44 protein-coding genes (1 of these 44 running past the window's edge) are annotated in these 57,671 nt (G+C 58.7%); 19 read left to right on the forward strand and 25 right to left on the reverse strand.

Going from position 1 to position 57,671, the window contains the following annotated elements; all coding sequences use genetic code 11:
- The 3 genes from U5O12_RS07830 to U5O12_RS07840 form a co-directional block, all read right to left on the reverse strand.
- Nucleotides 1-914, reverse strand: a 914-nt coding sequence (locus tag U5O12_RS07830; RefSeq protein ID WP_322578092.1) for an Hpt domain-containing protein, incomplete at its 3' end; no start/stop codon positions are given.
- Between the two features lie 42 nt (nt 915-956).
- Nucleotides 957-1,319 (reverse strand): response regulator, encoded by a 363-nt coding sequence (locus U5O12_RS07835; RefSeq protein WP_322578093.1) that lies wholly within the window; start codon nt 1,317-1,319, stop codon nt 957-959.
- Between the two features lie 40 nt (nt 1,320-1,359).
- Entirely contained in the window at nt 1,360-1,803 is a 444-nt protein-coding gene (locus U5O12_RS07840) for a hypothetical protein (protein ID WP_322578154.1), read from the reverse strand.
- Between the two features lie 218 nt (nt 1,804-2,021).
- On the opposite strand from U5O12_RS07840, the gene U5O12_RS07845 reads away from it, so the two are divergent.
- From U5O12_RS07845 to U5O12_RS07850, 3 genes are all read left to right on the forward strand, one after another.
- Nucleotides 2,022-2,579, forward strand: coding sequence for a response regulator (locus tag U5O12_RS07845; RefSeq protein ID WP_322578094.1), 558 nt, complete (start codon nt 2,022-2,024; stop codon nt 2,577-2,579).
- A 271-nt stretch (nt 2,580-2,850) separates the two neighbouring features.
- Complete coding sequence (locus tag U5O12_RS21155) at nt 2,851-3,105, forward strand: hypothetical protein (protein WP_416221465.1); 255 nt, start codon at nt 2,851-2,853, stop codon at nt 3,103-3,105.
- Complete coding sequence (locus U5O12_RS07850; protein WP_322578095.1) at nt 3,102-3,731, forward strand: response regulator transcription factor; 630 nt, start codon at nt 3,102-3,104, stop codon at nt 3,729-3,731. The genes U5O12_RS21155 and U5O12_RS07850 overlap by 4 nt, the downstream gene beginning before the upstream one ends.
- Nucleotides 3,732-3,737: 6 nt before the next feature.
- Here the strand turns inward: U5O12_RS07850 and fliR are convergent, their stop codons facing one another.
- From fliR to fliF, 13 genes are all read right to left on the reverse strand, one after another.
- Complete coding sequence (fliR, locus tag U5O12_RS07855) at nt 3,738-4,511, reverse strand: flagellar biosynthetic protein FliR (RefSeq protein ID WP_322578155.1); 774 nt, start codon at nt 4,509-4,511, stop codon at nt 3,738-3,740.
- Nucleotides 4,512-4,516: 5 nt separating this feature from the next.
- A complete protein-coding gene (gene fliQ / locus U5O12_RS07860; protein ID WP_105261404.1) occupies nt 4,517-4,786 on the reverse strand; it encodes a flagellar biosynthesis protein FliQ in 270 nt (89 codons plus the stop codon).
- Between the two features lie 9 nt (nt 4,787-4,795).
- Nucleotides 4,796-5,509 (reverse strand): flagellar type III secretion system pore protein FliP, encoded by a 714-nt coding sequence (gene fliP / locus U5O12_RS07865; protein WP_322578096.1) that lies wholly within the window; start codon nt 5,507-5,509, stop codon nt 4,796-4,798.
- Nucleotides 5,510-5,584: 75 nt separating this feature from the next.
- Nucleotides 5,585-5,896 carry a flagellar biosynthetic protein FliO gene (locus tag U5O12_RS07870; RefSeq protein ID WP_322578097.1) on the reverse strand — a complete coding sequence of 104 codons (312 nt, stop codon included), beginning with the start codon at nt 5,894-5,896 and terminating at the stop codon, nt 5,585-5,587.
- Between the two features lie 11 nt (nt 5,897-5,907).
- Complete coding sequence (gene fliN, locus U5O12_RS07875) at nt 5,908-6,351, reverse strand: flagellar motor switch protein FliN (RefSeq protein ID WP_322578098.1); 444 nt, start codon at nt 6,349-6,351, stop codon at nt 5,908-5,910.
- Entirely contained in the window at nt 6,341-7,345 is a 1,005-nt protein-coding gene (gene fliM, locus U5O12_RS07880; RefSeq protein ID WP_322578099.1) for a flagellar motor switch protein FliM, read from the reverse strand. The genes fliN and fliM overlap by 11 nt, the downstream gene beginning before the upstream one ends.
- Before the next feature lie 18 nt (nt 7,346-7,363).
- Nucleotides 7,364-7,939, reverse strand: a complete 576-nt coding sequence (locus tag U5O12_RS07885; RefSeq protein ID WP_322578100.1) for a flagellar basal body-associated FliL family protein — start codon at nt 7,937-7,939, stop codon at nt 7,364-7,366.
- Between the two features lie 116 nt (nt 7,940-8,055).
- Nucleotides 8,056-9,192 (reverse strand): flagellar hook-length control protein FliK, encoded by a 1,137-nt coding sequence (locus U5O12_RS07890; RefSeq protein WP_322578101.1) that lies wholly within the window; start codon nt 9,190-9,192, stop codon nt 8,056-8,058.
- On the reverse strand, nt 9,189-9,656 hold the full coding sequence (fliJ, locus tag U5O12_RS07895; protein ID WP_322578102.1) for a flagellar export protein FliJ: 468 nt from the start codon (nt 9,654-9,656) through the stop codon (nt 9,189-9,191). The genes U5O12_RS07890 and fliJ overlap by 4 nt, the downstream gene beginning before the upstream one ends.
- 18 nt (nt 9,657-9,674) lie before the next feature.
- Nucleotides 9,675-11,102, reverse strand: coding sequence for a flagellar protein export ATPase FliI (fliI, locus tag U5O12_RS07900; protein ID WP_322578103.1), 1,428 nt, complete (start codon nt 11,100-11,102; stop codon nt 9,675-9,677).
- Nucleotides 11,089-11,787 carry a flagellar assembly protein FliH gene (locus U5O12_RS07905; RefSeq protein WP_322578104.1) on the reverse strand — a complete coding sequence of 233 codons (699 nt, stop codon included), beginning with the start codon at nt 11,785-11,787 and terminating at the stop codon, nt 11,089-11,091. The genes fliI and U5O12_RS07905 overlap by 14 nt, the downstream gene beginning before the upstream one ends.
- The gene (gene fliG / locus U5O12_RS07910; RefSeq protein ID WP_322578105.1) at nt 11,787-12,788 is read right to left on the reverse strand and encodes a flagellar motor switch protein FliG; all 1,002 of its coding nucleotides are present in this window, start codon (nt 12,786-12,788) and stop codon (nt 11,787-11,789) included. The genes U5O12_RS07905 and fliG overlap by 1 nt, the downstream gene beginning before the upstream one ends.
- 21 nt (nt 12,789-12,809) lie before the next feature.
- On the reverse strand, nt 12,810-14,507 hold the full coding sequence (fliF, locus tag U5O12_RS07915) for a flagellar basal-body MS-ring/collar protein FliF (protein WP_322578106.1): 1,698 nt from the start codon (nt 14,505-14,507) through the stop codon (nt 12,810-12,812).
- A 176-nt stretch (nt 14,508-14,683) separates the two neighbouring features.
- Between fliF and fliE the strand changes: the two genes are divergently transcribed.
- From fliE to U5O12_RS07935, 4 genes are all read left to right on the forward strand, one after another.
- On the forward strand, nt 14,684-15,001 hold the full coding sequence (gene fliE / locus U5O12_RS07920; protein WP_322578107.1) for a flagellar hook-basal body complex protein FliE: 318 nt from the start codon (nt 14,684-14,686) through the stop codon (nt 14,999-15,001).
- Nucleotides 15,002-15,316: 315 nt separating this feature from the next.
- Entirely contained in the window at nt 15,317-29,677 is a 14,361-nt protein-coding gene (locus U5O12_RS07925) for a M10 family metallopeptidase C-terminal domain-containing protein (protein WP_322578108.1), read from the forward strand.
- A gap of 9 nt (nt 29,678-29,686) precedes the next feature.
- On the forward strand, nt 29,687-34,039 hold the full coding sequence (locus tag U5O12_RS07930; protein ID WP_322578109.1) for a tetratricopeptide repeat protein: 4,353 nt from the start codon (nt 29,687-29,689) through the stop codon (nt 34,037-34,039).
- 12 nt (nt 34,040-34,051) lie between these two features.
- Nucleotides 34,052-34,822 (forward strand): FkbM family methyltransferase, encoded by a 771-nt coding sequence (locus U5O12_RS07935; RefSeq protein WP_322578110.1) that lies wholly within the window; start codon nt 34,052-34,054, stop codon nt 34,820-34,822.
- A 21-nt stretch (nt 34,823-34,843) separates the two neighbouring features.
- Here U5O12_RS07935 and U5O12_RS07940 read toward each other — a convergent pair whose 3' ends face one another.
- The 9 genes from U5O12_RS07940 to U5O12_RS07980 form a co-directional block, all read right to left on the reverse strand.
- Complete coding sequence (locus tag U5O12_RS07940; protein ID WP_322578111.1) at nt 34,844-35,443, reverse strand: methyltransferase domain-containing protein; 600 nt, start codon at nt 35,441-35,443, stop codon at nt 34,844-34,846.
- A 3-nt stretch (nt 35,444-35,446) separates the two neighbouring features.
- Nucleotides 35,447-37,210, reverse strand: a complete 1,764-nt coding sequence (locus U5O12_RS07945; protein ID WP_322578112.1) for a tetratricopeptide repeat-containing glycosyltransferase family protein — start codon at nt 37,208-37,210, stop codon at nt 35,447-35,449.
- A gap of 12 nt (nt 37,211-37,222) precedes the next feature.
- Complete coding sequence (locus U5O12_RS07950; RefSeq protein ID WP_322578113.1) at nt 37,223-38,554, reverse strand: TolC family outer membrane protein; 1,332 nt, start codon at nt 38,552-38,554, stop codon at nt 37,223-37,225.
- 32 nt (nt 38,555-38,586) lie between these two features.
- Nucleotides 38,587-39,918: an HlyD family type I secretion periplasmic adaptor subunit gene (locus U5O12_RS07955; protein ID WP_322578114.1), complete on the reverse strand. Its 1,332-nt coding sequence runs from the start codon at nt 39,916-39,918 to the stop codon at nt 38,587-38,589.
- Nucleotide 39,919: 1 nt separating this feature from the next.
- Nucleotides 39,920-41,734 (reverse strand): type I secretion system permease/ATPase, encoded by a 1,815-nt coding sequence (locus U5O12_RS07960; RefSeq protein ID WP_322578115.1) that lies wholly within the window; start codon nt 41,732-41,734, stop codon nt 39,920-39,922.
- 127 nt (nt 41,735-41,861) lie between these two features.
- The gene (locus tag U5O12_RS07965; RefSeq protein ID WP_322578116.1) at nt 41,862-42,161 is read right to left on the reverse strand and encodes a flagellar protein FliT; all 300 of its coding nucleotides are present in this window, start codon (nt 42,159-42,161) and stop codon (nt 41,862-41,864) included.
- 16 nt (nt 42,162-42,177) lie between these two features.
- On the reverse strand, nt 42,178-42,597 hold the full coding sequence (gene fliS, locus U5O12_RS07970) for a flagellar export chaperone FliS (RefSeq protein ID WP_322578117.1): 420 nt from the start codon (nt 42,595-42,597) through the stop codon (nt 42,178-42,180).
- Between the two features lie 95 nt (nt 42,598-42,692).
- A complete protein-coding gene (fliD, locus tag U5O12_RS07975; protein WP_322578118.1) occupies nt 42,693-44,171 on the reverse strand; it encodes a flagellar filament capping protein FliD in 1,479 nt (492 codons plus the stop codon).
- A 161-nt stretch (nt 44,172-44,332) separates the two neighbouring features.
- A complete protein-coding gene (locus U5O12_RS07980; RefSeq protein ID WP_322578119.1) occupies nt 44,333-45,823 on the reverse strand; it encodes a flagellin in 1,491 nt (496 codons plus the stop codon).
- A gap of 437 nt (nt 45,824-46,260) precedes the next feature.
- Between U5O12_RS07980 and U5O12_RS07985 the strand changes: the two genes are divergently transcribed.
- The 12 genes from U5O12_RS07985 to U5O12_RS08040 form a co-directional block, all read left to right on the forward strand.
- A complete protein-coding gene (locus U5O12_RS07985; RefSeq protein ID WP_322578120.1) occupies nt 46,261-47,793 on the forward strand; it encodes a flagellin in 1,533 nt (510 codons plus the stop codon).
- A 337-nt stretch (nt 47,794-48,130) separates the two neighbouring features.
- Complete coding sequence (gene flhD / locus U5O12_RS07990) at nt 48,131-48,457, forward strand: flagellar transcriptional regulator FlhD (RefSeq protein ID WP_322578121.1); 327 nt, start codon at nt 48,131-48,133, stop codon at nt 48,455-48,457.
- Between the two features lie 25 nt (nt 48,458-48,482).
- A complete protein-coding gene (flhC, locus tag U5O12_RS07995; RefSeq protein ID WP_105261427.1) occupies nt 48,483-49,022 on the forward strand; it encodes a flagellar transcriptional regulator FlhC in 540 nt (179 codons plus the stop codon).
- 164 nt (nt 49,023-49,186) lie between these two features.
- Nucleotides 49,187-50,044 carry a flagellar motor stator protein MotA gene (gene motA / locus U5O12_RS08000; RefSeq protein WP_322578122.1) on the forward strand — a complete coding sequence of 286 codons (858 nt, stop codon included), beginning with the start codon at nt 49,187-49,189 and terminating at the stop codon, nt 50,042-50,044.
- 18 nt (nt 50,045-50,062) lie between these two features.
- Nucleotides 50,063-51,007, forward strand: coding sequence for a flagellar motor protein MotB (gene motB, locus U5O12_RS08005; RefSeq protein ID WP_322578123.1), 945 nt, complete (start codon nt 50,063-50,065; stop codon nt 51,005-51,007).
- Between the two features lie 60 nt (nt 51,008-51,067).
- On the forward strand, nt 51,068-51,457 hold the full coding sequence (cheY, locus tag U5O12_RS08010; protein ID WP_296471983.1) for a chemotaxis response regulator CheY: 390 nt from the start codon (nt 51,068-51,070) through the stop codon (nt 51,455-51,457).
- Nucleotides 51,458-51,459: 2 nt separating this feature from the next.
- Nucleotides 51,460-52,092, forward strand: a complete 633-nt coding sequence (locus tag U5O12_RS08015) for a protein phosphatase CheZ (RefSeq protein WP_322578124.1) — start codon at nt 51,460-51,462, stop codon at nt 52,090-52,092.
- 93 nt (nt 52,093-52,185) lie between these two features.
- On the forward strand, nt 52,186-53,340 hold the full coding sequence (locus tag U5O12_RS08020; protein WP_322578125.1) for an EscU/YscU/HrcU family type III secretion system export apparatus switch protein: 1,155 nt from the start codon (nt 52,186-52,188) through the stop codon (nt 53,338-53,340).
- Nucleotides 53,337-55,418 carry a flagellar biosynthesis protein FlhA gene (gene flhA / locus U5O12_RS08025; RefSeq protein ID WP_322578126.1) on the forward strand — a complete coding sequence of 694 codons (2,082 nt, stop codon included), beginning with the start codon at nt 53,337-53,339 and terminating at the stop codon, nt 55,416-55,418. Before U5O12_RS08020 ends, flhA begins: the two co-directional genes overlap by 4 nt.
- Nucleotides 55,415-56,863, forward strand: a complete 1,449-nt coding sequence (flhF, locus tag U5O12_RS08030; protein ID WP_322578127.1) for a flagellar biosynthesis protein FlhF — start codon at nt 55,415-55,417, stop codon at nt 56,861-56,863. Before flhA ends, flhF begins: the two co-directional genes overlap by 4 nt.
- Nucleotides 56,856-57,656 carry a hypothetical protein gene (locus U5O12_RS08035; RefSeq protein WP_322578128.1) on the forward strand — a complete coding sequence of 267 codons (801 nt, stop codon included), beginning with the start codon at nt 56,856-56,858 and terminating at the stop codon, nt 57,654-57,656. Before flhF ends, U5O12_RS08035 begins: the two co-directional genes overlap by 8 nt.
- Nucleotides 57,656-57,671, forward strand: the 5' end (the start) of a protein-coding gene (locus tag U5O12_RS08040; RefSeq protein WP_322578129.1) for an RNA polymerase sigma factor FliA. 701 nt of this gene lie beyond the right edge of the window; 16 of the gene's 717 nt are visible here — the first part of the coding sequence; its start codon is at nt 57,656-57,658; the stop codon falls past the right edge of the window. Before U5O12_RS08035 ends, U5O12_RS08040 begins: the two co-directional genes overlap by 1 nt.

The following is a 57,671-nucleotide window of genomic DNA, read 5'->3' on the forward strand; positions in this document are numbered from 1 at the left end:
GCCGCCGCCACTACCGGGGCTGCCTTCCCCGGCATGGACTTGGCCGCCACAACAGGCTCAGCAACGGGGGCAGAAACGATATCCTGAGCAGCAACTTCATGCGGAGCCCCTGGAGATCCATCAAAAAATCCAAAACCAACGTGATCAGTTGCAACTGCAGGCACTACGGCATGATCGCTTGTTTGCTCCACGATTTGCACCTTGTCCCGCGCCACGTGGAAGGCAAACAAATCCAGTAAATCGTCGTCAGTGGAAACTGTTTCCACGTTAAAAACACGCACCCCAAGTTTCTCGCTAGATGCCACCTTGATAGTACCGAGACCGGGGATGTCTCTAAACAACTCTTGGATTGCATCTGCTTGCTCTGGTCGCTCCAAAGGTCCGATACTGATCTGCAGCGCTCGAACGCCAGTGGCCTTTAGCACCGGCTTTTGAGGTGCAGGAGCCGCCGCCTGGGGCGGAGTAGGCTTAATGGGGGCTGCGACAGCCACACCACCCGCAGCGAGTTCACTGATACGGCGTACCAAATCCCCGGTAGGGAGCGCATCCCCTTCACCACCAGCCTGATGTCGTGCGAGCAAGCTTCTAGACGCGTCTGCAGACTCCAGCAACACATCAACCATTGCAGCGTTCGGCTGAAGCTCATGGCGGCGCAAGCGGTCCAAAAGCGACTCCATTTGGTGGGTCAACTCAGCCACGTCAGCAAAGCCAAATGTGGCCGCGCCTCCTTTGACGGAGTGGGCACATCTGAAAATTCCATTCAACTCTTCGTCGTCCGCAGTTTCTAAATTCAGATTCAGCAGCATCTGCTCCATCTGATCCAGATTTTCCCCGGCCTCTTCAAAGAAAATTTGATAAAACTGACTTAGATCAAAATCACCACCGGCACCACTTTCGGTATGCGTTTCAGCCATCTGAATCTCCTGTTTTCTGGATCGCGTAGAGGATCGCCAACTTCAACGAATTACTTTTTTGATCACATCTAGCAATCGCGCGGGATCAAACGGTTTTACCAACCAGCCAGTGGCACCGGCAGCCCGGCCCGCTTGCTTCATCAGGTCACTGGACTCGGTTGTCAACATCAAAATGGGGATAGTCTTGAATTGGGGATGCTCCCGCAATTTACGCGTTAAGCCCAAACCGTCGAGGCGCGGCATATTTTGATCCGTCAGCACCAAATCGAACGCCTGTGCTTGGGCCTTTTCGTAGGCGTCTTGCCCATCTACCGCCTCAACCACTTGGTATCCAGCACCAGTCAGCGTGAAGGAGACCATTTTTCGCATCGACGGAGAGTCATCAACAGCTAGGATTAAAGGCATGAAAGGCTCCGAAATATTCCGTTAATAAATGTGCTGAAAATCAAAATAGCTCAATGGACCCGGCATCCATCTCATCTTGGGTCACAGGATTAGGCCTTTCAGGCACCTCCTCCACAAAGGGAACAGCTTCACCATCCTCTGCCCCCATTGACTCAGACGCCAAGCGATAAGCACACCCTTGCAAGATCTTGGATGTGTGGACAATTAATTGAGAAGCCATATCTTGGAACTGGAGCTCCGTAACGGCGGCACGCAGTGTGCTGCGAACTAGCTCTAATTCTTGGGACTCCATGAGTGCAGGCGAAGCCAGGTTCGCACTAGCAGTAGTAAACCTCTCCATAAGGTTTTCCATCGTGTGCGCCAGCAGGCCATCCAAGCGCGTAAGGTCGTGCACAACGACCAAGAGTGAGTCTTGAACTTCTGCAACGAGCATGACCGGCAATTGCACAGCAGGAGCGGCAGGCGATGTCGACGAAGGTTCCATTGTCTTTTTTCCTCTTTGCCTGTCTTTATACCAATCCGCGACGTCCTTGTGAATCACCGAACCCAGCCACACTTCTAGCGTATCAGGATTCTTGCTCTGTCAGGAAAATTCTGCGATGGGGCATGTTCACCAGAACACTTCCGCCTCCACCCCGGTTGTGATTACCATTGCGTCACATGATATCGGTAATCTCCAGCGCGAAAAGCCCCGACAACACAGTGAATATCCTTCATTTGGAGGACTCTCCAATCGATCATCAATTGGTTGTCAGGACATTGTCCAAATCGGAGCGAACATTTCGTCTGCTGCGCGTTGAGACTTTGGCCGACTTTCAAGAAGCTATGGCTAGGGGGGGGTATCAACTGGTCTTAGCAGACTATCGCCTGGGCGACTTCACGGCAATAGATGCTTGGAATTCAGCTCTCGAACACAGAAGCGACATACCCTTCATCATTCTCTCGGGCGCCATCGGCGAAGCCGCCGCAGTCGAAGCCATCCATTGTGGAATCAGCGACTACCTTCACAAAGATGAAATCACGGCGTTACCGCGGGTTATACAGAGAACCTTGGATTTGCAGGCCATCAAAAGTGCAAAAAAAACGGCCGACAAAGAACTGGAACGCTCCGAGCAACGGATATCTGAACTAGCGGGACATCTCCAGACAGCCATAGAGCAAGAAAGAGCATCTATTGCCCGCGAAATTCATGACGATATTGGAGGGGCCCTCGCAGCTGCTCAGGTTGGACTTGGGATGGCTAGCACGGCATACGAATGATCAAAAGTATTTGCAGCATATTGCATCTGCAAGTGACATGATTCAACACGCAGCACATGCCAGTCAACGCATTATGAAAAACCTCCGCCCAGCTATCTTGGACCAAGGGCTGATTCCCTCCATCCAATGGCTGGCGCGAGACTTCGAACGCAGAACCTCGTGCAGAGTGGATGTGCGGATTGCAACAGACACAATAACATTGCCTGCAGATGTGATGCTTACTGCCTACCGAACTGCGCAGGAGGCACTCACAAACGCATCCAAATATGCGATGGGTAGCGATTTATGTATCGACATTTCCAACCTTGGGGGGGCACTTACCCTGGAAATAGCAGACAGAGGGCCGGGACTGGAAAGGTCCGCACTCCACAAACAAAACTCTTATGGACTGATCGGGCTCGCAGAACGTGCGAAATCAGTGGGGGGCTGGCTTGACGTTAGTTCGATTCCGGGACTCGGTACCACTATTACGCTCTCGGTGCCATTGATCGACAACACAGACTCAGCACAAGCGAGCAACACATGATTCAAGTAGTCCTCTGCGACGACCACGCAATGATCCGTCGCGGGATCCGGGATACGCTTTCGGAACACCTCGACATGAAAGTGGTCGGAGAGTCAGGGAGTTACGCAGAGCTCAAGGAAGTCTTACGAGTTCACCACTGCGACGTGCTTGTACTTGATCTCAATTTGCCAGGCCGAAGTGGACTGGAAGTCTTAGCGTCCGTTCAAGACAGTCACCCAAACATTAAGGTGCTTGTCGTATCCATGTTTTCAGAAGATCAATATGCGATCCGAAGCCTCAAAGCTGGAGCGCATGGATATTTGAACAAAGCCGGAAATCCCGACGACCTCGTTAGGGCGGTCCGTACCGTGGCACAAGGCCGTCGGTATGTCACACCGTCTGTTTCTGAAATGCTGGTAGATCAACTCTCCAACCCAAGTGCTGAAACCCTGCATTCCCGCCTTTCGGAAAGAGAGCTGCAAACTTTACTCAAAATTGCGTCAGGAAAACGGCTAGCTGACATCGCAGAGGAACTGATGTTAAGCCCCAAGACGGTCAGCGTATACCGCGCACGATTGCTGGAAAAATTGGGGCTAAGCAACAACGCCGAACTTGCCGTTTACGCCATCAGGAACGATCTCGTCTAACGCGTGTCAAGAACCGGTAAAAATGCCTACCGCGCGCTCCATCAAGGCGATCATGGGCTGATCCAATGCTGGAAGCGTAACCGCGATACCAACAATCCCCACCACCAAGGTAACCGGAAAGCCCACAGCAAAAATATTGATTTGTGGAGCTACACGTGAAATGATGCCCAGCGCCAAATTGGCGAAGAGCAACATACCGACCATTGGCAAAGCGATCCAAAGAGCGCTGGCAAACAAATCGGTGCCCAACCGATACAACTGCATTGATGCCAAGGCTTCCAAAAACTTCGGACTGACAGGAAAAGCCTCAAAACTTTTGGTCACAGCCATTAGCACCATGATGTGACCATTGAGCACGACAAACAGCAATGTCGCCATTTGCCCGAAGAAACGCGCTACAGCACTGCTCTGCGAATTCATCGAAGGGTCGAAGAAGGATGCGAAATTCAGCCCCATCTGAAACCCCACCACTTCGCCGGCCAACTCTATGGCGGCAAACACCAAACGCACAGCAAACCCGATTGAGAGGCCGATGAGCACCTGCTGTAGCACGACAGCCAAAGCGTCGGGCGATCCAATGTTGTAGTTGAGGGAAGACGGAATGGTCGCCTGGCAAGCCAGCGCAACGAACAAAGCCAGCGCCACCTTGACTCGCATGGGTACTGCCCGAGAGGACAGGACGGGAGCCGACGTAAAAACTGCCAGCACGCGTAGAAAGGGCCAAAGCAAAGGTGACAGCCAAGCCAGTATCTGGGCCTCTGTAAATGCGATCCCCGGCATGTCGCTCAAACCACCGAACCAGGAATGGCCTCGATCATTCTCCGGATGTACTCCACCAACATCGTCAACATCCATGGGCCTGCGATAGCAAACACCGCGATCACAGCCACCAGTTTGGGGACAAAAGCCAGCGTGGCCTCATGAATCTGCGTTACCGCCTGAAAGAGACTCACCAGCAACCCCACCAATAACGCTGCACCCAGTACGGGAGAGGACACCATTAACAGCATTAACAACGCTTCTTGGCCCATGGTCAGAACGGTCTGCGCATTCATGATTAATACTCAGGTTACGAAGCTCGCTGCCAAGGAGCCAATCAAAAGGTTCCAGCCATCGGCCAACACGAACAACATCAATTTGAATGGCAACGCAACCAGCACCGGGGACAGCATCATCATTCCCAATGACATCAGCACACTGGCCACCACAATGTCAATCACGAGGAATGGAATAAAAATCATGAATCCGATCTGAAACGCAGACTTCAGCTCACTGATCACAAAAGCTGGCACTAGCACTCGCAATGGCGCAGTATCAGCCGTCACATTGGCATCCAGCTTGGCCAGTTTTGCGAACAAAGAGAAATCAGATTGGCGGGTCTGCTTAACCATAAACTCCCGCAAAGGCACTTCGGCTTTGGTCAACGCCTGTTCAAATGAAAGCGCGCTACGGCTATATGGCTCGTAGGCGTCAGCATACATGCGATCAAAAGTAGGTCCCATGACAAATAATGTAAGGAACAGCGATAGTCCAACAATTACCTGATTCGGGGGAGACGATTGGGTCCCCAATGCCTGCCGCAACAATGACAAAACAATCACGATCCTCGTAAAACTTGTCATCATCAACAACACCGCCGGGATGAATGACAAAGTGGTGAAAAACAGCAAGGTCTGGATAGGGACCGAGAAATTCATACCGCCTTGACCCGTACCTACTAGGAGCGGCAACTGTCCAGGCGTCTGCGCGAAGGCCAACGCCCCCCCCAGCAGGGTCATCAACCCGACTCCAAAGCGAATCCAGTTACCGTAACGTCCCAAGCAAACCGTCTCTTTCGAATTTCATTCGGGCGCCTAGGCCCTGGGGTTGGGTAACGTCACCGCACCATCGTCACGCGACACAGCTGCGCCCACAGGAGCTGTGTGTAACAGCGCAATCGACTGCGTGCCGACCCCTAAAGTCAACCACACCCTTGCGTTTTCAGGGCCCACTTCTACTGTAACGACCCTTTGATGGGGCCCCACAGCAACAGCGGACACAAAACGACTCTGCCCGCCAGCCTCTGTGGCCCCAGGAACCATGCGTCCGCGGACCCAACGCAAAAGCCAAGGCAAAGCCGCCAAGGCGGCCAAAAAGGCCCCAACCAATAGCAGTTGCTGCGTCATACCAAGTCAGTTCAGTTTTTACTCACGCGCCGCAAGCGCTCAGATGGGGTTACGACATCGGTAAGCCGAATACCGAACTTGTCGTTCACAACCACCACCTCGCCTTGGGCAATCAGATAGCCATTGACCAGCACATCCATGGGTTCGCCCGCTAATGCGTCGAGTTCCACGACCGAACCCTGACCCAGCTGCAGGATGTGTTTGATCGGAACCTTGGTACGTCCAAGCTCTACCGACAGCTGTACCGGAATATCCAGCACCATATTGATGTCATTGACATGCCCCTCTGCCCCGGGGGCGCCGGAAGTAAAGGGTTTAGGCGGCTCGCCAGACAGCGGGCCACCAGGCTCGGGGCCCGACTCCGTAGCCTTCTGCTCCAGCAGTGCTTCAGCCCAATCTGCCATGCCGTCATCGGCAGCACCAGCAGTGTCGTCCGGTTTTTCTTCAGATGCCATTTCGTTCTCCCAACCAATTTTGGTCGTTGCCGCGCAGCGCTTTCTCTATGCGAATGGCGTATTTTGAGTTGTGAGTGCCATATTGACACTCAAAAATTGGAACTCCGTCTACCGTAGCTTGGATGCGCGGTTCACGATCCAGCTCAATAAAATCGCCCTTTTTCATGGCCAGCAATTGCTCCACGGTAGCATCCGCCCGAGCCAACTCGGCAACCAGTGTCACTTCCGCCGCCTGTATTTCACGGGTCAACACGTTCACCCAACGACGATCCACTTCGATCGAGTCACCTTGCGTCGAGGAATACAACACATCCCGGATCGGTTCCAACGTGGAGTATGGGAAACTAAAGTGAATCGCTCCAGTGATATCGCCGATCTCTAACTGAAACGATGTGGAAATAACAATTTCGCTGGGCGTTGCAATATTGGCAAACTGGGGCTGCATCTCACTGCGCTGGTAATCCAGCTCCAGCGGATAAATACCTTTCCAAGCCTTTTTGTACTCCGTCGTGATCACCTCTACCAAACGGTTGATAACACGCTGCTCAGTCGCAGAGAAATCCCGACCCTCAATACGCGTCTGAAATTTTCCTATGCCTCCGTACAGTGTGTCGATGACACCGAACACCAAGGCTGGCTCACAGACGATCAACCCGCTACCTCGCAAAGGACGGATCGCCACAATATTGAAGTTAGTCGGCACTGCAAGTTCGCGCAAAAAAGCACTGTAACGCTGCACTGCCACGGGGCCGACCGAAATTTCGGGGCTTCGGCGAATGAAGTTAAACAACCCTACGCGTAGATTTCGCGCGAAACGCTCATTGACGATTTCCATCGTCGGCATGCGCCCGCGAACAATTCTTTCCTGGCTGGAAATGTTGTAAGAGCGGACTTCTCCATGCTCCGCTGCCTCCTCGACGGTTTTCTGGCTCTCGCCAGTGACCCCCTCCAGGAGCGCATCAACTTCCTCTTGGGAAAGAAATGACTCACTCATAACTCAGTCCTGTTGCCCCTACTGCACAATGAAACTGGAAAACAGCACACCGACGACGGGGTACTGCACTGGCGCTGCTTTCTTTTTCTTCTTTTTTGCAGCCGTAGACTCTTCTTCATGATCGTCTTCCCCGCCACCAAATGGGATGGAAGCCTCCCTTAGGATGTCAGCAGCAAGCTTCTCTTTGCCCTCCGCCTTGAGCAACTCTTCGGCGGTCCGTTGGGAAATCAGCATCAATATGCCACTACGAATGGTTGGCAGATAGGCCTTTACCGAATCCGAGGACTTGGCATCGAGCACCTCCAAGGTGATACCAATTTGTGCCACACGCTCCCCACCGGGGTCTGCCAAATTCACCACCATGGCATCTAACGGCAAATAGGCCGGCGGCGCCTTGGGGTCTGCGTGAGCCGCCGCTTTTGCAGGCGCAGCCTCTTCGCCATCCTCTGCAGCGGCCCGCTGCTTGCTAATGACAAAAAATGCTGCAGCCCCGCCCAGTACAAGCACCAGCACAGCCGCGACAATAATAATCAGCATCTTTTTGCTTTTAGCGGGGGCCTTGGCGGCATCTGCGGCATCGGGTTTTGCTGACACGGTGGAATCCTCACATGGAAAACAGTTGGTCGATTATTGATGGACTAACCGGCCACCTAAACACAGATAAGGCGGGGAAATTAGTTATCGCCCCCATTATTGACACAAAGATGGCATCACACGAACAGATCCAGGGCTCGGCCTTGAGGAATTTTGGACTGGACTGGGCTATCTGCCGACACTGCGGTTTGAACCGCTACAGTCGCCTGACGCCCATCTGGCCTTGACCGCCCCCCTTGCCGAGACGCGTCACCACTGTGGGACGTCCCCACGGACAAGCCTGTCAAAACCACTCCTTGGCGTTGCAGCGAGTCCTTCAGTTGCTCCGAAGCGCGCTCGATAGCATCCCGAGCATGCAACTCATCCGTTCTAAACGCCACCTGTGCTTCGTTACCCTGCATGCTGATGCTCACTTCCACGGGGTTTAACCCAAACCCATCCAGGGTCAGCTCTGCACTCTGAACATCCTGTGCAATCCAGTAGGTGACCTGCTCAGCCACATACGCCTCGAGTGGCACGCTGGACTGGGTAGAGACCACGCCATCCATACCCATCGGGGCTGAAGCGGACTGCGGCTGAAAGTAGACACCGTCTGCTGGTGCTGCCTTGAAAGCAATCGGCTCCCAAAGACGACGCTCAGCCGCTGCGGCCTGCCCAGACAGGGGCGCAGCCAAAACGCGACTCTCCATCCCAACCGTCGATACAACTTCTTGCACACGGCTCGCTTCAGTATTTGGTAGGTTGTGAGGTGCATCCTCATCCCCCTGTTGCGGGACTGACACTGGCGCAATCTGGGTTTTCTGGAGATCGGCGGTACTGGGAACTTTGCCACTCTTGTGCCCAACCGCCAACCCCATATTGGATTGGGCCTCGGCATCCGGTGGTGACCAAGACGACCGCTTACCACCGAAGAAAGTGGTGCCCTGTTTCGATGCGACGCTTTCAACAGATCGCGGTGTCTCTTGCGCCACGGGCACTGGCACTCCAAACATCCAACCAACGAGGACATTGGCATCGGACTCCCGCTCCAGCCCATCCTCCTGAGGCTCAGGCCCGGTCAAGCTGGCTCCGGTCTCATCCGACAAAGAAGAAGTATCCGCGGACACACCAAGAGCGTCATCTACAGCAGACAACATGGCAAAGAAGCCTGACGCATCCCCAGCTGTTGGCTGCGTAGTTTTCGCCTTGCCACCTCCAGTCGCCTGAGACGCCTTCGCAACACTTTGGCTGTGTGGGGTAGATTCAATCGTCATCGTGCATCCTCCATTTGGGCATTGGCCACTCGTCGGGCATACACCAGTGCGGCCATTTCATCCATGCGCCCCTGCTCTCGGCGCTGCTCAGCGGCTACCAACAGCTGCTTGCGCGCCTCCAAGACCTGCTTCAGCCCTGACAAACGCATTTCCGCCTGCACCAGTGCAGCTCGGCATTGGTTCTCTTGGCGTACCAAGTTGGCGATAACCCCATCCTGCATGCCAATAGCATGCTGCAGCCGCTCTACAAACTGGTAGTGGTGTCGAATCAACTCCGCGGACAGCGCCATGTTGTGGCCCTGGGTCCAGCGGGCATCCGTATCACCGGCATAACTCTGGAGTTGTTGCAATTGCTGCTGCCCCACGAGTACTTGACGCTGCGCCTGGGCAAGTACTTGCGCCCGTTCGTCGCGCTTGCGCTCGGCCAATTCAATTGCGAGTTGCAGTCCGTGGTGGGGGTTCATGGCAGTTTAAGTCTCGTTCTACTGGCTGGAACGCTGAAGGGAAGTACACACGTCCATTCCCTGCAAGGCCTCGTCCATACTGGAAGCCTCGAACATGTCTTGCTGCAAAAACTGGTGCATTGGGGGGTGCAGGGCAATTGCCTCATCCAGCATGGGGTCCGAACCTTGGGCATACGCGCCGATCTGAACCAAATCGCGCCCTTTTTCATACTTGGAATACAGACTACGGAAACGCCGCGCCAGCTCAAAATGTTCGCGGGGCACCACGTTGTGCATCACCCGGGAAGCGGATTGCTCCACGTCAATCGCCGGGTAGTGTCCGGCCTCCGCAAGGCGGCGCGACAACACAATATGGCCATCCAGAATGGCGCGGGCGGCATCTGCGATCGGGTCCTGCTGGTCATCCCCCTCAGACAGGACGGTGTAGAACGCCGTGATAGAGCCGACACCATGCAGGCCATTGCCACTGCGCTCCACCAGCTGCGGAAGCTTCGCAAAACAGGAGGGAGGGTAGCCCTTGGTAGCGGGAGGCTCGCCAATGGCCAAAGCGATCTCGCGTTGCGCCATGGCGTAACGGGTCAGAGAATCCATGAGTAATAGCACGTGGCGACCTTGGTCACGAAAATGCTCGGCAATCGCGGTCGCATACGAAGCGCCCTGCATGCGCAGCAGCGGAGGAGCGTCTGCTGGCGCCGCCACCACCACTGACCGGGCTCGGCCTTCCGCCCCCAAAATATCTTCGATAAATTCCTTGACTTCGCGTCCCCGCTCGCCAATTAGCCCCACCACAATGACATCGGCCTGCGTGTAACGTGCCATCATGCCCAGCAACACGCTCTTGCCCACACCCGACCCGGCAAACAGGCCAAGACGCTGCCCGCGACCGACTGTCAACAAGGCGTTGATGGATCGAACACCAGTATCCAAGGGGTCGCGTACGGGATCGCGGTCCATGGCATTGATCGGCTTTCTGTCCATAGGCCTGGACACCACGTCTTGCAAAGGTCCCATACGGTCCATGGGCGCCCCTTGAGAGTCCACAACCCGCCCCAAGAGGCCATCGCCCAAAGGCAGGCGCAACAAACCTGCGGCGCTCAAATCTCGGGCTGGGGGGGCTTCACCCAAACGGGGTACCGGCACATAGGCGGGCGCCACCGCTACCCCGGCACCACTGGAGAGGCCATGCACATCGCCAGCGGGCATTAAATAAGCGCGATCACCAGAAAAACCCACAACTTCGGCCAATACAGGCTCACGCGCCTTCATGGTCACCACACACTGCGAGCCCACAGGCATGCGAATTCCGCTAGCCTCCAGCACCAATCCCGCCAAACGTGTCAGGGTGCCACGCACCTCGAGGGTGGACTCCTGCGCTACCTGCTGGCGGGCACCCTGCAGAAATGCCTGCCATTTGGGTGCGGCGGTATGGGGCTCAGGCAATGACATCGCTCGGCTCCCAAGGACTGTCAAACCCCAAACTGGCGAGCGCACGCTGCCAGCGCTTCTCCACGGTACCATCGACCACGGTACCAGCCGACTCCACCAGACAGCCGCCGCGGGCCACGTTGGCATCCGGCAGCAAGGTCAGGGCCAGACCCGAAAACTCTTGCCGTAGGACCTCGGCCAAGACCTCCAGATCGAGCGGGTGCAAGCGCACCACGGCGGCTTTGCTATCCACGGCCAACACCCCCAGAGCCTCGCGTATGACGGGCTGAAGTGCATTGGGGTTGGTGGACAGCTCATGGCGCAACACCTGTCGCGCCAGTTCGCACGCCAACTCCAGCACCCCCTGAGCCATCACTTGCTCCGACTCCGCCAACTGTGCACGGGCGCTCTCAAACAAGGCGGCGAAATTGGCGGCCGCTTCTTTTCCTTGGGTGTCGATGTATTCGTTGATCTGGCGCTGCCCTTCCAGGGTCGCTTGGGCATGGCCTTGCGCGTAACCCGCTGCATAGCCCTCGGAATAGCCAGCTTGACGCACACCGTCCTCTTTGGCCTGCTCCTCAGCCTCCGCTTGCGCCTTCAACTTGGCAGCGAAACGCACCGATGACTGGTCCACCGCACCAAAATCCCACTCGGTGACAGTGGCGACCTCTTCGCCGGGAATAAATCGTGCGTGATTGCGTGACATCAGACCATGGCGTCGTCGCCACCTCCACCGCCAATAACAATCTGCCCTTCGTCGGCCAAACGGCGCACAGTTTTCAAAATTTCCTTTTGCTGCGCCTCGACCTCTGACAGGCGCATGGGACCGCGGGACTCCAAGTCTTCCTTGAGAGTGGCAGCTGCGCGTGAAGACATATTGGCCAGGATTTTTTCCTTGAGTTCTGGTTGGGCACCCTTCAGTGCCACGATCAACACATCGGAGGACACTTCCTTCAGCACCATCTGAATAGCCTTGTCGTCGAGCTTGATCACGTCGTCGAACACGAACATCTTGTCCATGATCTTCTGGGCCAGGTCCGCGTCGTGGCTGCGGATGGACTCAATCACCGTGCCCTCGATGGCCGTACCCATCAGGTTGATCATTTCGGCAGCCGTCTTGATACCGCCCAGCGAAGACTTGCGAATCTTGTCGCCCCCCGCCAGCACCTTGAACAGCACTTCGTTCAAGTCTTTCAAGGCGGTAGGCTGAATACCCTCCATGGTGGCCACACGCAACATGACTTCGTTGCGCTGGCGCTCGGTCAGGTGCTTGAGTACATCAGCCGCCTGGTCGTAGTCCAGGTGAACCAAAATTGCAGCCACGATCTGCGGATGTTCATTGCGCAGCAACTCGGCCACACTGAGTGGATCCATCCACTTCAGGCTCTCGATGCCCGATACGTCGCCGCCCTGCAAGATGCGGTCAATCAACAATGCCGCCTTGTCGTCGCCCAAAGCGAGCTTGAGCACCGAGCGGACATAGTCACCCGAATTGGAGACCAAGAGGCTTTGCGAAGCCGCTACACCAGTGAACTTATCCACCACCTCATCGACCTTTTCCCGCGAAAGTTGGGTGGTTTTGGCGATAGCCTCACCCAGGCGCTGTACTTCCTTGGGTGACAGGTGTTTGAAGACCTCGGATGCCTCGGCTTCGCCCAGGGACATCATGAGGATTGCTGCGTCTTGGAGTCCGTCGTCGTTTGCCATGGTGCTATTTTGCGCTGGCCATCAAGCCGGCGCCTCGCCGTTCATCCACGCCTTGACAATGTTAGCCACGGCGGCCGGGTTATCACGGGTCAGTTTTCGGGCATCTTCCAGTCGCAACTCACCCGGGGACACCATGCCAGTGCCAGTTTCAGCACTCGGGCCACCCAGCTGCGGACGGGCTGGCTGCTCGGACTCCAGTGCATCCAACTGGCCTCCACGTTCATCACCCAGCGGCTCGGCGGCCGGCGGGGGCTGCGTCAGTGACTTCATGGCTGGCCGAATGACACCCAGCAACACAAGTGCCGCCAATCCCAAAGTCCCCAACGGCCAGGCCAAGCTACGGGCCAAGTCCACCACCTCGGGCTGACGCCAGACCGGAATTTCGGTGCTGTCGACCACTGCTGCAGCAAATGGGGCGTTGACCACATTCACCGAATCCCCGCGGTCCTGGCTGAAACCCACAGTCTCGCGCACCAGGGCAGTCATTTTTTCCAATTGGGCCTCCGTCAAGGGTGTGCTGGTGGTCTTCCCTTGGGCATCTGTCGTGACCTGGTTGTTCAACACTACAGCGGCATTGATGCGTTTGATCACACCGGTCGCCCCTTTCACCACACGCACCGTCTTGTCCACCTCGTAATTGATGATGGATTCTTTCTTGGACGAACTATTGGCACCTGCCGCACCGGCCGCTTGACCGGCAGCTGCCAGTGTTTGCGGCTGACCATTGATAGGGGCCGCAGGCTGGGCAGGCGGCTGGTTGGTGGTGGCGCCGGGCACGCCAGCAGGTGGCCCGGCCTGCGCGCCATTGGTGCTTTCTACCAGCTGCTGGCTGCGCACCGTGCTGCTGTCTGGCGTCTGGTTAGGCTTGTGCGACTCGGTCGTCGACTCGGTTTGCGAGAAGTCCAGCTCTGCGGTCACCTGGGCCTTGACGTTCTGCTTCCCGACCAATGGCTCCAAGATATCGAGAATTCGTCGACTATAGAGCTGCTCTATTTGCTGCGCATATTGCAATTGCTCCGCATCCGCCCCCATGGCACCCGTGCCATCTGGCATGGCCGATAGCAGCTTGCCCGAGTCGTCCAGAACACTCACGGCGCTGGGACTCATTTCTGGCACGCTAGAAGCAACCAAATGCACAATGCCCGCCAGCTGGGTGCGGTCCAGGGCACGGCCAGGGTGCAAGCTCAGCAACACAGAGGCTGAAGGCTTTTGCTGCTCGCGGAAAAAGCCGTTCTGATTCGGCAAGGCCAGATGCACCCGGGCATTCTGCACTGACGACAAGGCCTGGATCGACCGGGTCAACTCCCCTTCCAAGCCGCGCTGAAAGGTCAGGCGCTCCTGAAACTGGGTCATGCCGAACCGGTTGGACTCCATCATCTCAAAACCATTGACCGAGCCCTTGGGGAGCCCCAGGGATGCCAGCTTCAAGCGCACATCGTGTACACGGTCGGCAGGCACCAGAATGGCGCCGCCGCCCTCGGTGTACTTATAGGGAATATTCAGCGTGCTGAGCTGGGAGATCACGGCGCCGCCGTCTTTGTCGGCCAGATTGGAGTACAGCACCCGCCATTCGGCTTGGCGCCCCATGACCAAGCCCACGATGCCAATCGCCACAAACAACAACACCCCCAAAGCCAGGCGCATGCGCTGGCCTTGGTCCATCGCGGCAAAACGTTGCCCGATGGTGGGGTTGACGGGGACGGTGGCTACAGCTTGCATATCCTTGGTTTCCAATGCGGTGGGGCGTGGCTCGCCTGACTGAATGGGGCTGATTATTCGACCCACCCCCAAAAACATTAGGGCAATAAGCACCCGCTTTACCCGGCAATTCAAAAAAATAGCGCGTCGCCTGCCGTCTTAGGATCGCCGCAACATCAAGACCAGAGAGACCTGCCATGGACCTCAAACTAACTCCCGTCAGCATGCCCACCTCGATCCGCCCCGGCTCCGGGGTGCGGCCAGCAGCGTCCTCCGCCGCAGAAGGTGTGGGCGGCAGCTTCTCCGGCGCCCTCAAAGGAGCGCTTCAGTCCGTCAGTGCAGCCCAGAATGAATCGACCCGGTTGCAGCGCGAAGTACAGATGGAAAACCCCAAAGTCAGTCTGGAAGAGACCATGGTGGCGATCCAGAAGGCCCAAATCGGCTTTCAGGCCACCTTGCATGTACGCAACCGCATGGTGCAGGCCTACACCGACATCATGAATATGCAAGTTTGATTGATTTACTATAAAAACAGTAGCTGCTCGCGCATATTCCATAAGGCCTAAAACCCGATTTGATGCCTATTCGCATCTGCACCTCCTGTCGCCCAACGCGATGCGACAGTGGTTCAGCAGCGCCAAATGGAACCACGGTATCGGCCTCGGCGGGCAAATCCTAAAGACTTCTTCAAATCTGCCGTAATAACCATGAGATGCCGAATTGTTAGTTTCGGGGGCTTGGGCCTCCGAACGCCCCGGTGCATTCCGCATGGAGCGGGAGACATACGAGGCTAGGCTAGTTAGTAGACCCCAATTTTCGAGAGGCTCGACATGACAACGATCACCATTTCCGGCGGCGACAGCAACCTGACCCTGCCTGGGAACATCGACACGATCATTGGGGGCACAGGTGACGATACGATCACGATCAGCAGCGCGCTGAACTCGACCATCGACCTAGGGGCGAACTCTGGCACGGGGGTGGACTCGCTCACATTGGGAAATTTCGTCAACACCGCCACCATCTCGAACATCGAGACCGTGACGGGCGGCACGCTGGCTGACACGCTGACGCTGGGCGTAGCGACCTCCGGATCCACCATCAATGCAGGCGGGGGCACAGACAAAGTCACCCTGGCAGACGGCACCAACAACATCACACTGAACAGCGTAGAAACCGTCGTAGGCGGCACTGGCGCAGATACGGTTGCCTTGGGAGGCTCCATTGGCTCTGCAAGCGTCAGCCTTGGCGCTGGTGATGATGCCTTGATTTTGTCCAGCGTCGTAACGTCTGGTAGCTTTGATTTGGGCGCTGGGGCCGATGCCATCACCTTGGCCAACGGCACCAACACCATCACCGTTGCGGGCGCGGAGACCGTCACCGGCGGCACCCTTGCAGATATCGTCACACTCTCCTCTGCCATCACGGCGGCAGGGATTATTGACCTGAAAGCCGGTACGGACGTGCTGACCTTGGCAGCTGGCGCCAACGTTGCCACCATCACGGGGGCAGAAAGTATCGCCACCGCAGGGTCCGGCGATGACACCATCACGCTGGGTGCAGCCCAGACCGGGACCATTAACCTGGGTGCTGGCGCCGATGTACTCACCTTGTTTGGCACTGGTACCAACAGCCTGACTCTGTCCAACATCGAAAGCATCCTGGGTGACTCGGCCGCCGACACCATCACACTGGGCGTGGCCCAAACCGGCGGCACCATTGACCTGAACGATGGCACCGACACTTTGACGCTGGCCAACGGCACCAACACCCTGACCGTGTCAGGCACTGAAACCATCACCGGCAATTCGGGCGCAGACACCATCACATTGGGCGAAGCCATGGCCAGTGGCGTGGTCAACCTGGGCGCTGGTACGGACACCCTGACCCTGTTGGCTTCGGATGTCGCGGGGCAAAGTGTTACCGCGACCGGCGTGGAGACGCTGACCGGCGGCTCTGGTGCCGACACCATCACCATGGGTGCCGCCATCACAGGCGGCAACTACAACCTGAGCGATGGCGCCGATGCCATCACGCTGGCGGGCGCCACCAACACCATCACGCTCACCGATACTGAATCGGTAAACGGTGGAACCGGTGCCGACACGGTAACTTTTGGCGCTGCCATTTCTGGCGCCACCATGAATTTGGGCAATGGCGCCGACAGCCTGACGCTGGCTGCGGGCGGCAACACGGTCACTGCAACAGGCGTGGAATCCATTACCGGCGGCGCTGGCGATGATGCGCTGACGCTCTCTGCAGCTTCGTCCGGCATCACCATCGATCTGGCTGGCGGGACCGCAGACTCAGTCACGATGGCCGCAGGCGGCAACTCGGTCAATATCTCTGGCGCAGAGTCCATCACCGGAGGCGCCGACGCCGACGCCATCACCCTGGGTGCAGCGCAGGCCAGCGGCACCATTGACCTGGCTGCAGGCACCGACAACCTGACACTGGCCAACGGCGTCAACACCCTGACCGTGCTGGGCACCGAAACCATTGCCGGCAACTCGGGGGCGGACACCATCACCCTGGGCTCCGCCATTGCTGCGGGCAGCATCAATCTGGGTGCTGGCGCCGACGCGCTGACTCTGTTCGACACCGCCACCAACAGCCTGACCGCCACAGGCGTGGAGAGCATTCTGGGTGGCAGCGGAGCAGACACCGTGACTCTGGGCGCGGCCATCACTGGCGCAACCATCGACCTGGCCAGCGGCGCCGACGTCCTGACCCTGGCCAGCGGTACCAACACCCTGACGCTGTCCAATGTTGAAAGTGTCATGGGCGGTACTGGCAATGACACAATTACCTTGGGGGCTGCGGTCACAGGTGGGACTTTCAATTTGGGCAATGGCCAAGACAGCCTGACCCTGCTCCAAACCGGCACCGCCGATAACACGGCCACCGTCACTGGCATCGAAACCATCACCGGCGGCAGTGGCGACGATGACATCACCTTCACCAGCGGCATCACGGGCGGCAGCATCACCCTGGGCGACGGCACCGGTGACAAATTAACACTGGGCGGTGCATCCACCCTCACACTGGACGGCACCATCGAAACCGTGGTGGGCAGCAACGGCAACGACACGGTGACGCTGAGCGCCGCAGTGAGTGCGGGCAGCTACGACCTGGGCGCAGGCTCCGACAAACTGAACCTGGCCGCTGGCGGCAACACCCTGACGCTGAACGGCAGCATCGAAACGGTCGTTGGCGGCGCAGGCGCTGACAACATCACCTTCTCGGCAGCCCTGACCAATGTGGTCATTGATGCAGCCGGTGGCACCGATACCCTGACCCTGGCCGACAGTTCCAACTCCTTCCAAGCCTCCAATGTGGAGTCGATCGTGGGTGGCTCAGGTGCGGACCAGATCACGCTGAGCACAACCGTCACCAACGGCGCGTTCGACCTCGCCGAAGGAGCTACAGACCGCCTGACCCTGGCCAACGGCACCAACACCCTGACGACCACCGATGTAGAGACGGTGATCGGCGGCACCGGCGACGACACCCTGACGCTCACAACGGTGACCACCAACGGCACCTACAGCCTCGGTGCTGGCAATGACAAGATCACCTTGGCCAACGCCAACAACGTGCTGGCAGTGTCCAACATCGAGACCATCGTGGGCGTGGGAGGCGATGACACGGTCTCCTTCAATGCCGCCATCTCGGGTGGCATCGTGGACCTGGGCGCTGGCAGCGACCAGCTCAATTTGGCCGACGGCGCCAACGTCGTCACGGCCACCGGCATTGAAGCGATTGTCGGCAACTCTGGGGCCGATACGGTCACTATCACCGACGCCATGGCCAGCGGCAGCACCGTCGACCTGGGCGACGGAGCCTCTGACGCCCTGGTTCTGTTGGGCAACGGCAATACGCTCACAGTCTCGGGTACCGAGAGCCTGACCGGCAGCACCGGCAATGACCTGGTCACACTGGGGGCAGGCATCTCCGGCGCCACTTTCAACCTCGGCGCGGGCACCGATACCCTGAGTCTCTCACTGGGCAACCACACCATTACCGTCAACAACGTGGAGTCGGTGCTGGGCGATGGTGGCACAGATGCCATCACCTTCTCCAACGTGGTCACAGGCGGCAGTTATGACCTTGCCGCCGGGTCCGACCAGGTCACCTTGGGCAACGGCTCTGGCGCCAACACCATCACAGTGAGCAATGTGGAGAGTTTCACAGGCAGCTCGGCGGCAGACACCGTTACCTTTGGTGCTGCGGTCGCTGCGGGCACGGTCAACCTGGGGGTGGGTGCGGACAGCCTGACGCTGGCTAGCGGCACCAATGCGCTAACCGTCACCGCGACAGAAAGTATCACCGGCAATGCGGGTGCAGACACTATCACCCTGGGTGGCGCCATGGCGGCAGGCACCTTTGACTTGCTGGGCGGCAACGACGAGCTGATTTTGGCCAATGGCACCAACGCCATCACCGCCACCAATATCGAATCCATCTTGGGCGGCACAGGCGCTGACACGGTTACCTTGGGCGCGGGCTCGACAGTTGCAACGGTCGACCTGGGCGCTGGCGCCGATGCCTTGAACCTGGCCGCAGCGGGCGGCACCTTCACCGTGTCCGGCACCGAATCCATCACCGGCGGCGCTGGTGCAGACCTGGTAACCCTGGGTGCAGCGATCAGTGGCGCCACGGTCAACCTGGCTGGAGACACCGGCGACGTACTGACACTGGCCAACGGCAGCAACACGGTCACGGCTGTGGGTGTGGAAACCGTGGTTGGCGGCAATGCCGGGGACACCGTGGTACTGACCAACACCACCAACGCACTGACCGTGAGCGGCGTGGAAACCGTGGTCGGCAATACGGGCAACGATTCGCTGTCCCTGACCAATATTGCCAACACCCTGACCGTCAGCAGCATTGAAACCCTGACGGGCGGCACACTGAATGACGCCGTCACCCTGAGCACCGCCGTCAGCGGCGCCAGCTATGACCTGGCAGGCGGCACCGACACCATCACCCTGGCCAGCGGCGCCAACAACCTGACCGTCACCGGCGTGGAAAGTGTGGTGGGCGGTGGCGCCACCGACACGCTCACCCTCGCAGGCAACGGCAGCACCCTGACCGTATCCGCCGTGGAAACCATTGCGGGCAGCACCGGTGACGATGTCGTCACGCTGGGCGCCAGTGTGAGTGGCGGCAACTTTGACCTGGCAGCGGGCAATGACACCTTGAACTTGGCAGCGGGTGGCAACACCCTTACCGTCAGTGGTACGGTGGAAACCCTGGTGGGCGGTTCGGGCAATGATCTGATTACGGTCGGCAGTGCCGTTACCGGCCTGACCTACGACCTGGGCAGCGGCGCAGACCGCCTGACCCTCTCCAGCGCGGGTGACAACGCCATCACCGCCATCGGTATCGAAAGCCTGGTGGGCGGCACCGCCAACGACGCGGTGACGTTCACGGCCGCTGTCTCGGGCACCGCCATTGACTTGGGTGCAGGCACCCAGGACAAAATCACCCTCGCCGACGGCACCAACACCCTGTCCCTCAACGCCAGCGTGGAAACCGTGGTCGGTGGCACAGGCGCAGATGCCATCACCCTCACGGCGGCGGTCACTGGCAACTTGTACGCATTGGGTACCGGCGCGGACAGCCTAACCCTGTCTGGTGCAGGCAACAACACCCTCACCGCCACTGACATTGAAAGCATCAGCGGCGGCAACCTGAACGACACCGTCACCCTGGGTGCCGTCGTCACAGGTGCCACCATCAACCTCAATGGCGGCGCAGACCGCCTGATCTTGGCCGACGGTGCAGCCAATACGGTCACGCTCAGCGGAGTGGAGTCCGTCACTGGCGGCACGGGCGATGACAACGTGACTCTGGCGGCAGCCGTCACCGGCGGCACGGTTTCGCTGGGCGCTGGCACCGACACCCTGACCCTGGGCGCAGCCTCCACCCTGACGCTGGACACCACCATTGAAACGCTGGTGGGCAGCAACGGCAACGACAACATCACCCTGAGTGCAGCGGTCAGCACCGGCAGCTATGACCTGGGTGCAGGCTCCAACGACCAGCTCACCTTGTCTGCCACTGGCAACAACACCCTGACACTGGGTAACAGCGTGGAAACGCTAACGTCGGGCTCTGGCGACGACACGATTGTGCTGAGTGCGGCGGTCTCCAATATGCGGGTGGACTTGGGTGTGGGCGCCGACAGTCTGAGCCTGGCCAACGGCAGCAACTCGCTAACCTTGTCCAACATCGAGTCCGTCACCGGTGGTACCGGTGTAGACCAACTCACCTACACCACCACCCTGACGGCGGGCCAGATTGACCTGGGCACCGGCTCTGCTGACAAGGTGATTTTGGCCAATGGCGCCAACACCCTGACCACCACTGGCGTTGAAACCGTGGTGGGCGGCACTGGTAACGACACCCTGAGCTTGGCCGATGCCAGCTCTTTTGGTGTGTATGACCTGGGCGCAGGCACTACCGACCAAATCAACCTGAGTGCGGCCGGCGATAACAACGTCATCGTGAAAAACACCGAGTCTGTTGTTGGCCTGGGCGCCAACGACACGGTGGCACTGGGCAACAGCATTACCAATGGCCAGATCAACTTGGGCGCTGGCACCGACACCCTGACTTTGTTTGACTCGCCCAACAGCCTGACCATTACCGGGGTGGAAACCCTGGTGGGTGACTCTGGCGCCGACACCGTGACACTGGCCACGGCAGTGACCGCACTGGATGCCAATCTGGGCGCTGGCGCAGACACGCTGATTCTGGCCAACGGTGCCAACACCTTGACGGTCAGCAACGTAGAAACCATCACCGGCAACAGTGGTGCCGACACGTTGACCCTCGGCTCCGGCGTGAGTGGTGGCAACATCAACCTCGGCGCCGGTACGGACACGCTGACTCTGTTCAACGATGTGAACGTGCTAACCCTCACTGGCGTGGAAACCGTAGTGGGTGATGCAGGTGCAGACACGGTCACCCTCACCGATGCCGTTTCAGGTTCGATCAACCTCAACGGTGGGAACGACACCCTGAACCTGGCCAACGGCGCCAACACCCTGACGATCTCGAATGTGGAAACCGTCAACGGCGGCACCGCCGCCGACACCGTGACCTTTGGCACTGCCATCACCGACACCACGGTCAACCTGGGCGCGGGCACAGACACCCTGACCCTGGCCGATGGCACCAACGCGGTCACAACCCTGCAAGTGGAAAGCATTGTGGGCGGCACGGGCGACGACACCGTCACCTTGGGCGGCGCCCTGTCGGGTGCCAGCATCGATCTGAACGCAGGCACCGACACCCTGGTACTGGCCAACGGTGTCAACGTGCTGACCGTCACCGACGTAGAAAGCATCACTGGTGGCACTGGAGCAGACACCCTCACCCTCGGCACTGGCAGCACGGCGGCCACGATCGATCTGGGCGCGGCGACCGACACTTTGAACTTGTCCAACTCCGGCGGCACGTTTACCGTCAGCGGTGTGGAAACGCTGGCTGGCGGTACAGGCGATGACAACGTCACCCTGGGCGCGGCCGTTTTGGGCGCTGTGGTGAACCTGGGCACAGGCACCGACACCCTTACTTTGGCCAACGGCGCCAACACAGTGACCGTCACAGGTGCAGAAACCATCACCGGCGACTCCGGTGCTGACTTGGTCACCCTGGGCAGTGCCGTCACTGGCGCCACCGTCAACTTGGCCGACGGCAGTGACCGCCTGGTGCTGGCCAACGGCACCAACACCCTCACCATCAGCAACACCGAATCGGTGAGCGGCGGCACGGGCAGCGACACGCTCACGCTGACCAACATCGCCAACACTTTGACCCTGAGTGGCATCGAAAGTGTGACCGGCGGCACACTGGCCGACGCCCTCACTCTGACCACGGCGGTCACGGGCGGTAGTTACAGCCTGGGCGCTGGCGCTGACAGCCTGACCCTGTCTGGCGCGGCAGCCAACAGCCTGACTGCGACCGACATTGAAACCATCACCGGTGGTTCGTCCAACGACAGCGTGGTACTTGGTGCGGCTCTGACGGCCGGCAGCATTGACCTGGGCGCGGGCAGCGATTCCCTAACCCTGGCAGCGGGCGGCAATACCCTGACCTTGAGCAATGTGGAAACCATCACCGCCACCGGCAGTGGTGACGATGCCATCACATTGGCCACCAGCGTATCCGGTGGCAGTGTAGACCTTGGAACCGGTAGCGATACCCTAACCCTTGGGGCCAGCGGCAACACACTGACCGTTGCCACCACCATTGAGAGTCTGATTGGCAGCGCGGGGGATGACATCGTGACGCTAGGCGGTGCCGTTACGGGCCAGACCTACGACCTTGGCGCTGGTGCGGGTGATCGCATTATTTTGTCGGGCGCAGGTGCCAACGATTTGACCGTCAATGCCATCGAAACCATCAGTGGCGCAGGCGCCAATGACACCGTGCGCTTCAGTGCTGCTGTCAGCGGTGTGACCGTGGATCTGGGCGCTGGCACCGGCGACCGCGTGGTGCTGGCGGATGGCGCCAACACCCTGTCGTTGAATGGCACCGTGGAAACAGTCACAGGCGGAACGGGCGCGGACGCGATTACGCTCACCACGACCGTCAGCGGTGCCATCTACAGCCTGGGCGATGGTGCAGACCGACTGACCTTGGCCAACGGAAGCAACACGCTGACAGCCTCTGATGTGGAGAGCATTACGGGCGGCACGGGGGTTGACAATGTCACACTGGGTGCAGCCATCAGCGGTGCCCAAATTGACTTGGGCGGCAGCATCGGCGACAAACTCACCCTGGCCAACGGTGCCAACACTGTCACTACCAGCAACGTGGAAACCATTGTGGGTGACAGTGGTGCCGATGTGGTCACATTGAACACTGTGGTCGCGGGGGGCAATATTGATTTGGGCGACGGTACGGACCAACTGGTGCTGAAAAACGGCACCAACAATCTGACCGCCACCAATATTGAAACCATTACCGGCGGAACCGGTGCTGACACTATCACCCTGGGCGCTGCACAAAGCAGTGGCACGTTCAACCTGGGGGCAGGTACGGACACCCTGAATCTGGCATCCAGTGGCAATAACACGCTAACCCTGGATGCAAGCGTGGAACGTATCAACGGCGGCACAGCGGCAGATGCCATTACATTGACCCAAGCGGTGTCTGGCGCTGTGTTTGACCTGTCTGGCGGCGCAGACAGTTTGACACTGGCCAACGGAACCAACATCCTGACTGCGTCGTCTGTGGAGTCCATCACGGGCTCTGCTGGTGATGAGGACATCACTTTGGGGGCGGCAGTCAATGGTGCCAACATTGCCATGGCGGGCGGAAACGATACCTTGACGCTTTCCGGCGCTGGTAACAACACCCTCACCGTGAGCGATGTGGAGTCCCTGGTTGGAGCAGGTGCCAACGACAACATCACCCTGAGTACCATTTTGACCGGCGGCAGTGTGAATCTGGGCGGTGGCAGCGATGCGCTGACACTGGCTGCGGGGGCCAACGTTGCCACGGTGGATGGTGTGGAAACCCTTACCACCAGCGGCTCTGGTGATGACACCATCACACTGTCCAGTGCCAGCCCATTCGGCGCCTCGGTCAACCTCGGCGCTGGCGCAGACAGCCTGACGTTGGCAGCCGGCGGCAACACCATGACCTTGACTGGCGTGGAATCTGTCACTGGCAATGCCGGAGCAGACATCATTACCTTGGCGGCCGCCATCAGCGGCGCCACTTTGGATTTGGCTGCCGGTGTTGACAAACTCTACCTGGCAGATGGCGGCAACACCATCACAGCATCCAATGTAGAGAGTGTCACGGGGGGCAGTGGTGCGGACTCGATCACCTTGCTGACAACCTTGACCGGCGGCACCATCGACCTGGGCGCGGGCGCAGACGCGCTGACCCTGGCGGACGGGGTAAACACCATTACGGCATTCAACACGGTGGAAACCATCACGGGGGGCATTGGCGCCGACACCGTGACCTTCAGCGGAGCCATTAGCGCCGGTAGCTACAGCTTGGGCGCAGGCATCGACACACTGAACCTTGCTTCGGGAACCAACACCTTCACCGCGAGCAGCACGGTAGAAAGTATTTTGGGCAATTCCGGTGCAGACACCATCACCCTCGATGGCGGTGTAAGCGGCAATGTTTACGACCTGGGCACCGGAGCGGACCGCCTGAACCTCTCAGGCCTAGCTGCAAACACCCTCACACTGAATGGTTCCATCGAATCCTTGGTAGGAGACTCCGCCGCGGACACGATCACTCTGAGCAGTGCGGTCAGTGGTCACAGCTACGACTTGGCAGACGGAACCGACACCCTGCAGTTGGCCGACGGCGTGAACAACCTGACTGTGGCAAACATTGAAACCATTGTGGGCGGCACCGGTGCCGACACACTCGTGTTTAACAGCGTGGTCACAGGTGGATCCATTGACTTGGGCGCCGGCAGTGACAAGATCACCCTGGCCAACGGCGCCAACACGATCACCGTGTCCAATGTCGAAACCATTGTGGGCAATTCGGGCAACGACTTGGTAACGCTGGCAACCGCCATCGCTGGCGGCTCTGTGGCTCTGGGTGCAGGCACTGGTGACGTGCTGACACTGGCGGACTTCAACAACACCCTGTCGATTGACAACAGCATCGAAAGCTTGGTGGGAGGCACTGCAAACGATAGCATCACCCTCACCAGCACTGTTACCGGCTTTAACTACGACCTGGGCGACGGCACCGACACCCTGACCTTGATGGCCAGCGGCACGGGAGCCAACACCGTCACCCTGTCCAACATTGAAAATCTGGTGGGCGGATCGGGGGCAGATTCGGTCACCTTGGCTACAGCGGTCACTGCAGGCACCTATAACTTGGGCGCGGGCAACGACACCCTGGTGCTGGGCAACTTCAACAACACCCTGACCACGCAGAACATCGAAAACATCACCGGCAATAGCGGTGACGATGACATCACTCTCGGCGCTGGGGTCACATCTGGCAGCTTTAGCCTGGGTGATGGCAACGACGTACTGCGCCTGGCCAATGCCGCCAACACCTTGTCTATCGGTGGAGACATCGAGACATTGGTTGGCAATTCTGGGGTGGATACCATCACGTTGACAACCGCTGTCAGTGGGCGCACCTTCGATTTGGGATCGGGCATTGACAAACTGACCTTGGCAAATGGGGCCAATACCGTCACTTTAGGAAACATTGAAACCGTGGTTGGCGGTACGGGTGCAGACAATGTCACCATGTTGGCCGCGGCATCAGGCGCGAACATCAGCCTGGGTGCCGGCGCAGACGTCTTGACCCTGGCCGACTTCAACAATACGCTTTCCATCGACAGCAGTATTGAATCGCTGGTTGGCGGCACACTGGCAGACGCCATTACCTTGACTGCAGCCGTCACAGGTGGGATTTACGACTTGGGCGCCGGAACGGATACCTTGCGGCTACTGGCAACCGGCACGGCAGCAAATTCCGTCACTGTTTCCAATATCGAATCGTTGGTCGGCGGGTCTGGTGCGGACACCGTAGTGTTGGATACCCTAGCCGACAATGCGGTATTTAACTTGGGTGCGGGCGCAGGCGACAAGATCACGCTGAACAACAGCGGCAACAACACCCTCAGCGTAGGCGGTACGGAAACCATCGTCGGCAACGACGGCAATGACACCGTCACGCTGACGAGCGCCCTGTCTGGCACCGGACTGAGCATCGTGCTGGGCAGCGGTACGGACAGCCTGACCCTTGCCAATGGCGTGAACACACTGACCCTTGCAAGTGACATAGAAACCGTCACGGGCAATTCCGGGGCAGACTCCATCACACTGAGTGAGGCTGTGTCCGACAATGTGTTCAACTTGGGAGCTGGCGCTGATGCGCTGACGCTTGCTGGCGCCGGCAACACTGTCACCGCAAGCGGCGTGGAAACACTCACCGGCAGCACAGGGGCTGATCTGGTCACACTGACAGCAGCCCAAAGCGCCGGCGTCTACAACCTGGGCGCTGGAGCTGACGTGCTGACACTGGCCGACGGTCTGAACACCCTCAGACTGAGTGGCGTGGAATCACTGACGGGAGGCACAGGGGCAGACACCATCACCCTCAGCGCCATCATTTCGGGCGCCACCGTCGACCTGGGCAACGGGATTGACAAACTGACTCTTGCCCATGGTGCCGGCAACACCTTGACCCTGAGCAACATCGAAACCTTGGTGGGTGGATCGGGTGCCGACATCGTCACGCTGACGACCGCAGTGTCGGGCGCCAGTATTGACTTGGGCTTGGGCAACGATACCTTGCAACTGGCGGATGCAGCCAACACCCTCACACTGAACGGCAGCATTGAGTCGCTGATCGGCGGCACCCTGGACGACAGCATTACCCTGACTGCCGCTGTGTCTGGTCGAACCATCGACCTCGGCGATGGCGCTGACAGGCTGGTACTGGCCAACGGTGTGAACACCCTCACGCTCAGCAATGTAGAAACCTTGGTGGCCAATGCTGGCGCAGACACGATCACCTTAGGTTCATCGGTCACCAACCAGACATTTGATCTGGCAGGCGGCATTGACAAACTGGTGCTAAAAGCAACGGGCACCGATGCCAACGTACTGACCTTGGCAAACACCGAGACTCTAGTAGGTGGCAGTGGCGACGATACGGTGACGCTGGCAGCAGCCGTCTCCGGCGTCAGTATTTCGCTGGGCGCAGGTACTGCTGATACGCTGGTACTGGCCACCACTGGCACCAACACCTTGGTGTTGAACACGGACATCGAAACCCTGATGGCCGGAGCCGCCATCGACCGCATCACACTCAGTGCCGCAGTGTCGGGTCGCAGCTTTGACTTGGGCGCAGGTTCTGACTACCTGACCTTGGCCGGCAACGGCAATACGGTAACGCTGTCCAATATTGAAACCGTAGTGGGCAGCACGGGCAACGATGTGGTGACATTGACAAACGCCTTCACTGGCGGCATCGTGAACTTGGCCGGTGGCACAGGCGACGTGCTGACTTTCACCGCCAATAGCGGCGCCAATACGGTCACGGTCAACAACACCGAGACCATTGTGGCGGACGCAACCGACGACACAATCACGCTGGCCTCCGCCATCAGCAATGGCAGTGTTGATCTAGGCGGAGGGAACAACAAGTTGATCCTGGCTGCTGCTGCCAACACGCTTACAGCAGTATCCAATGTGGAGACGGTAGTGGGAGGATCAGCTATCGACAAGCTGACATTCCTGACCCAGGTTACCGCGGGAAATTTCAACTTGGGCGCTGGGCTAGGGGACACCCTGACACTGGCGAATTTCGACAACACCCTTACTGCCACAGGTGTAGAAACCATTGTGGGCAACTCCGGGTCAGATGACATCACGCTAGGTTCTACAGCTGCAGGCGGCAACTACAACCTAGGTGAGGGCAACAACACTTTGCGCTTGTTCAACGTAGCCAATACCTTGTCTGTCAATAACACCGTGGACACCCTCATTGGCAACTCCGGTGTGGACACCATCACCTTGACCAATATTGCTACTGGCAATGTCTACAGCTTGGGTGCGGGTGCTGACAAGCTGACCATGGGCAGCTTTGCCAACGTGGTCACACTGACCAATGTGGAGACCGTGATCGGTGGCACAGCCAACGACACTGTCACCCTCACCACCCTCAGCTCGGGCGGCAGCATCAACCTAGGGGCTGGTACGGGCGACCAATTGACGCTGGCAGACTTCAACAACACGGTCACCCTCACCGGAGTCGAGACCCTGGTGGCCGGTACGGGCAACGACGTGGTCACCCTGAGCGTGGCCCAAACTGCAGGCAACTACGACCTTGGCGCTGGCATTGACCGTTTGGTCTTGGCCGCTTCCGGCACTAACACGCTGACGGTGGCCAATGCCGAAACCATTGTCGGGGCAGGCGGTATGGACATCATCACAGTTGCAGCCGGCCAGACAGGTACGCGCATAGATTTGGGCAGTCTGAACGACACGCTCATATTGAGCAATGATGACAACGACTTCACGGCCCTGAACGTGGAGACCATCACTGGCGGCACCGGGGTCGATATTGTCACCATGGGGGCCGCCGCAATAGGAACCACCAACTTCAATCTTGGCGATGGCGTTGACCAACTACGCCTGTTCAACGCCGCCAACACGTTCACGCTGATGAGCAACACCATCGAGACCGTCACAGGTAACTCAGGTGCAGACTCCATTACCATGGCCGTGCAGGCAACAGGCAATACGTTCGATCTCGGCGGTGGCATTGACAAAATAACGTTGTCCAGCGCGCTCGACAATGACATTACTGCCTCTGGCGTAGAGACAATTACCGGGGCTGCGGGCAACGATACAGTGACCCTGACCACAACCTTGTCTGGTGGCTTGATCAACTTGAACGCAGGCAGTGACACACTGAACCTAGCAAGTGGAGTGAACACCATCACGCTCACTGGGGTTGAAACAGTAAACGGGGGAAGTGGAAGCGACAGAATCACATTCACCAGCGCAATCACCAACGCGGTGATCGACCTGGGTGGGTCCAATGACAGCTTGACACTCGCCGCCACTGGCCCAAACAGCCTGACCATCACCAACGTGGAAACGCTGGTAGCCGGCGCTGGGAATGACACCGTGACTTTGGGTGCTGCGGCAGTCGGCGCGACCTACAACTTGGCAGGCGGCACGGACACTTTGCAGCTTTCCGGTACAGGCAACAACAACGTCACCGTCAACGCAATTGAAACGGTACTCGGTGGCTCCTCGGACGACACCATCACCATGGTCCTGTCCACCATTGGAGCCACACTCAATGGTGGTGGCGGAGACGACACCCTGGTCAGCAGCAATGGTGCTGACACACTGATTGGTGGCAGCGGTGCCGACTACTTTGTGTTCCGCGATACAGCCCAGTCCAGCGCGACCGTTTTCGACACGATCACCGACTTCGTGGTGGGCCAAGACAAGCTGGTCTTCGAGGGCTTGGGCAATGGCAACTTCAGCATGGTGAGTACTTTCACCAATACGGGCGACGCGCAGGCCAAATGGGACTCTGCGACCAATATACTGTTGGTCGACACAGACGGTAACGGCGTCGCTGAAATGAAACTCACCTTGGTGGCCGCTACGTCTGATGGACTCAGTGCTTCTGATTTCCAATGGACCTAACCACGCCCCATGCCAAGACGGCAGCCAAGTACAGAAACCTCTGATCTGTTCACCCAAGCCCTTGCACACCAAAGTGCAGGGCGTTGGGATTTGGCCCGGGCTTCTTACGAAGCCGTGTTGGCAGAGACTCCCCACGACACCAACGCCCTGAACAACCTGGGCGTGTTGCTCAATAGCGCTGGCGACCATCGCCAGGCGCTGGAGCGTTTTGATCAGCAAGTGGTGCTGGCGCCGCAAGACCCTCGCACCCACGCCAACCGCGGCGTGGCCCTCAAGGCCCTAGGGCGTCTGGACGAAGCCGTTGCTGCCTACGAGACGGCACTCACCTGTGACCAGCAGTTCCACACCGCCCACAACAACCTGGGCAACCTGTTTTATGGCCAAAGTGACTTTGCGCGTGCGCTGCCCCACTTTGAAACCGCCGCCGCGCTGCAGCCGCAAGCTGATGAGTACCGCTTCATGCTGGCCAAATGCCTGCTGGAGCTGCAACGCATGGAACGTGCAGAGGCTGAGCTGCTGCTAGTGCTGCGGCACAAACCTGCCGACGCCGATTCTTGGGGCACCCTGGCTCGCCTGTGGACCGAACGGCATTGCATGCCGGAGGCCCTGCAATGTTTCGAGCGTGGTTTGGAGGCGAGGCCGGACTACGCGGGGCTGATCTACAACCGTGGCCTGGCCCGGTTGCTGGCTGGCGACCTGGCAGGCGGCTTTGCCGACTATGAGCGCCGCTTTGATGTGCCCGACTTCCCCTCCAAGCGCCTCAAGACCACCAAGCCCGTGTGGAGCGGCCAGCCCCTGCCCACCCAAACGCTGCTGGTCCACGCTGAGCAGGGCCTGGGTGACACCCTGCAGTTTTTACGCTATATCGACCTCTTGGCCTCACGCTGCCTGCGCGTACTGCTATTAATTCAGGAGTCTTTGACGCCACTGGTGGTGCTGCCACCCAATGTGGAGCTGGTGCATGAGGGCTCCCGCACCCCCGCCTACGACTGGGTGTGCCCGCTGCTGAGCGTGCCGCACCTGCTGGGCCTGGCCCAGAACGTGCCCCCTACCCTGCCCTATCTGCGCATAGAGCCCGCACGCAGTGCCGCCTGGGCACCCCGCTTTGCGGCTCCGGGCTTGCGTGTGGGCTTGGTGTGGGCGGGCAACCCGGCTCACAAGAACGATGCCAACCGTTCGCTGGCGCTCAGCGCCTTGGCGCCCGTGCTGGCACTCGAAGGGGCCACCTTCTACTCCTTCCAGGTGGGTGCGCGCAGTGCCGACATCACCCAACTGCCGCCAGAGCTGCAATCCAAGGTGGTCGATCTTTCAGCCGATTTGCATGACTTTGGGGACACGGCCGCCGCCCTGCAGCATCTGGATGTGCTGGTGTGTGTGGATACGTCTATCTGCCATGTGGCCGGGGCCTTGGGGCTGCCGGTGTGGCTGCTGATTCCGTGGATGCCGGACTGGCGATGGCTGTTGGAACGGGACGACTCCCCCTGGTACCCCAGTGTGCGCATCCTGCGCCAGCCGCGTTACCGCGATTGGGGCAGTGTGCTGAGCACCCTGGCCAAAGACCTCAAGGATCTGGCCAGCCCACAGTCGGCCAGTGGCAAGCGGCGGGCAGCTCTGGCCCATGACTATGTGGAGCAGGGCCGAGCTCTGCTGGAACGCAATGAACCCGCGCTGGCTTCTCCTGCGTTCTGGCGGGCCCTGCGCGAGTGCCCTACCCATGCACGCGCGGCTAGTGCCTTGGCCATCGTTGCGTTTCGCACCGGTCACACCCAGGCCGCCGTCATGTTCGGCCAGCGCGCATGCCGACAAGCCCCCCTCGACCCCGAAGCTTGGTCCAATTGCGGGGCGTACTACAAGGCTATCGGAGACGTTGCGGGTGCGCTGGAGTGTTTCGAGCGTGGTTTGGAGGCGAGGCCGGACTACGCGGGGCTGATCTACAACCGTGGCCTGGCCCGGTTGCTGGCTGGCGACCTGGCAGGCGGCTTTGCCGACTATGAGCGCCGCTTTGATGTGCCCGACTTCCCCTCCAAGCGCCTCAAGACCACCAAGCCCGTGTGGAGCGGCCAGCCCCTGCCCACCCAAACGCTGCTGGTCCACGCTGAGCAGGGCCTGGGTGACACCCTGCAGTTTTTACGCTATATCGACCTCTTGGCCTCACGCTGCCTGCGCGTACTGCTATTAATTCAGGAGTCTTTGACGCCACTGGTGGTGCTGCCACCCAATGTGGAGCTGGTGCATGAGGGCTCCCGCACCCCCGCCTACGACTGGGTGTGCCCGCTGCTGAGCGTGCCGCACCTGCTGGGCCTGGCCCAGAACGTGCCCCCTACCCTGCCCTATCTGCGCATAGAGCCCGCACGCAGTGCCGCCTGGGCACCCCGCTTTGCGGCTCCGGGCTTGCGTGTGGGCTTGGTGTGGGCGGGCAACCCGGCTCACAAGAACGATGCCAACCGTTCGCTGGCGCTCAGCGCCTTGGCGCCCGTGCTGGCACTCGAAGGGGCCACCTTCTACTCCTTCCAGGTGGGTGCGCGCAGTGCCGACATCACCCAACTGCCGCCAGAGCTGCAATCCAAGGTGGTCGATCTTTCAGCCGATTTGCATGACTTTGGGGACACGGCCGCCGCCCTGCAGCATCTGGATGTGCTGGTGTGTGTGGATACGTCTATCTGCCATGTGGCCGGGGCCTTGGGGCTGCCGGTGTGGCTGCTGATTCCGTGGATGCCGGACTGGCGATGGCTGTTGGAACGGGACGACTCCCCCTGGTACCCCAGTGTGCGCATCCTGCGCCAGCCGCGTTACCGCGATTGGGGCAGTGTGCTGAGCACCCTGGCCAAAGACCTCAAGGATCTGGCCAGCCCACAGTCGGCCAGTGGCAAGCGGCGGGCAGCTCTGGCCCATGACTATGTGGAGCAGGGCCGAGCTCTGCTGGAACGCAATGAACCCGCGCTGGCTTCTCCTGCGTTCTGGCGGGCCCTGCGCGAGTGCCCTACCCATGCACGCGCGGCTAGTGCCTTGGCCATCGTTGCGTTTCGCACCGGTCACACCCAGGCCGCCGTCATGTTCGGCCAGCGCGCATGCCGACAAGCCCCCCTCGACCCCGAAGCTTGGTCCAATTGCGGGGCTTTTATGAAAGCAGCGGGCATGCTGCAAGAAGCGTTGCACTACCAACGCAGCGCTGTGAACCTGGCGCCGGGCAACGCCCAGGCCCAGTCCAACCTGGGCAACACGCTAGGTGCTTTGGGGCTATGGGAGGAAGCGCTCCAAGCGGCGAAGGCAGCCGTAGCGATTACTGGCAACGCCCCCGAATACCAATACAACTTGGGCATTGCGCTCAAGGAAAACGCACAGTTTGCGCTGGCATTACAAGCCTTCCGCAAAGCACAAGCTGCCCCCCAAGGGCACATCAAGGCTACCTTGCATGAGGCACTGCTGGAATTGTTGACTGGCGACTTCGCGAAAGGATGGACGAGGTACGAGAGCCGCTGGCAGCAACCCGACGCCAAGGAGAAGCGCTCCTTCACTCAGCCGCTATGGACCGGGCAAAACCTGCAGGGAAAAAGCATCCTGCTGCATGCGGAGCAGGGCTTTGGCGACACTCTGCAGTTCCTGCGGTTTGTTCCTTTGCTCGCACAGCGGGGTGCCAACGTGCTGTTGGTGGTTCAAGCGGAAGTACACAGCATTGCTGCACGGGTGCCTGGCCTGGGCCAGATCGTCCCGAGCGGCTCAGAACTGCCTCACTTTGACTATCAGTGCCCGCTCCTGAGTCTGCCTGCCGGCTTCGGCACAACGGCGGACACCATTCCGACCCAGACACCCTACTTGTATCCGGACCCCGACAAAGTGGCGCATTGGCAAAAGCGTCTGGGGCCCACCAGCAAATACCGCATTGCCTTGGTCTGGGCCGGACGCCCCACCCACGGCAACGATGCCAACCGATCCCTGCGCCTAGCCCAGTTACAGGACCTCATGCAGCTCGACCATGTGGAATGCATTTCGGTACAAAAAGGCGAAGCGGTGGAACAGCTTTCAGATTTGCCCGCCCAATGCCAGCTCATCAACCTGAGCCCCGAGATCAACAGCTTTGAAGATACGGCAGCCATCCTGACGCTAGTCGATGAGCTTGTCACGGTCGATACTTCGGTAGCGCACTTGGCAGGCGGCTTGGGCGTCAAAGTACGCGTACTTTTGCCCCTAATTCCGGATTGGCGCTGGTTGCTTTCTCGTACAGACTCGCCGTGGTATCCCAGTGCGCAGCTGTACCGCCAAACCAAGCGGCGCGACTGGAGTACGCCCTTGAAGAACCTGCTGAAATCGGTGCGCACAGATGCCACCCGTGCCAGCAAGTTGCGTCGCCGTCCCCCGCCCTGAAGAAAGTGCCGCATGGCCTACCTCTCGTTCACCCGCAACTTCGAAGATGTCATGATCAACCGGGCTTTGAGCCAGGTACCCCAGGGGTTCTTCATCGATGTAGGCGCCTACCAGCCCATTGCTGACAGCAATACCTTTTGCCTCTATCAGCGTGGCTGGCGCGGCATGGTGGTAGAGCCGCAAACCCGATTTCACCGCCTCTGGGAAGCCCACCGTCCCGAAGACATTCTGGTGCGTGGCGCTGTAGGAAATAGCACTGGGGAAGTCACATTTTTCGAAATTGCAGAGCGGGAACAAAACGCAACCACCTCCGAGGCGATTGCAGCCATGCATGCCAGGGAAGGCAAACCCGTGCAGCAACACACGGTGCAGCAATACACCCTGACGGATCTGCTACAAACACATCGTCCAAGCGGCGATATCCACCTGCTCAGTGTTGACGTGGAGGGCGCAGAACTCGCGGTTCTGCAAGGTTTGGACCGCTCACGATTCAGGCCCTGGCTGATCGTGCTGGAAAGCACCTTGCCCAACCGCCCTCAAACCAACTTTGACGAATGGGAGCCTGAACTGCTGCGCACCGGCTATGACTTTGTCTACTTTGATGCGGTGAACCGGTTTTATGTTGCCCAAGAGCATGCCGAGCTCAAACAGTACTTTCAGCACCCCCCCTGTGTGTGGGACAACTTTGTGGACTACCGCCTGGTACAGGCGCAGCAGGCTGCAGCCAAAGCGCAAGTAGAGCTGGCGCAACTCAAGGCAACACTGCGCAAGTTATCTGAGTAGGGTGACGGAGCACCCTGGCCATTAGGCCAGCTTCTTCACTACAAATTCAATCGCGCTCTCGCCTACCGGCGTAGTGGTCTGGTCCAACCGTTTGCCCAGTGCGGCCACCAAGCTGTAGCGGAACGTCGCATCCAGCAACTCGATTTTCTTGACCTGGATATTGGCCTGGGTGTTGGCCAACAAGGTCGTTACGTTGATGCTTTTGGGTGACCACGAAGACTTTTTGTGAATTGCAAACGTGTGTTTGTGGTCACTGTTAAAGGTAGACGGGAAGACACCTTGCTCGTACAGGTCTTCGTCGGGCACCAAGCAAACCAAGTGGCCACCCGGCTTCAAGACACGCAACCAGTTGTTCAGCGCAACTTCCACATTACGCATGTGTTCCAGGCAATGGGAAGAGTGCACGAAGTCAAAGGAGTTGTCCGCCACGGTGGCCAGCAACTCCGCATCCCCATCAGGCATGTCCCATGCGCGGCAAGAGCGCATCAAGGGGAAAAACTCCGCATACTGCCCCAGTGCATCAGGCCCGGCCCCGATGTCAATGCCTTGGCCCACAAAATATCGGGTGGCGTACCGGGAGTCTGCCAAGCGGTGAAAAATGGATTTGCTGGTTTCGTACATGATCTAGGTCTCCTGTGATCGGGTGAACAGGCCCAAGGCCTGGTGAATTTGGGTCAGCACGGGCATCCATTGGCCCATAGTAGGTTGGCGAAACAAACGCATACGGGGATACCACGGGGAATCGTCACGGCCGATAACCCATCGCCAATCGGGACTGAAGGGCAACAACAGCCAGACCGGCTTGCCCATGGCCGCAGCCAAATGTGCCACCGAGGTATCGACCGAGACCACCAAGTCCATGGATGCAATCAATGCTGCAGTGTCTGAAAAACTGTGCAACTCGTGGTCCCATACAGCCACATCGCTGCACGCAGACAAAGTCTGCACGTCCGCTGGTCGAAACTCTTTTTGTAGGCAGTGGTACCGATGCTCCTGCCTGAATACACGCCGAAACTCCTCCAATGGAATGGAGCGGTTATGGTCATTTTTGTGTTCTGGCCGGCCGGACCAAACCACGCCTACGCGCAATGCCGGGTCGATGCCAACTTTGGCGGCCCATACATGCGCCAAGGCGGCGTCAGCCTGTAAATAGGCCTGCGCCGGTTGCATTTTGTCTAGGGTTAGCCCCAAGGCTAGCGGCACGCTGAGCAAAGGGCAATGCAGATCAAAGGCCGGCAAAGCTTGCCCCCGTGAAATCAAACCGTGCACCCCTGGCAGCTGCGCCAGCAACGCAAGCAAAGGTGCTTGAACCTCGAACACAACCCGCGCACCACGGTCAGCCAGCATCTGTGTAAAACGACAGAACTGCAGGGTATCCCCCAGGCCTTGCTCGGCATGTACCAAAATGGTTTTCCCTTGGAGTGGTTCACCGCGCCACTGGGCTTGGGCAAAGGTACGGGCACCGTCCTTGAGTTGGTCAGTTTTCCAGCGCCACTCGTAGTGCTGCCAGCCTGCGCTCCAGTTCCCTGTCACCAAATGGCAGATTGCCAAATTCAGATGGGCGCCGCTGTTGTCCGGGTCCAAGGCCAAAGCCCGCTCATTCATCGCCACGGCAGCCGGCACCTGCATCATGTCCTTGAGCAGGGTGGCGTAATTCACCATGGCATCCACAAACCCCGCGTCCAGCGTGATGGCACGTTCGTAACTCGCCGCGGCGTCATCCATGCGGCCCAGCCGCTTCAGTACTACCCCGCGGTTCGACCAGGCTTGCGCATACTGCGGATGAAGCTGGAGAGCACGCTCGTAGCTTTGCAAAGCCTCTGGCACCCGCTCCAGCTCCCGCAAGGTATTGCCGCGGTCCATATACGCTACCGCGTAGTCTGGCTTCTGCACCAAGGCAGCATCAAACGCAGCGAGACTTTCTGTCCAGCGCTTCACATCGCCATAGGCCAGCCCCAAGCCGTGCCACGCCTGGGCATAGTGCGGCTGGCACTCCAGCGCTTGCTGGTACGACGCAATTGCTGCATCCCCTTGGCCCATATCACGCAGGGCATTGCCCCGGTTGGCCCAGGCTTGGGCAAAGTCCGGTTTGAGCTCCAGGGCTTTGTCATAGGCCGCCAGCGCCTCCGCATGCCGATGAAGAGCCCGCAAAACCAGACCCAAGTTGGAGTGCACCGACGGGTCTTGCGGCGTGTATTGCGCTGCGGATTGCAAGGCAGGCAAAGCAGCGCCGTGTTGTTTAAGCTGCAACAAGCACACACCGCGCATATGCAGCGCTTCACCCCAGCCGGGATGCGCCTGCACCAGCTTGGCGAACGCCTGCTCAGCCTGTGACACCTGTCCTTGCGTGTACAGCGCCCAGGCCGCAGCAAAGGAGTCCGTTGCCACCTGCGTCATCTTTCAGGGAGTACTGATCTCGGCAGAGCCCAACAGCTCGTCGATGTAAGAGACTACGGCCTCGGGTGCGATGCCGGCCTTGTTGTAGAGACGCAATCGCTGAAAGATGTGGTCGTACCGTGCCTGTGCCAAATCACGCTGGGCCTGAAACACCTTGCGCACCGCTTCCAAAACATCGGCATTGGTCCGCAGCCCGGAGGCCTGCCCACGCCGTGTCCCCTCCAACGCTATCTGGCTCGAGTCCAGGACATCCTGGTACGCCAGCAATCGAGCCCCACCCGACGACACTGCCTGGAACAGGCGCCCAACCTCCAGCTCGGCGGCGCGTTGCTCCGCCAGAAACTCAGCCTCGGCCCGCGATTGCTCGGCCATTGACTGGGTCACTGCAGCCTTCACTGCGCCCCCGCTGTAAATCGGAATGTTGAGCTGGACCCCCACACTCCCTTGATTGACCGATTGGTTCAGACTGCTGACAGACTCGTTACGGCTGCTGGAGGCGCTAGCCACGAAATCGAGCCGCGGCATATGCCCGGCGTTGCTACGGGATACGCCGGCTACGGCCGCCTCCACGGCGAACTTGCGCGCCACCACATCGGGGTTGTTGTTCAAGGCCATGTCTTGCCAAGACTGGAGGGCATTGGGTACCAAAGGTGGCGGAGAGAAACCACCGGGCAATCGCGCAATGACCTCCTGCGGCTGGCCGGTCAAAGAGCTCAATGCATTGCGCGCATTGTTCATCTGATCGCGGGAGTCAGCCCACTGGGAGAGTACCAAGCTCAGGTTGGCACGGGCCTCGGCAACTTCCGTCTTGGTACCCTCCCCCTGCTCAAAACGTCGCCGCATCAGATTTCGCTGCTCTACCAACGCGTGAACTTGCGCATGAATGGACAGGAAGGCATCTTCCGCCAACATGCGTTGCAGGTAGGCCAGCGCCAGCCGGTCCACCAATTCCGCTTTGCGAGCGGCAAATACGGCTTCCGCAGACCCCACTTGGGCGTTGGCCTGCCGGTAACGGGCAGATGCCTCCAAGTTGATCAAAGGGGCACGCAAGTTGATGCTTTGGGACGGCGCGCGATAATCCAAGTCACTGGACACAGTGCCACCACCCGCCACATCGGTGTTGCGGGTGCCCTGTACAGCGGTCTCGGTCAGACTTGCAGACACGCTGGGCAGCAAGGAACTCAAGGCCAGGGGAGATGCCTGCTGCGCCGACGTCAACGCATATTTGGCGGCTTGGTAGCGTGCGTCATTCTGCAAGGCGGCCAGATACGCACGTTCAAAGTCCCCCGCCCAAGCGACGCCATGCACACAGACGCTGGCAAAAAAAACGAGCACCAAAGCTCTGCGGGGCGCAAGCGGCCAATGGCTCATGGCTCAATCAACGCGCGGTTCATGCGGTCCAGCAGGGGCTTGAGCAGATAACTCATGAAAGTGCGCTCTCCAGTTTTGATGAATACCTCGGCAGGCATGCCCGCCCGGATCTCCTGGTGCTGCAGCTGTGTCATGCCTTGGGGGGTGACCTCAACCACTACCTTGAAGTAATTGGTATTCTGCCTTGAATCGGCCAGCGCATCGGCAGACACCTGGACCACGCGCCCTTCAATATGCGGAGTGCTGGCCTGGTTCAAGGCACTGAAGAGCACGTGGACTGGCAAGCCCGGCCGCACCTTGTCCACCATATGGACGGGCAATTGCGCCTCTACCCTCAAAGGGTCGTCTTTGGGCACCAGCTCCATCACCGGGGCTCCCGCACTGACCACGCCGCCCACCGTATGCACCGAAGCACCCATCACAGTGCCGGTCACAGGCGCTCTGACGTCTGTATTCGCCAAGTCAAATTCCAAGCCCCGCATTCGGCTTTCCAAGCCGGAGGTTTCACGCTGGATATCTGATAGTTGTGACTCAATGTCCTTGCGAAACTCCTGCTGCCGGGTGGCAATACGTGCCCGCACTTCGGCTATGGCCTGCCGGGTTCGCCCTACACTGCTGGTGTCCTCTGCAACACCACCCTGTATTCCCGCAAATACTCGCTCTTGCTCCGACACCCTGTTGCGCGGAAAGAATCCTTCATCGGCCAAAGTTCGCTGGTTCCGCAACTCTTCCCGCAACATACGGCTTTGAGTTTCTTTGGCCAAGCGAGCGGCCTCATGCCCTTGGGCCTGAAACTCCAAGCCCCGCAAGGTTGCCTCCAGGCTCTGCATTTCATTGCTTCGAGTCTGCCTGCGAGACTCCAACAACCTTGACTGCAGCTCCATGACTTCAGCAACGCGGGTGTCGTTCCCCAACTCCAGCAACTCTGGCGGGAAGTCAACGTCCGGCATTCCCTGGCTTTCTGCAGTCAGACGAGCCTGGGTGGCCATGGCCACCAGCCATTGCCCACGTGCAATGTCCAGCAATGCACGACTTTGGGTACTGTCCAGGCGCAGCAAAACCTGGCCGGCCACCACCTGGTCGCCATCGTGGGCAAGAATGGCCGCCACTTTTCCACCCGACACGGGCTGCACCAGCTTGCGGCTGCCGCTCACCACAACAGACCCACTCGAGGTAACAGCAGCGTCCAGCGGTGCCAGCGCGGCCCACGCCATAAAGCCACCCAAGCCCAACACCAGCAGCCACCACCCCCAACGACGGGGGCGTGCGTCATTCAGGTCCACCACCGGGGCGGAACCAAAAGGCGTGTTTTCCAGCACGGCGCTCATGTCAGTCGTTGAACTTCAGGTTAAAAGGCGGCAAGCCACCGGCGGAAGCCGGTGGCGGTTTATCAACCAACACAGGAGGCGTCACCCCTTTGGGTGGGCCGGGCGGTGGCGTGCTGGGCGGCAGCTCCGCAGCCCTGGCGTTGACAGCAGCCAATACGTCTTCTCTGGGGCCAAACGCGGCAACCACGCCATCCCGCAACACCATCAATTTATTGGCTACGGTCAATGCGGAGGGGCGGTGCGTAATCAATACGGAGGTTCTCCCGCGACTGGAAAGGTCACGAATGGCATCTGACAGCGCTTTTTCACCCGCGTCATCCAAGTTGGAGTTCGGCTCGTCCAGCACCACCAATACCGGATCTCCATACAACGCCCTCGCGAGTGCGATACGTTGCTTCTGCCCGCCAGACAAAGAGGCTCCGCCGGGCCCCAAAGGGGTGTCGTAGCCTTGGGGCAAGCGCAATATCTGCTCGTGGAACCCCACCCGCTGCGCTGCCAGCACCACCCATTCGGGGTTGACGTCACCGAAGCGGGCAATGTTCTCTGCCACGGTGCCGTCAAACAGTTCGATATCCTGCGGCAGATAACCAATGTGCGGCCCCAAGTCTTGCTTGCTCCAGCGAAACAGGTCTGCGCCGTCCAGACGCACGGTGCCTGCCAGCGCTGGCCAAACTCCCACCAACAATCGCGCCAAGGTGGATTTGCCTGCCCCGCTGGCTCCAATGACTGCCACGGAGTCACCCGCCTGCAGGGTAAAGCTGACTTGCTTGATGATGGCCTGGCGTGTCCCCGGGGCAGCAGTGGCAACACCCTCAAATGCAACTTGGCCCGTGGGCGCTGGCAGAGGCATGGCGGCTGCGCGCGCGGGAAAGCTGCCCAACAAATCGCGCAAACGCTGGTAGGCGGAACGGGCTGCTGCCAATGTTGCCCAATGGGCGACCACCGACTCAGCGGGCGCCAGGGCGCGGCTGGTCAGCAAGGACACGGCGATCATCATGCCCGGGGTCAAACGACCTTCCAACACCAAAAGCGCCCCCAGACCCAAGGCCAAAGACTGCATGGACACACGCACAAACTTGGAAGCATTGCCCATCACCGCTGCACGGTCGCTGGCTTTGGCTTGCAGGGCTATTTCCTGCTGATGGGTCTTGCGCCAGCGGCGTTGGATATTGCCCAGCATGCCCATCGCCTCGATCACTTCTGCGTTTTGCAGGTGACTGCTCAGCTCGCGCTGCCCTTGCATGCTGAACTGCTGTGCCTCTGCCAAACTTCCCTTGGCGAGCTTTTCATTGAGCCAAGTCAGGGCCACCAGCACCAATGCCCCGACCAAAGTAAAGACAGCAACTTCGGTTGAAAACAGGGCGATGACGACCAAATAGACGGGCGCCCACGGTGCATCAAACACCGCAATCAGGCCGGGGCCTGTCAGGGTTTGGCGCAGGGTCGCCAGATCGGCCAAGGGTTGGGAGGTGCTGTTGCCTGGCTGGCGCAAGACCCGCTCAAAGGTGGCCCCCAGCACCCGCAAGCCGAGCGCGTCGTCCAGACGGGCCCCTACCCGAATCAGCACCCAAGACCGGATGGTTTCCAATGCCCCCATGAACAAATACGCCCCGAGAATCAACACCGTCAGCACCACCAGCGTGGTTTCGTTTCGGCTGCTGAGCACCCGGTCATACACCTGCATCATGTAGAGCGAAGGCGCCAACATCATCAGATTCAGGAAACCACTGAAGATCGCCACGGTGACGAACGCGTTCCGCAACTGGCGCAAAGCCAGCTTCAGTTCATCAGGGGGTAACGATGGTGGGGCAACCATGTGCGAGGTGTTGGGATAGAGCCGTGTCGGCCACCATCTTACGGACGCCCCTGCGCGCAGAGCCTCCGAACAACACCCCAAAAACCCCGGTTATGCCGCTTTGAACGCGGACCGGTGCCGCCAGTGGTTAATGCAAAAAGGCGGGTTGACCTTCGAACTTGTGCTCAAAGTGAGTCAGCCAAGGTTCTGCCAAATACCGAATCTGTGCATCGTTGTGCAAGATACGGCGCATGATTTTTGATTTTTCGGCACGGGAATGCACATCGAGCTCTTCAGACCTTGCGCGCTCCCGCAACTGTTCGATCAGGACCGCACACGCACCTTCGAATCGCATCACGCCATCCCAATCCTCCGCCTTGGCGGCCTCCAGCATCTTGGCGCTGCTATCTTCAATGGCTTTGTAATAGTCAATCAACATCAAAGGCATGTGGTGTACTCCCAGCTCACACCGGACGCAGGTAAGCAGGAGTTTTCCCCTGGATTTGCTTCCATCCATTGGCCACCGGCTCGATCAGGCCGGCTACTTCATCCAGCCCTGCTTCGTCATTGCGTGCGTTGGCCAGCACCAATCGGTTCACGCAATAGTCATACAGGGCATTCAAGTTGGAGGCGATTTCTCCGCCGCGCTCCAAATCCAGCGGAGCTTTCAAACCCTCTTCCAGAATTCGCACGGCCGCGCTGATTTGTTTGCATTTCTGCGGAATATCTTTGGCCTGCATGGCCACCTTGGCCGCGGCGATATGGCGTTGCAGCGCTTCGAAAAGCAGGGTCACCAACTGATGGGGGTCAGCCATCTCCACACTCGCCTCTACGCTGGCCCGTTTGTAGGCGGCGGCGGTGCGGCTGTGAACAGAGGTAAACATAGTGCAGATCCTTAGTTTCTTGTACTTAGTATCGGCAGTCTGTTGACCAACTAAAGCCCTACGCCAAGAACATTGCACTTTCCACGCCAGCCAGCTCAGCTGGTCGACTTGTTCCAAGTAGCAACCTGCTGGGATACATAGGCATCCAGCGCAGACAGACTGGCCATCTTGGCGTCCAAAGCACTGTATTGCTTGCGCAATCGGGCCTCAAAGGTGGCAGCCCGGTTGGTGACCCGGGTTTGCTCTTCAATATTGCGCTTCAACACCCCTTCCAGAGCCTCACCCTTGTTCTTGGCAGCGCCACCCGTTGCAAGCACTCCCTGGGCCAGTTCTTTGAATTTCAGTGCGAATCCGTTGGTTTGGGCATTTTTGTTATCCGCAGTAAACAGCTTTTGCAGCTCCGTCCCATTGTTCGCCGCAGCTGCCAGTTTGGTGGTGTTCATCGAGAGGGTACCGTCCAATTCACGCGTTAACCCTACATCCGCTAGGCGCTGGTACGCACTGCCGTTACTGATGGAACTTGCCACACTACGCAGCACACTTTGCATACCAACGATGGTGGAATCCCCTTGAAACAAAGAGGCCGTCTTGGTCGCTTCATCGTATTTGGTGATGTCGGCCAAGGTCTTGGCCAACGCGTTGTAAGCCGTCACAAAGTTTTGAACGTTCTTGACGGCCAGTGTCACATCCTCGCTCACTGTCAATGTGGCTGGCGTCAGCACCTCCCCCGGTAAGCCGTAGTTGGCTGTGGTGGTAGCCAGCAGGTTGATAGTGACCCCAGGAATGTTGCCAGTGAGCGTGTTGCTATTGGATGTCACCGCCAATCCGTTGATACGCGCCTTGGCATCAGTACCGTATTGAACGGCACCTGCAGATGCCCCCGCCATGCCAAATGCCCCAGTTTCTGGGTCAAAAGACAAACGGGACAAGCCCGCGTCGTCATTGGTCACTGCGTCCGCGTCCACGGTCGTCTGCACACGGAAGCCAGAAGCTTCACCGGTATCTTTGGAGCGCAACAGCAGGCGGTCTTGCGTTCCGTCATTGAAGGCGGTTGCCACCACACCGGAGTTGGTGGCATTAATTTTTGCAGCAATAGTCGCCACAGTATCAGAGGCCGTGACGTCAATACTCACATCGGCGCTGGAGGCGGCCGGCGTAAAGTTTGCGGGGCCTGTCGTCCATTTACCCAGCCGCAGTACCAAAGTACCAGCCCCAACGGCCGATCCAGCCGCAATGGGCGCTGACGCAATAGATTGCGACTTTGCCAATTGGTCAACATCCAGAGTGAACGAGGTCGCAGCGGCTGTCGAGGTGACTGTAATTGCCGCGGCGTTGGCATTGGAGGATGAACCATTGCGGGCAGCCCACGCAGTTGCCGAGGACATGGCAGCGGCAGCGTCTGCCAACGCGGAGAACTGGGACTTGATTTGGCCGAAGGCCGATATTTGCTGCTGGACAAAGGTGGCTTTGGTTTCCAACGATTTGAGAGGCTGCTTTTCCAAGGCCACCAGCTTTGTCACAATGGACTCGGAATCCAGGCCGCTGCCAATGCCGAGGGATGAAATGGTAGCCATAAGAGCCCCTTGTTCTATCTATAGCCTTGGATTTTGCGTCTTCTACACCACCCCAAAGCCCGGAAAAAGGCCAGTTTCCAGAACCAAAGCGGCGGCAGGCTCAAGCCCACCACCGCTCCCGAGCTTCGCAGTATGAACCGCGAATCCTTGTGTGACTAGTCTTAACGCAACAGGGCCAGCACGCCCTGGGGCAACTGGTTGGCCTGCGCCACCATGGCGGTACCGGCCTGCTGCAAGATCTGGGCACGGGACAGGTTGGCAGTTTCCACTGCGAAGTCGGCATCTTGCACCCGTGAGCGCGATGCACTCAGATTTTCAGAGGTGGTGTTCAAGCTTGCAATGGTTGTCTCAAAGCGAGACTGCAGAGCACCGAACTTGGCACGTTGGCTGGCCACCGCGCCGATAGCGGCATCCACGGTAGACAGCGTCCGCGTTGCGGCGGCAACCGTCGAGACATCCAGCGTGCTCACAGCTTGCAGCTGGCTGGCAGAGGTAGCACCTGTAAAGTAGCCTACACCAGCAGCTTGGGCGGTATTGGAGATACCAAATGACTTGTCGGAGTCCAAAGTCACAGCACCCTTGACCACCGCATCGCCACCAGCTATTGCCAAGGTTACTGCACCAGCGTCAAAAGTTCCGACGGCGGCATTGTTCTCCAAAACGATGTCATTACCGCTGGCGTTGGTCAGCGTCAGGCCCGTACCTGCTGCATTCAGCTTGGCGGTTACGCCTGTTTGAGAGGTCTTCTCGTTGAACGCTTGGATTGCAGCGGCCAAACCATCTGCATTTGCAGCAGCGCCGGTACTGAACGACACCGCAACCGCCGTGCCGTTGTCCGAAGTGACATTCACAGAGTAAGACTCACTAACGGTGAAAGCGGTGAGGTCGATTTCTGTGCGTGCAGTGGCGGTGACGCCTGTGGTCCCAGACTGTGCATTGAACAGCGCCGCCACAGTTTTAGCACTTGCTCCTGCAGCATAAGTCACCGTTGCAGTACCGGAAGCACCGTTTACGGTCACTGTATCCCCCGCAATGGTGTCAGTGGCCGTAGCAGTCGATGCATTGGCACCCGCGGTGGAGCCAACCACCAAGTCACCGGTGGCGCCCGCAGAAGCCGCTACCACCGAACCAATGCGGTTGTTGCCGTATTTTTCAGTGGTGAAGTTGGCGGTAGTCGCCGTGATAGTTTGGTAGGCATTGGCCCCCACTTGGAACGTGGCGCTGGCAAAGCTGCCGTCCAACAGGTTTTGACCGTTGAACTGCGTGGTTTGTGCAATGCGGTTCAATTCAGAAGTCAGCTGCGAGACTTCTTGGTTCAATGCAGAGCGGTCACTGGCACTGTTGGTCGCGTTGGCAGATTGAACGGCCAGTTCGCGGATACGTTGCAAGATAGTACCGGCACCACCCAGTGCGCCTTCAGCGGTTTGCGCCAAAGAGATGCCGTCGTTGGCGTTGCGGGCTGCTTGCGTCAGACCGCGGATTTGGGAAGTGAAACGCTCGGAGATGCTCAGGCCTGCGGCATCATCCTTGGCACTGTTGATGCGCAAGCCCGAGGAAAGGCGTGTGATCGAAGTGCTCAAAGATGACTGGCTGGCTGTCAAGTTGCGCTGGGCTGTCAACGAGTTGATGTTGGTATTGATGGTGGCTGCCATTTTGATAACTCCTGGTAAAAACTCACGTACTCCGGCGAAATGCCGATCTCAACGTCAGCATTGCTGCTGACCGCCATGACCGGTGCGCCGACCCTGACGCCTTCCGGACGACGAGCCCGCTATGAACCCGTTGCATTTGTTTTCGGGTGGTACGTGGAAAACTTTAGGGGGTTTGCAAAAGCACTTGCGATATCACAGCGCTTTGCCCTCAGAAAACACAAAAGCATGGCTTTTGCGGGGCACCTTTTCCATATAAGGGTTTACCCCTATTAAGAATGAGCATTCACCGGCAATTTGAGCCGCTTTTGCGGCGCTTATCCGCCGAATAGGCCAAGCGGGCATCTCCAGAATTCACCCATCGTTACTGATTGTCTGCAGGTCAGCAGGCTTTGCAATCGGCGGCGACGCTGATTTCATATCTTTTTAGGAGTTACGCAATGGCCTCAACCATCAACACCAATATCCAGTCGCTGAATGCGCAGCGGAACTTGGCTACCTCGCAGAGTTCGTTGAGCACGTCCATGCAACGCCTGTCGTCGGGCCTGCGCATCAACAGCGCCAAGGACGATGCTGCCGGCTTGGCCATTGCAGAACGCATGACATCGCAAGTGCGCGGCCTGAACCAAGCCGCCCGCAACGCCAACGACGGCATCTCCCTGGCCCAGGTGGCCGAAGGCGCATTGGGCAGTGCGTCCGCCACGTTGCAACGCATTCGCGAACTGGCCGTTCAATCTGCCAACGCTACCAACAGCGCCAGCGACCGCGCGGCGCTGAACGCAGAAGTCGGCCAACTGACAGCAGAACTGGACCGCATTGCCAAAACTGCACAGTTCAACGGTCAAAACATTCTGGATGGAAGCTTCACCTCGGCCACCTTCCAGGTCGGCGCAAATGCCAACCAGACCATCATTGCAACCACCGGCAACTTCAGCACCAACAAATACGGCAACCACCGCATCGGCTCGCAGGTTGCAGCCACGGCTGGCGGCCCTGGTGACCTGGTTACCGGCTCGACTGCCGGCACCCGGGCATCCCAAGCCACGCCAGCAGCAGACATCAGTGCTACCAGCCCCATCGCAGCAGATGCCACATTCCGCATTGACGGGTCCTCGGGCTCCGCCACCATCGGAATTACTGCGGGACAAACGGCAAAAAGCTTGGCCGCGGCCATCAACGCGCAATCTGGAACAACCGGTGTTACCGCCACAGCGCGCACTGACATTGACTTGAGCAGCTTCACGGCCAATACCAGCTACTCACTCACCATGCGCTCCAACAACACGGTTGCAACTACCGTCGCGTTCACCATCGGCGCATTGGACGGCGACGGCCTGTCGGCAGCGGTAGCCGCATTCAATGACAAGAGCTCAACAACCGGCGTGACCGCAAAACTCAACGCCGCGGGCACGGGAATTTCCCTGACCAATGCTGCCGGTGAAGACATTGTGATTGAAGTTCCCGCCACTTCGGCGACATTGGAGGTCGGTGGCGTCCCCATCCCGAATGCGCCCAACAACGCAGCCTACGTAACAGGAACCTTGACACTGGACTCGGACAAGTCCTTCGGCATGGTGAACGCTGCAGTGAACGACCCCGTAGGTCCGCCCCCAGTTACCGACTTCTTCTTGGCCGCAACCAGCGCCAGCCAATTGCAAACCGTCGACACCTTGGATGTCGCCACTGTCGAGTCGGCCACCCGCACCCTGAGCACGGTCGATGCAGCCATCCAAGTGATTGCTGGCCAACGCGCCAAATTTGGTGCGCTGCAATCCCGTTTCGAAAACACGATTGCCAGCCTGCAGACCATGGCGGAGAACCTAAGTGCCTCGCGCTCACGAATTCAGGATGCTGACTTCGCGCTGGAAACGGCCAACCTGTCGCGCACGCAGATCCTGCAACAAGCTGGGACTGCGATGGTGGCACAGGCCAACCAGCTGCCACAAGGCGTGCTCGCCCTGCTGCGCCAGTAAGCGCGCCCGCACGCCACTGTCTGCGCATCCGTCACGCCCTGCGTGGAGGAAAGGTCGCGCGCCTTGCATGCACGCACCCGCGTACGCGGCTTAAGTTTTAGCGGCATCTGCCGATATTCCATTCAACACAAGTTGGTGTACCAGGCCAAACGGCCGCGGGGCATCGTGTTTGCACAATCTCAGCCGGCACTTTGACGCATGTAGGAATTCGCCCTACAGGCGATGTTTGCGTTTCTGACACACGGATTAGCCGTTTTCCAATTCAAGTTTCTGGCCTTGCCCACCAGAATTCGCTCCATGGTGATTCACATGAATTGCCCCTCAACAGGAGTCGAATATGAACAAGGAACAACTACTCGCCGAGATCCGGGAAGCCAACATGACTTACCTGATGTTGGCCCAAAACCTGATTCGCCAGGACAAGGCTGAAGCGCTGTTTCGGCTGGGTATGTCCGAAGAAGCTGCGGACATGATCAGTACGCTGTCTCCGGCCCAGATCATGCGGATTGCCTCCACTAACATGCTGTTGTGCCGCTTCCGGGTGGATGACGACATGGTGTGGAACCTCTTGACCAACCACTCCGCAACCAAGGTCGACAACGACGCCACAACCAAGCTGCACGCCAGCATCCTGATGGCTGGCCGTTTCGCCGAAGCCGTCTGACCCACGAATCCGCAGGAGCAACACCATGGCCACCCAGAAAAGCGTATTGAACGATTCCAAACAAGTGGAGCGCGCTGTGTCCCTGATTCAGCTGGGCGCCCGCCTGCAAGTCCTGGAAAGCGAAACCGATCTGTCCTATGAGCGGCTTTTGCGCCTGTACAAAGAAGTGGCCGGCCGCTCCCCCAGCAAGGGCCAGTTGCCTTTCTCGACAGAGTGGTTTCTGACCTGGCAACCCAATATCCATGCGTCTTTGTTCCAAAACACCTACGAATACCTGACCAAGGTCAGCGCGATGGAGGACATCGACGCGATCATGGCGGCCTACCGCTTGTATACCGAGCAAATTGCAGCCTGCGGTGTGGAACCCCTGCTGTCCATCACGCGGGCGTGGCGCCTGGTCAAGTTCATCGACAACAACATGCTGTCCATGACCAAGTGCTCCAAGTGCGGCGGACATTTCGTGTCGGAAGCCTATGAAAACTCCCGCCACTTTGAGTGTGGCCTGTGCTCTCCTCCAGCACGCGCGGGCAAGGGCTCTACAGCCGGCGGCATTCTGCTTCACTAAGCGCTATTATTTTAATAGCTGCTCGCGCAATATCCATAAGCGTCAGGTGCCAATTTGGCAATAAATTCAAGCTAGGCGAACTTGCGACGATATGATAGAGACGGGCTGAAAATGCCTGCTTCTTCCACCCTTGAGGCTCCACGCCTCCCTGTCACAATGCACATATGTTTGTAATCGTTGGCTGGCTTGTCGTTCTGGGTTGCGTGTTTGGCGTATACATATTTCACGGCGGCAATATCGGCGTGATTTTGAAAGCCTTGCCGTTTGAGATGCTGACCATCGGGGGCGCCACCATGGGCGCCTTTCTGGCCAACAACCAAATGAAGGTCATCAAGAAGACCATGGCAGGCCTGGGCGCCTGCTTTAAAGGCAGTAAACATACCAAAGCGCGCTACATGGAGCTGATGGCGCTGATGTTCGACATCCTCCAGAAGGCACGCAAAGAAGGGTTGATGGCGATTGAAAAAGACGTCGAAGAACCCGAACAGTCCGAGATTTTCAAAAAGTATCCCACCGTAGGTTCAGACCACCATGTGGTGGAGTTCATCACCGACTACCTGCGCATGATGGTGTCGGGCAACCTCAATGCCCATGAAATTGAGTCGCTGATGGACAGCGAAATCGAAACCCACCACCACGAAGAACACGCCGCAGTCGCAGCCATCCAGCGGATTGCCGGTGGTTTGCCTGCTTTCGGGATTGTGGCTGCGGTGCTGGGCGTGGTGAATACCATGGGCTCGGTGGGCCAGCCCCCGGCGGTGCTGGGCGGCATGATTGGCTCTGCGCTGGTGGGTACCTTCTTGGGGATTTTGCTGGCGTACGCTTTTGCAGAGCCATTGGCCGGCCTGCTGGAGCAAAAAGTCGAAGAAGGCAGCAAAGAGTTTCAGTGCATCAAAACCACCTTGCTTGCCAGTATGCAGGGTTACAACCCGTCGACCGCCATTGAGTTCGGCCGCAAAGTGCTGTACTCGACAGAGCGCCCCACGTTCGCCGAGCTGGAAGCGTATGTCAAGAAAAAGTAAGGCTGAGGGTTCTTAACGATGGCCGGAGACGCCAAAAAGCTCCAGCCGATCATCATCAAGCGGGTCAAAAAGGGCGGCCACGCTGCGCATGGTGGTGCCTGGAAGATTGCCTACGCCGACTTTGTGACCGCCATGATGGCGTTTTTTTTGCTGATGTGGCTGCTGGGCAGCACCACCGAAGGCGACAAAAAAGGCATTTCCGACTATTTCCAGTCTCCACTCAAAGTGGCCTTGCAAGGCGGTGCTGGCGCCGGTGCCAGCAATAGCATCATCACGGGTGGCGGCAACGACCTCACGCAACAGTCCGGCCAGTCTCGCCGTGGAGATGGTGAGGAGAAAACAGCGAAAAAGATGTCGGGCGACCAAGCCAAAGTGGAACGCGCCAAAAAAGACGCCAAAGACTTGGCCACGTTGGCCGCCAAGATTGCCGGGGCTATCTCAAACAATCCCAGGATGGCGGAGTTCAGCTCGCAAATCAAGCTGGAAATCACCCCCGACGGCCTGCAAATCCAGATCGTGGACGACCAGCGACGCCCCATGTTCGACAGCGGCAGCGCATCGGTCAAGCCCTATATGCGCGACATCCTCACCGAGATCGGACGCGCCCTGCTGGATGTGGACAACAAGATCAGCCTGGATGGCCACACGGACAGCCAAGCCTATGGCAACGCGGCGCGCGGCTACAGCAACTGGGAACTCTCTGCCGACCGTGCCAATGCATCCCGCCGGGAGCTGATCGCCGCCGGCATGCCCGAAGCCAAACTGGCTCGGGTCGTGGGCATGGCTTCGAGCTTGCCGCTGGAGCCCGACAACCCTCTGGCGCCCAGCAACCGACGCATCAGTATTTTGGTAATGACAAAAGATGCGGAGGAGCGTTTGCTGGGCAACAAAACCGTAGCCTTGGAGGCAGGGGAAGAAAGCTCTGGCATCACGCCCGCCACAGAGGCAAAATCTGGTCCTTGACCCCGCAAAAATTGCGTCATACTTGCAGAAATTCGAAAATCGCCCGGTTAAAGGTTATCTATGTCCAAAGAATTGCGCTTTCTCATCGTTGATGACTTCTCCACCATGCGGCGAATTGTGCGCAACCTGCTCAAGGAAAGTGGCTATGCCGACGCGGATGAAGCGGAAGACGGCGTAGCCGCGCTTCAAAAGCTGCGCAACAGCAGTTTTGACTTTGTGGTGAGCGACATCAACATGCCCAATATGAACGGGTTTCAGTTGCTGGCCGAAATCAAAAAAGACGACAAGCTCAAGCACCTACCGGTATTGATGGTGACCGCTGAAGCCCGCAAGGAAGACATTGTGCTGGCAGCCCAGCAAGGCGCGGCAGGTTACATCGTCAAACCCTTCACCAAGGCGACGCTGGAAGACAAGGTCAACCACATTTTGACCAAAATGGGCTTGAAGTAATCATGTCTGAAGCAGCACCCACCCCCACCGCATTAACCACCGGTGAAGTTCACCAGCAACTGGGGGCGCTGACCCGGCAGTTGCACGACTCATTGAATGGTTTGGGCTTGGCTGAAAAGGTCAAGGATTGGGCAGGCGAGCTGCCTGACGCGAAAAGCAGACTCTCCTACATCGCCCGGTTGACGGGTCAAGCGGCTGAAAAGGTTCTCAACCAAGTGGACCAAGCCAAAGCCCAGCATGACCATATTGCGGCAGAGACACGTCGCATTGGCGCACTGATCGTCAAAGATCCTGTTGCGGCAGTTGCCAAAGGCCATGTGATGAATTTCATCACCGATGTGGAGCAATCCAGCAAAAAAGTGGATGAGCATCTGACAGAAATCATGATGGCCCAGGACTTCCACGACTTGACCGGGCAAGTGATTGCCAAAGTGGTCACTTTGGCGGCGACCATTGAAGAACAGCTTGTGCTGCTTCTGCTGCAAACGGCCCCGGCGGATGCCAAGGTCGCTGCCCCCACCGCACAAGAATACGTCCCTGCATTGGCTGGGCCTGTGGTCGACGGGCAGTCCAACCAGGAAGTGGTGACGGACCAGTCACAAGTGGACGATTTGCTCGCCAGCCTGGGCTTCTAGTCTTTTCAATTAGGCGGGGGAATGCCCCGCTTATTGCACTTTAGTTTCAGAGGTCGGTCGCGACAATGGTGAGAACTCGAGAGCTTCTTCACCATGGACCAAGGCAGCCAAGATCGCAATTTACCCGCGTCGGAACGCAAGCTCAAAAAAGCACGCGATGACGGCCAGGTGGGGCGCTCACAAGACCTCTCGCACCTTGCGGTACTGGGTGCTGGTGCCATGGCCGTTCTGGTGCTGGCCCCCATTCTTTTCGATCATCTCAAGCACAGCATGGGACAGCAATTGTCCTTTGATGCTGCAACCGTCATGCGCCCCGGCAGCATGCTGCAGCGCCTGGGCGACGCTTCAGTCGTGGGCTTGGCAGGCTGCGTAGCATTCGCTGGCATTGTGATGACTGCAGCCATTATTGCTGCGGTTGCTTCAGGCGGCTGGGTCAACAGCCTCAAGCCGTTGATGCCGGATTTCAGCCGCCTCAACCCGCTGTCAGGCCTGGCCAACATGTTCACGAAGAAAAAGATGCTCGACACATTGAAGATGTTGTTGATCACGAGTGTGCTGTTTGCGATTGCAACCTGGTTTTTGAGCTCCGGACTGCAAACCATGGCTGCGCTAATCCGCCAACCGTCCAGTGCAGCCATCGCTCAGTTGACCCAATGGATTACCGGGGGAGTTGGTTTGTTATTGCTGGTGGTATTTCTTGCTGCCATGGTGGACGTCCCCTTGCAGTCCTTCTTGCACAAGGACCAGATGAAGATGTCCCACCAAGAGGTCAAGGAAGAAAGCAAGGAGTCCGACGGCAACCCCCAACTCAAAGGCAAGATTCGCCAGAAGCAGCGTGAGATTGCACAGAGAAGCAGCGTCAACGCCGTACCCAAGGCTGACTTTGTGGTGATGAATCCAACCCACTTTGCCGTGGCCATTCGGTACGACGAAAAAACCATGCGCGCACCCCGCGTGGTGTCCAAGGGCGCCGATCTGCTGGCCATGAAGATTCGGGACGTCGCCAAACAACATTCTGTGCCGGTACTGCAGTCCCCCATGCTGGCGCGCGCACTCTTTGCCAATGCAGAGCTGGACCAAGACATACCCTCTGCGCTTTACACCGCAGTCGCACAAGTTCTGGCATACGTCTACCGTGTTCGCGCAGCCTTGCGCGGCGAAGGCAGCATGCCGCAAGAAGTGCCGCAACCCTTTGTCCCCCCTGAACTGGATCCCCAGTCCAAAACTCTGAAGGCGACAACCGCATGAACGCGCAAATCAAATCCCTGCAACAGTGGCTGGGCAGCAATTCCACTGCCTTCCAGGGCGCCGCAGCTCCCATGTTGGTGGTGGCCATCCTCGCCATGATGGTATTGCCTCTCCCGCCACTGATTCTGGATACATTTTTCACCATCAACATCGCCGTTGCCTTGATGGTGATGATGGTTGCCGCCTACATGGTTCGGCCCTTGGATTTCGCCGCTTTTCCTTCTGTATTGCTGCTCACTACCTTGATGCGTCTCTCGCTCAACGTTGCGTCAACCCGGGTAGTGCTACTGGAAGGCCACACAGGCCCCGGCGCGGCAGGCGCGGTGATCGAGGCCTTCGGCCACTTTCTGATTGGGGGCAACTTTGCGGTCGGCTTGATCGTGTTTGCGATTTTGGTGGTGATCAACTTTGTCGTGGTGACCAAGGGATCGGAGCGGATCGCCGAAGTGTCAGCCCGCTTCACGCTGGATGCCATGCCAGGCAAACAAATGGCCGTGGACGCAGACCTGAACGCAGGTTTGATTGACGAGCGAGAAGCCAAACGGCGGCGCGCTGAAATTGGCGAAGAGGCGGAATTTTTCGGCTCCATGGACGGCGCCTCCAAATTTGTGCGCGGTGACGCTATAGCCGGCATTTTGATTCTGCTGATCAACATCTTTGGCGGCTTCGCCATCGGCATCCTGCAACACGACCTCAGTGCGAGCCAAGCCGCCAACTCCTACATATTGTTGGCCGTCGGTGATGCACTGGTCGCCCAGATTCCGGGCCTCCTGATCTCCGTAGCCGCGGCCATGGTGGTTTCCCGCGTAGGCAAAGACAAAGACATCGGCAAACAGATTGTGGGTCAGATGTTTGTGTCACCCCAGGTTTTGGGCGTCACGGCAACCATCATGTTCATTCTGGGGATCATCCCCAATATGCCGCATTTGGTGTTCCTGAGCATTGCCGCGGTGCTGGCCTACGGCGCCTGGATGCTGGCTCACAAACCCATTCCTGTGGATCCACAAGCACAAGCGCCAGCCCCGGTGACTGACGGTGAAGCATCGTGGGACGACCTGCAGCCCGTGGATCAACTGGGTCTGGAATTGGGTTACAGGTTGATCGCTCTGGTAGACAAAACACGCCAAGGCGATTTGCTCAACCGCATCAAAGGGGTGCGGCGCAAGTTTGCGCAAGAAGTGGGATTTTTGCCGCCCGCCGTGCATGTGCGAGACAACTTGGAACTCAAACCCAGCGCTTACCGCATCACCTTGCGTGGTGTCATTGTGGGCGAAGGCGAGGCTTTCCCGGGCATGCATCTCGCCATCAATCCGGGTGGCATCACGACCCCGCTGATTGGAACCGCCACCACCGACCCGGCATTTGGTCTTCCTGCCCACTGGATCGACGAACGCCAGAAGGAAGCAGCGCAAATGGCAGGATTTACGGTGGTTGATTCTGAGACTGTCATGGCCACCCATTTGTCACACTTGATGCAAGTTCAGGCCTCCAAATTGTTGAGCCGAACAGAGACACAACAACTCGTAGAGCACGTGGCAAAACTGGCCCCCAAACTGATAGAAGAAGTGGTACCCAAAATGGTCTCGGTTGCCGTGTTCCAGAAAGTCTTGCAGCTGCTGCTGGATGAGTCGGTTCATATCCGCGATATCCGCACCATCATCGAGTCCATCGCAGAACACGCAACGTCCACCACCGACCCGGTTGAGTTGGCCAAACGGGTGCGCATCGCCTTGTCCCCCGCCATCGTTCAGCAAATTTATGGTCCTACCCGTGAGCTCAACGTGATTGCAATTGATCCCGGACTGGAGCGCCTGCTGGTGCAAGCCCTGGGCAGTGCCTCCGGCCCCGCACTGGACCCCGGTGTTGCCGACATGTTGAGCCGCACCGCAGCAGAGACCGCGCTCAAACAAGAGGAAATAGGGGTACCTGCCTGCCTGCTGGTTCCAGACCCCATCCGCGGTGCCATCTCTCGTTTGGTTCGCCGAGTGGCACCCCGCCTGCAAGTGCTCGCCCACAGCGAAATTCCTGAAACCCACACTATCCGCATTGGTCCGATTCTCCGAGGTGCCACACCATGAACATCCAACGTTTTACCGCAGCAACCTCCCGTGAAGCTTTGGCCAAGGCCCGCTTGGCCTTCGGCGAAGGCACCTTGATCTTGTCCAACCGCCCCACGGAGCATGGTGTAGAAGTGGTGGCCACCGCTGAGGACACGTTGGCCAGCCTGGACCGGGCCGTAACCCCGGCCGCCAGCAAGGCGCAAACAGCGCCGCGCCGTCCCACCGCACCTGGGAGCTACCAAGAAGTGGCCAGCAAAGTGGAAGAAGATGCGGAACAACTGGCTATGAGTACCCTGTCTTTCCAAGACTACGTAAGAGAGCGCATGCTGCGCCGCCGGCATGAGGCTGCGCAAGGATCCACCCAAGAGGCACTGCCCGCTCCAGCACCAATGCCCCCCGAGCGCCCACGGCCTCCTGCTCTGACACAGCGTATTGCTGTGGATGTGGCACCACCCGCACCCAAGCCAGTGGCTGTGCGCAAGCCCCAAACCCTGCCCGCTACAGCGGCGGTGAACAAAGGCGTGATGGACGAGCTCCACGCCATGAAGGAGCTGATCGAAGACCGCTTCAACACCCTGACCTGGCTGGGACAGGCACGCCAGAATCCGATTCAATCCAACATGATGTTGAAGATGATTCGCGCGGGATATTCCCCCACGCTGTCGCGAGCGATACTGGAGCGTATGCCCGAGGACATGGACGCACCGGAATCGGTGCGCTGGGTCATGGATGTGCTGGAGCGCAATCTGCGGACAGACGCCGGAACACCCGCGCTCCACGAAGAAGGTGGCGTGTTTGCGCTGATTGGAGCGACAGGTGTGGGCAAGACGACCACCGCAGCCAAACTTGCCGGTTTGTGTGCACGCACCCACGGCCCAGGCAGCGTGGGCCTCATCACGTTGGACACTTACCGCGTTGGCGCCCACGAACAGCTGCGTGCGTACGGCAAGATGCTGGGTGTAGTTGCCCACCTGGCCCACGACAAGGCGGCCCTGCAGGATCTGCTGGGCCTGTTGTCCAATAAAAAAATGGTGCTGATCGATACGACCGGCATCGCCCCCCGGGACCCGCGCAAGCGCGAACTCATGGAATTGCTGGACCTGCCCGTGATCAAACGTCTTTTGGTATTGAACGCAGGCGGTCACGGCGACACGCTGGATGAAGCGGTCAACTGCTTCAAAACCAATACGTCACAACAGGCCATCTTCTCCAAGATTGATGAAGCAGTAAAACTTGGCCCGGCAATTGATGCCGCCATTCGCCACCAGTTGCAGCTACGGGGTATCACCACAGGGCAACGGGTCCCTGAGGACTGGGAACCCGCAGTGGCTGCCAAGCTGGTACGCATGTCCATGCGCACCGCGGGCATCTCTGCCTACGACCCCAAAGTCAGCGATTTGGGCTTCTTCTTTAGTCAGCCTACCAGCACACAGGGCGCACCCAAGGGGCGCATGGATGCTTGAACGCCCCATTAACCAAGCTGCAGGCTTGATGGACCTGGCGGTGACGCCGAGCCCCAAGCTCACGGCCATGGTGGCGCATGGTGACGAGCAGGCCGAACTCCCTTTGCTCTTGCGCCTTTGCGCCGCATTGGTGGGATTTGGGTATCCAGTCACCGTGCTGGACGGCACGGTCCGCGAAAATGCCGACAACCCCGGACTGGAGCAATTGCTGGACTACAGCCACGCACCGGCACCAACATCTGACGCGCCCTCTTGGGCCGTTTTACCTGCCGCATGGGGTCTGCAAACCCTGGCGAGCCGCCAACAGACAGAACACAACGCCTTGGCAGACACAGGGTGGATGTTCCCGCACGAAAGTGTGGTCATTGTTTACAGCACCGCACAGACCCTTGTTCCCCTCCTCAAGGGCAGTACGGTGCGCCCGGTTCTCACTGTTTCCACCGCAAAGGCATCGCTGCTGACCAGCTATTTGGCGCTCAAGCGGCTTTTGCTCAAAGGCAGGCTTGAGCCTACCATTGTGAATGTGCTTGCGGCCCCACATGGCGTATCCTCTCAGTCTGGCGCACAGACAGCAAGCACGGGCTTGCGCGATTACGCCAAGTATTTTCTGGATTACGAAGTGAATGCACTGACGATCCCCGCTCCCGGGGTAGATGACCGCCCAAGTGCCAGCACTGAGCGCTTGGCACTGGGCCTGCTCGAAAATGCATTGCCACTGGATGCAGGTTGGACACCCATGCCCCGATCCACTGGTGTCCGCCCAGTCATCGCACGTACGGTAGGGAACCATTGATGTATACCGCCAAAG

This window comes from Rhodoferax sp. (genome assembly GCF_034519335.1).
Taxonomy (GTDB): domain Bacteria; phylum Pseudomonadota; class Gammaproteobacteria; order Burkholderiales; family Burkholderiaceae_C; genus Allorhodoferax.

Bases quoted from the DNA above. Each gene is read 5' to 3' on its own strand.
- U5O12_RS07835 (WP_322578093.1), bottom strand. From the start codon at position 1,319: ATGCCTTTAATCCTAGCTGTTGATGACTCTCCGTCGATGCGAAAAATG.
- U5O12_RS07840 (WP_322578154.1), bottom strand. From the start codon at position 1,803: ATGGAACCTTCGTCGACATCGCCTGCCGCTCCTGCTGTGCAATTGCCG.
- U5O12_RS21155 (WP_416221465.1), top strand. From the start codon at position 2,851: ATGGGTAGCGATTTATGTATCGACATTTCCAACCTTGGGGGGGCACTT.
- U5O12_RS07850 (WP_322578095.1), top strand. From the start codon at position 3,102: ATGATTCAAGTAGTCCTCTGCGACGACCACGCAATGATCCGTCGCGGG.
- fliR (WP_322578155.1), bottom strand. From the start codon at position 4,511: ATGCCGGGGATCGCATTTACAGAGGCCCAGATACTGGCTTGGCTGTCA.
- fliQ (WP_105261404.1), bottom strand. From the start codon at position 4,786: ATGAATGCGCAGACCGTTCTGACCATGGGCCAAGAAGCGTTGTTAATG.
- fliP (WP_322578096.1), bottom strand. From the start codon at position 5,509: ATGACCCTGCTGGGGGGGGCGTTGGCCTTCGCGCAGACGCCTGGACAG.
- U5O12_RS07870 (WP_322578097.1), bottom strand. From the start codon at position 5,896: ATGACGCAGCAACTGCTATTGGTTGGGGCCTTTTTGGCCGCCTTGGCG.
- fliN (WP_322578098.1), bottom strand. From the start codon at position 6,351: ATGGCATCTGAAGAAAAACCGGACGACACTGCTGGTGCTGCCGATGAC.
- fliM (WP_322578099.1), bottom strand. From the start codon at position 7,345: ATGAGTGAGTCATTTCTTTCCCAAGAGGAAGTTGATGCGCTCCTGGAG.
- U5O12_RS07890 (WP_322578101.1), bottom strand. From the start codon at position 9,192: ATGACGATTGAATCTACCCCACACAGCCAAAGTGTTGCGAAGGCGTCT.
- fliJ (WP_322578102.1), bottom strand. From the start codon at position 9,656: ATGAACCCCCACCACGGACTGCAACTCGCAATTGAATTGGCCGAGCGC.
- fliI (WP_322578103.1), bottom strand. From the start codon at position 11,102: ATGTCATTGCCTGAGCCCCATACCGCCGCACCCAAATGGCAGGCATTT.
- U5O12_RS07905 (WP_322578104.1), bottom strand. From the start codon at position 11,787: ATGTCACGCAATCACGCACGATTTATTCCCGGCGAAGAGGTCGCCACT.
- fliG (WP_322578105.1), bottom strand. From the start codon at position 12,788: ATGGCAAACGACGACGGACTCCAAGACGCAGCAATCCTCATGATGTCC.
- fliF (WP_322578106.1), bottom strand. From the start codon at position 14,507: ATGCAAGCTGTAGCCACCGTCCCCGTCAACCCCACCATCGGGCAACGT.
- fliE (WP_322578107.1), top strand. From the start codon at position 14,684: ATGGACCTCAAACTAACTCCCGTCAGCATGCCCACCTCGATCCGCCCC.
- U5O12_RS07925 (WP_322578108.1), top strand. From the start codon at position 15,317: ATGACAACGATCACCATTTCCGGCGGCGACAGCAACCTGACCCTGCCT.
- U5O12_RS07930 (WP_322578109.1), top strand. From the start codon at position 29,687: ATGCCAAGACGGCAGCCAAGTACAGAAACCTCTGATCTGTTCACCCAA.
- U5O12_RS07935 (WP_322578110.1), top strand. From the start codon at position 34,052: ATGGCCTACCTCTCGTTCACCCGCAACTTCGAAGATGTCATGATCAAC.
- U5O12_RS07940 (WP_322578111.1), bottom strand. From the start codon at position 35,443: ATGTACGAAACCAGCAAATCCATTTTTCACCGCTTGGCAGACTCCCGG.
- U5O12_RS07955 (WP_322578114.1), bottom strand. From the start codon at position 39,918: ATGAGCGCCGTGCTGGAAAACACGCCTTTTGGTTCCGCCCCGGTGGTG.
- U5O12_RS07960 (WP_322578115.1), bottom strand. From the start codon at position 41,734: ATGGTTGCCCCACCATCGTTACCCCCTGATGAACTGAAGCTGGCTTTG.
- U5O12_RS07965 (WP_322578116.1), bottom strand. From the start codon at position 42,161: ATGCCTTTGATGTTGATTGACTATTACAAAGCCATTGAAGATAGCAGC.
- fliS (WP_322578117.1), bottom strand. From the start codon at position 42,597: ATGTTTACCTCTGTTCACAGCCGCACCGCCGCCGCCTACAAACGGGCC.
- fliD (WP_322578118.1), bottom strand. From the start codon at position 44,171: ATGGCTACCATTTCATCCCTCGGCATTGGCAGCGGCCTGGATTCCGAG.
- U5O12_RS07980 (WP_322578119.1), bottom strand. From the start codon at position 45,823: ATGGCAGCCACCATCAATACCAACATCAACTCGTTGACAGCCCAGCGC.
- U5O12_RS07985 (WP_322578120.1), top strand. From the start codon at position 46,261: ATGGCCTCAACCATCAACACCAATATCCAGTCGCTGAATGCGCAGCGG.
- flhD (WP_322578121.1), top strand. From the start codon at position 48,131: ATGAACAAGGAACAACTACTCGCCGAGATCCGGGAAGCCAACATGACT.
- flhC (WP_105261427.1), top strand. From the start codon at position 48,483: ATGGCCACCCAGAAAAGCGTATTGAACGATTCCAAACAAGTGGAGCGC.
- motA (WP_322578122.1), top strand. From the start codon at position 49,187: ATGTTTGTAATCGTTGGCTGGCTTGTCGTTCTGGGTTGCGTGTTTGGC.
- motB (WP_322578123.1), top strand. From the start codon at position 50,063: ATGGCCGGAGACGCCAAAAAGCTCCAGCCGATCATCATCAAGCGGGTC.
- cheY (WP_296471983.1), top strand. From the start codon at position 51,068: ATGTCCAAAGAATTGCGCTTTCTCATCGTTGATGACTTCTCCACCATG.
- U5O12_RS08015 (WP_322578124.1), top strand. From the start codon at position 51,460: ATGTCTGAAGCAGCACCCACCCCCACCGCATTAACCACCGGTGAAGTT.
- U5O12_RS08020 (WP_322578125.1), top strand. From the start codon at position 52,186: ATGGACCAAGGCAGCCAAGATCGCAATTTACCCGCGTCGGAACGCAAG.
- flhA (WP_322578126.1), top strand. From the start codon at position 53,337: ATGAACGCGCAAATCAAATCCCTGCAACAGTGGCTGGGCAGCAATTCC.
- flhF (WP_322578127.1), top strand. From the start codon at position 55,415: ATGAACATCCAACGTTTTACCGCAGCAACCTCCCGTGAAGCTTTGGCC.
- U5O12_RS08035 (WP_322578128.1), top strand. From the start codon at position 56,856: ATGCTTGAACGCCCCATTAACCAAGCTGCAGGCTTGATGGACCTGGCG.